Below are 57,396 nucleotides of genomic sequence, written 5' to 3' on the forward strand. Positions count from 1 at the left end.
GGCGTTGCGGATGCTGCGCCGTGATGTCCCACCGTCCGAGTGGTCCGAACCCGATAGATAGATTGCGGAACACTCTGCCAATCTTGAGGAAGTGGCCATTGGGATGCCGCGCAGCATCCGTCAAAGAAAGCTATAAGCCGACTTCCACACTGCTTAGTTGCATACCTTTCCTAGCCATACCGAGCCGCGACACCTGAGTTTCACTTACTCTACCGCTTCACGCTCGCCGTGACGTAATTCACGCTCAGGTCACGATCCGACAGTGACCAGCCCCATGTGATCGGGTTGAACACGAACCCCTTGCGGTCCACCGGATCAAGTCCGGCCTCACGTAGTAATTCGAACAGTTCGTCCGGGGTGATGAATTTCGACCATTCGTGCGTGCCCTTGGGCAACCAGCGCATAACCTGTTCGGCGCCGATGATCGCCACGACATAGCTTTTGGCGTTGCGGTTGAGGGTAGAGCAGAGGTGCAATCCGTCGGGCTTCAGCAGTTCGCGGCAGGCGGTCAGATAATGAATGGGAGAGGCGACATGTTCGACCACTTCCATATTGAGCACGACATCGAATTGCTCGCCTGCGGCGGCCAGTGCTTCGGCGGTGGTGTGGCGATAGTCGATGTCGAGGTCGGATTGTTCGGCATGCACACGCGCCACGGGGATGTTACCCTCTGCCGCATCCGCGCCCACGACATCCGCTCCAAGGCGGGCCATTGGTTCAGACAACAATCCGCCACCGCAACCGATATCGAGAATGCGCAGGCCCGTGAACGGCTGATTCTGTCGCAGGTCACGGTCGAACTCTGCTGCGATCTGGGACGTGATGTAGTCCAGACGGCAGGGGTTGAGCATATGCAGCGGCTTGAACTTGCCGTTCGGATCCCACCATTCGGCGGCCATCGCTTCGAACTTGGCAACTTCGCCCTCGTCAATCGTGGATGGCGCGGCTTGCATTCTGGTCTCCATGTGCTCAATTGTCTCTGCCGTCTTATATAGGAAGACAATGGATAAAATCTCGGGCCAAAAAAGCGCAGTGCAATATCTGTATCCACCGATCGAGCCATTCGACCGGCGGATGCTGGATGTGGGTGATGGCCATCAGGTCTATATGGAGCAATCCGGACGACCGGACGGCATACCTGTGGTGGTGTTGCATGGGGGACCGGGGGGTGGATGCAGCCCGGCGATGCGACGCTATTTTGATCCGACGCGTTACCGGGTTATCCTGTTTGACCAGCGCGGTTGTGGGCGATCAAAGCCCCATGCAAGTGTTGAGGCGAACACGACATGGCATCTGGTGGCGGATATCGAACGTATCCGCGCCGCGCTGGGCATTGACCGCTGGACGGTGTTTGGCGGTAGCTGGGGCGCCACTCTGGCGCTGATCTATGGTATCACGCATCCCGATACCTGTGTGCATCTGGTGCTGCGTGGTGTCTTCACCATGACGCAGGCTGAACTGGATTGGTTCTATGGCGGCGGCGCGGGCCGATTCTGGCCCGAACCCTGGGCACGGTTCAAGGGGCTGATCCCCGAGAGCGAGCATGATGATCTGATCGCGGCCTACCATCGGCGGCTGTTTTCCGGCGATCCCCGGATCGAGACGACCCATGCCAAAGCGTGGTCATCGTGGGAAAATTCTCTGGCGTCGGTGCATTCGACAGGACAACGCAGCGACAGCCCGGCGGAATACGCGCGGGCGTTCGCGCGGTTGGAGAATCACTATTTCATCAATGGCGGTTTTTTGGAGCATGACGGCTGGATTCTGGCCAATATGCACCGTCTGGCAGATGTTCCCGGTACCATCGTTCAGGGTCGCTACGACATGATCTGCCCGCCGGAAATGGCCTATGCGCTGGCACAGGTTTGGCCTGCTGCGACGCTGCGGATGATACCTCTGGCTGGCCATGCGCTAAGTGAGCCGGGGATCAGCGCGGAACTGGTTCGGGTGATGAACGGGATGGGGGTTGGGTAAAGAGCCCCTTGCAGACTCGGCGTCCTCTCGCTATATCCCCCTTAACAGCGGCGCGTACGGGTCCACACCGAAACGCTCCACCGGAAATTTTGACGGGCCGCGCGCCCGTTTTTTTGTGCCCTATCCAATGTTATCTGAGAGACTGCCACAGACCCAATGACCAACGACCTGATTGCAAAAGCCGCGATAGACCGCCGCATGGCCGAGATCATCACCCCTGTCATACAGGACATGGGGTTCGATCTGGTGCGCGTGCGGCTGATGGGTGGCAAGTATCATACGCTGCAAATCATGGCAGAGCGGCCCGAGGGTGGCATCGAAGTAGATGAGTGCGCAAAGATTTCGACTGCTGTCAGTGCTGCGCTGGATGTCGAGGATCCGCTGGTGGACCCTTATACACTGGAGGTCAGCAGCCCCGGCATTGACCGGCCCCTGACCATGCTCAAGCATTTCGAAGCATATGAGGGCTATGAGGCCAAGATCGAGACGACAGAGCTGATCGATGGCCGCAAGCGGTTCAAGGGTATGTTGGCAGGCGTAGAGGGCACCGAAGTGCTGATCAACGTTGAAGAGGGCACAATCGGGCTGGAGTTCGATTGGCTGGCAGACGCCAAGCTGGTGCTGACGGATGAGCTGATCAAGGAAATGCTGCGCCAGCGCAAGGCGGCGGGCATCATCGACGAAGACAAGTTTGACGACATTCTAGAAGATGCGCCCCTTGAGGGCGGCGACACCGACACCGGTTCCGAGGAGGACTGAGACCATGGCAATTACTTCCGCAAACCAGCTGGAGCTGCTGCAAACCGCCGAGGCCGTGGCCCGCGAAAAGATGATCGACCCCGTTCTGGTGGTCGAAGCGATGGAAGAGAGCCTCGCACGGGCTGCCAAATCGCGCTACGGCGCCGAGATGGACATTCGCGTGAGCATCGACCGCAAAACCGGTCGCGCCACTTTTACCCGTGTGCGTACCGTTGTTGCCGATGATGAGCTGGAGAATTATCAGGCTGAGTTCACCGTCGAGCAGGCCAAGCAGTACATGGAAAACCCCGAGATTGGCCAACAGCTGATCGAAGAAGTGCCGCCCGTCGAGATGGGCCGGATCGCTGCGCAAAGCGCCAAGCAAGTGATCCTGCAAAAAGTTCGTGAAGCCGAGCGTGACCGCCAGTTCGAGGAATTCAAGGACCGCGCCGGTACGATCATCAACGGTCAGGTCAAACGCGAAGAATACGGCAACGTTATCGTCGATGTGGGCCGGGGCGAGGCAATCCTGCGCCGCAACGAGAAGATCGGCCGCGAAGCCTATCGTCCGAACGACCGCATTCGCTGCTATATCAAGGATGTGCGCCGCGAGGCCCGTGGGCCGCAAATTTTCCTCAGCCGTACCGCGCCCGAGTTCATGGCAGAGCTGTTCAAGATGGAAGTGCCCGAAATCTACGATGGTATCATTGAGATCAAGGCCGTGGCCCGCGATCCGGGTAGCCGTGCCAAGATTGCCGTGATCAGCTATGATGGGTCTATCGATCCCGTCGGCGCCTGCGTCGGTATGCGTGGCAGCCGGGTGCAGGCCGTGGTGAACGAGCTTCAGGGTGAAAAGATCGACATCATCCCATGGAACGAAGACCAGCCGACATTCCTGGTGAACGCGTTGCAGCCCGCAGAGGTCAGCAAGGTTGTTCTGGATGAGGAAGCGGGCAAGATAGATGTTGTCGTTCCCGAAGAGCAGCTGAGCCTTGCCATTGGTCGTCGCGGCCAGAACGTGCGTCTGGCCAGCCAGCTGACCGGTCTGGATATCGACATCATGACCGAAGCCGAGGATAGCGAACGTCGCCAGAAGGAATTCGAAGAGCGTACGGGTCTCTTTATGGAAACGCTCGATCTGGACGAGTTCTTTGCCCAGCTTCTGGTTTCCGAAGGGTTCACGAGCCTCGAAGAAGTCGCCTATGTCGAGCAGGATGAATTGCTGGTGATCGACGGTGTTGACGAGGATACCGCGCAGGAATTGCAGGCACGCGCCCGCGATATTCTGGAGGCACAAGCCAAAGCGGCATTGGATGAGGCGCGCGCGCTGGGTGTCGAGGACAGTCTGGTGGAATTCGAGGGTCTGACGCCTCGGATGATTTTGGCGTTGGCCAAGGACGATGTGAAGACGCTGGAGGATTTCGCGACCTGTGCCGACTGGGAATTAGCCGGCGGCTGGACCATCACCGATGGCGAGCGGACCAAGGACGACGGCATTCTGGAGCCTTTCGACGTCTCTCTGGAAGAAGCGCAAGACATGGTGATGACCGCGCGCATTTTGCTAGGCTGGGTTGATCCTGCCGATCTGGAGGCCGAAGAGGCCGAAGCGGAAGACGGCGCTGATACTGAGGAGAGCGAGGCCTGATCTCAGGCCTCGATTGAACCTGATGGGGCGCGCCGGGCAACCCAAAGACCGAAGTGAAGGTCCAGAGCGTAAATGCATCGCCACGGGTGAGGTGCAGCCAAAGCATGGGCTTTTGCGTTTTGTCGTTGACCCTAACGGCGGCATTGTGCCTGATCTGGCACACAAGCTGCCGGGTCGTGGTATCTGGGTCGCGTCCGATCCTGCGGCGCTGGAAAAAGCGGCGACCAAGGGTCTCTTTGCCCGTGCGGCGCGTTCTGCGGTTACTGTACCCGACGGTCTGCCAGCGTTGGTCGAAGGGATGCTGGCGCGGCGTGTGATTGACCTGATTAGCTTGGCGCGCAAGGGCGGTCATGCGGTTTCAGGCTATGAAAAAGTCAAGGATTGGCTGGCCAAGGATGAGGCCGAAGTGCTGATTCAGGCCAGCGACGGGTCCGAGCGCGGAAAATCAAAGCTGAGCACGCCTTATGGCGGCTCTTTCATTGGCTGGCTGACGGCGGACGAGCTGGGTCAGGCCTTTGGGCGCCAAACCACGATTCATGCGGCACTGCATGCTGGTGGTTTGTCGCAACGTGTTGTAGAGGAGGCGGCAAGGCTGAAAGGCCTGCGCGTCTCGGACGATGGCAGCGGCCATCGGAAAGGAAAGAAGACCAGATGAGCGACAACGACGGAAAGAAAACTTTGGGTGTGCGTGGCGGTCCCCGTGCGGGGAACGTGAAGCAGAGCTTCAGCCATGGCCGGACCAAGAACGTCGTGGTGGAAACCAAGCGCAAGCGCGTTGTGGTGCCCAAACCTGGTGCCGCGCCCGGCGCAACCGGTACGGCCAAACCCGCGCCCGCGGGTGATCCATCAAAACGTCCCGCAGGCATTTCGGATGCCGAGCTTGATCGCCGGATGAAGGCATTGGCTGCCGCCAAGGCACGCGAATCCGATGAGGCAGCCAAGCGTGAAGCCGAGGAAAAAGCCCGTGCCGAAGAGCGCGAGCGCCGCCGCGAAGAGGCTGAGGCCAAAGAACGTGCCGAGCAGGAACGTGAAGAGGCGCTGAAAGCCAAGGCAGAGGAAGAGGAGCGCGTTAAGCGCGAAGCGGAGCAGGCCAAGCAGGCTGCCGCTGCCCCTGCGCCGACGCCCCCGAGCGAAGACGCCCCGACAGGCCGCGGTGCCCCGCAGAACCGTCCTGCCGCTACGCCAGCGCGTAAACAGCAGGACCGTGACCGTGACCAGCGCCCCGCAAAGGGCAAAGGCATGGGAGGCGACAACCGCCGATCGGGCAAACTGACGCTGAATCAGGCGCTGTCTGGTGGCGAAGGTGGTCGCCAGAAATCAATGGCAGCGATGAAGCGCAAGCAAGAGCGCGCGCGTCAGAAGGCCATGGGCGGTACGCAAGAGCGTGAAAAGATTGTTCGTGACGTGCAACTGCCCGAAACCATCGCCGTGTCAGAACTGGCCGTGCGGATGGCCGAGCGCGTCGGTGATGTGGTCAAGTCGTTGATGAACAACGGCATGATGGTCACGCAGAACGAAGCGATTGATGCCGATACCGCTGAACTGATCATCGAGGAATTCGGCCACCGCGTCGTGCGCGTCTCGGATGCGGACGTCGAGGATGTGATCGCCACCGTTGAGGACAAAGAAGAAGACCTGCTGCCGCGTCCGCCGGTGATCACCATCATGGGTCACGTCGACCACGGCAAGACGTCGCTTCTGGACGCTATCCGCGACGCCAAGGTAGTCGCAGGCGAGGCAGGCGGCATCACGCAGCATATTGGTGCCTATCAGGTCAAAACTGACAGCGGCGCAATTCTGTCGTTTCTAGATACACCCGGCCACGCGGCGTTCACGTCGATGCGGGCCCGCGGTGCGCAGGTGACGGATATTGTCGTGCTGGTTGTGGCCGCAGATGATGCGGTCATGCCGCAGACAGTCGAGGCGATCAACCACGCCAAGGCCGCCAAAGTGCCGATGATCGTGGCGATCAACAAGATCGACAAGCCTGCTGCGAACGCGCAGAAGGTCCGCACCGATCTGTTGCAGCACGAGGTCGTCGTCGAGGCGATGTCAGGCGATGTGCAGGATGTCGAAGTCAGCGCGACCACGGGTCAGGGGCTGGATGAACTGCTCGAGGCGATTGCGCTTCAGTCCGAGATCCTCGAACTGAAGGCAAACCCGAATCGTGCTGCCGAAGGCGCGGTGATCGAGGCACAACTTGATGTGGGTCGCGGTCCTGTTGCAACCGTTCTGGTGCAAAAGGGCACGCTGCGTCAGGGTGATATCTTTGTCGTTGGCGAACAGTACGGCAAGGTTCGTGCGCTGATCGACGATCATGGTGCGCGCGTGCAAGAGGCGGGTCCTTCTGTACCGGTCGAAGTTCTGGGCCTGAATGGTACACCAGAGGCGGGCGATGTTCTGAACGTCGTCAAATCCGAAGCACAGGCGCGCGAAATCGCGGAGTATCGCGAGAAGGCAGCCAAGGAAAAACGTGCCGCTGCTGGCGCGGCCGTGACACTGGAACAACTGATGTCACAGGCCAAGGACAGCGAGAATATGGCAGAGATGCCAATTCTGGTGAAGGCTGACGTACAGGGCTCTGCCGAGGCTATCGTTCAGGCGATGGAGAAGATCGGTAACGAAGAGGTCCGCGTGCGCGTGCTGCATTCGGGCGTCGGCGCCATCACCGAAAGCGATATCGGTCTGGCCGAAGCCTCGGGCGCGCCGGTCTTTGGTTTCAACGTGCGGGCCAATGCGCCGGCACGCCAGAGCGCGAACCAAAAAGGCGTTGAAATCCGCTATTACTCGGTGATCTACGATCTGGTCGACGATGTGAAGGCGGCCGCATCCGGTCTGCTTGGTGCAGAGATCCGCGAGAAGTTCATCGGATATGCGCAGATCAAAGAAGTGTTCAAGGTCACCGGTGTTGGCCGTGTTGCAGGCTGTCTGGTGACAGAGGGCGTTGCGCGCCGGTCCGCCGGTGTGCGTCTGTTGCGCGACGACGTGGTGATCCACGAAGGTACGCTAAAGACACTGAAGCGTTTCAAAGACGAAGTTGCCGAAGTGCAATCGGGTCAGGAATGCGGCATGGCCTTTGAGAACTATGAAGATATCCGCCCGAATGACGTGATCGAGATTTTCGAGCGCGAAGAGGTGGAGCGTTCACTCGACTAAGGCGATCTGCCGGTTCGCTGGAACGGAAAATAGCATATGGGGCGTGGCTGATGGCTGCGCCCCATTGTTTTTAAGCGTGCTGTATTTCTTGGCCGGTACAGGACGGCAAACACAAAAAAGGGACATGACCAATGGTCTGCCCCTTTTACGTGTTGTGGAATGGTTAATGTTTCAGGCAGCGACCTTGGACACGGGTTGTCCGGCAAAGAGCCGATCGCCATCGCGAACCTGAACGCGACCGTCGGGCAGTAGACGCACAAAAATACCCTGCACCAGAACGCAACTACCAAGTCTAATTGTTTGCAGCATGTCATATCCCCCCAGATATTGACGCGACGTATAAAATTTTAAACAACTACGCCCGATGGCATAGTTCTAACAGACCCAATGTTAATTATAGCTTAATCTGACCAAACAGAAAGTAAAATTAAGCGATAGCAAACAAGCGACTTCGGCGGTGCGGTGCCGATTTATGCATGAAATTAGAGCCAATCGCGTAGAATCGGTACCAGAGGTATGTCCGCGGGCGGCATCGGATAGTTCCGCAATTCGCTCGCACGAACCCATTTCAATGCCTGATCTTCTCGGCTTTGAGGTATGCCTTGCCACTTTCGACAGGCAAAGAGCGGCATCAACAGGTGAAAATCATCATAGCTGTGGCTTGCAAAGGTCAGCGGGGCCAGACAGCTGGCCCAAGTGTCTATGCCCAGCTCCTCTTGCAATTCGCGGATGAGGGCGACCTCTGGCGTTTCACCGGACTCGACCTTGCCGCCCGGAAACTCCCACAGTCCGGCCATGGACTTTCCTTTGGGGCGTTGCGCCAAAAGAACACGCCCATCGACATCAATCAGAGCGACGGCAGAGACTAGGACAGTTTTCATGGGCAGGCCATCAGCACCGGCATCATGATCGGTAATCGGCATTGATTTCGATATACGCGTGGGTCAGATCGCAGGTCCAAACCCGCGCAGTGCCTCCGCCAAGCCCGAGATCGACATGAATCACCAAGTTCTGATTCTTCATGTATTTCGCGGCTTCTTCTTCGGAATAGTCGGGACTGACCCAGCCCTTGTCAGCCACCAGAATGGGACCAAACCAAATGGACAGGGCATCGCGGTCTGCGCGGGCACCCGACTTGCCGATGGCCATGACGACACGACCCCAGTTCGGATCTTCGCCCGCGATGGCGGTTTTGACCAAGGGCGAATTGGCGATGGACTTGGCGTGGACATGCGCCTCATCATCACTGTGCGCGCCTGTCACAGACACCTCGACGAATTTCGTGGCACCCTCACCATCGCGCACGACCTGATGCGCCAGATCAAGCATGACACGCCGCAGCCCTTCCATGAAACCGACTGAATCCTCCGTGACTTCGATGCCCGATGCACCTGTCGCCGCCACCAGCAGCGTATCAGAAGTCGATGTATCGCTGTCGACGGTGATGCAGTTGAAGGTTTTGGCGTTCAGCGCGGATACCATCGATTGCAAAACCGACAGATCGGCCTTGGCGTCCGTAAATATATAGACCAGCATTGTCGCCATATCGGGCGCGATCATGCCTGACCCCTTGGCAATGCCAGCGATACGGATCGTTTTCCCGTTGATTGTTACATCGGTCGCTGACCCCTTGGGAAAGGTATCGGTTGTCATAATCGCCTTAGCTGCGGCCTCAATCCCGTCGGAGGCCAGCGTGTCCTTCAGTTCTTCGAGTTTGGCGGTGATGCGTCCGTGTGGCAGCGGCTCACCGATCACTCCGGTCGAAGAGGAGAAAACACGCGTTTCAGGCAGGTCCAGAGCAGCGGCAACGGCGGTGGTGACGGCGCGGGTGGCATCAATCCCGTTGCGTCCGGTAAACGCATTGGCGTTACCCGAATTCACGATGATCGCGGCGCCAGCGTCGCTATGTGTGCCGATCTTGGCCTGACAATCCAGCACAGGAGCCGCGCGCGTGGCCGACCGGGTAAACGCCCCGGCAACCGTGGTGCCGGGGGCGAGGTCGGCCAGCATGACATCTGTCCGCCCGGCATAGCGGACCCCAGCGGCCACCGTCGAGAAACGGACGCCATCAATCACAGGCAGATCAGGAAAGCCCGCAGGGGCCAGCGGTGAGACAGATGTAATCTTGGCCAAAGTCGTTACTCTTCCAGCAGGTCAAATTGATTCAATGTGGCGGGGTCCAGCGCATCGCCCGTCGTGCGGTCAATCTTTGCGCTCGTGAGCAGTTGTTCGATATGGGCTGTCATCGCCGCCTGACGCAGTTCTTCTTCCAGCTCTGGGCGGACTTCTTCCATGTCGGGGCGGGCTTTGGTCCGGGTCTCGGACAGCAGGATCACATGCCAGCCGAATTGGGTCTGTACCGGGTCGGAAATGCCACCTGCTTCCAATTGCTCGACCGCATCCTGAAACGGCTCGACCATCATGCCGGGAGCAAACCAGCCCAGCTCTCCGCCGCTGGGGCCAGATGGGCCGGTGGAATGTTCCTTTGCCAATGCGGCAAAGTCACCGCCATCATTCAATTCAGTCACCAGCGCCTTGGCTTCTTCTTCGGTCTCGACGAGGATATGCGCGGCCTTGTATTCGGTCTCTTCCGGCATGTTCAGATATTTTTCATCAAAGGCGGCCTTGAGCGCGGCGTCGGTCAGCGCGACGCCAGTGATGCGCGCGATCTCTTCGCTCGCCGCGACGGCGCGCGTCTCGTTTTCCAACGCAAGTTGGCCCGCCTTGGACATATTGGCGGTCATATTCTGCTGTAACAGTGTCTGTTGTACCAGTTGATCCAGAATTCCCTTGTACAGAACTTCGGCTGGAAGCTGCGAAAACTGCTCTGGCAGGCCTGCGCGCAGGGCGATCATATGCCCCAGCGTGATCTCGGTTCCGTCGACGGTCGCAACCACGGTATCGGCTGTCGGTGCGCCCTCTGCCGCGTCATCGGCCCACGCGGGTGGTGCCAGAGATACGGCAGCCAACAGGGTTGCGACGACGGTTGCTTGGAGGCGGTTGAACATTACGGGTATTCCTTTGCCGTGTATGGCACTTGGGTCGCATGGGCACGCGACGTTGACACTCTGCCAGCAGGCCCTTACATCGCCTTATGTTCAAGGCATTCCCGCTGCTATTGGCCACGTTGTAGGGCCGCATTGGAAACGGGGCAAGTCATTGCCATTCACAAGATGTTAAAACAGCCGAACGGATAGAATATGCTGGGTTTAGGAACGGTTGCGCGCAAGGTTTTCGGAACGCCGAATGACCGCAAGGTTAAGGCGACGCGCCCGCTGGTCGAGAAGATCAACGCGCTGGAACCCGAGATTGAACAGCTGAGCGATGACGGGCTGATCGAGAAAACTGCAGAACTGCGCAAACGGGCGCTGGGTGGCGAGACGCTGGAGGCGTTGCTACCCGAGGCGTTTGCGAACTGCCGAGAGGCGGCGCGGCGCGCGTTGGGGCTGCGGGCGTTTGATGTGCAGTTGATGGGCGGCATTTTCCTGCACCAAGGCAACATTTCCGAGATGAAGACCGGCGAGGGCAAGACCCTTGTGGCGACATTCCCAGCCTATCTGAATGCGTTGACTGGCAAGGGCGTGCATATCGTTACGGTCAACGATTATCTGGCCAAGCGTGACGCCGAATGGATGAGCAACGTTTTTGGTGCGTTGGGTATGACCACCGGTGTCGTCCATCCCGATCAGGCCAATGCTGACAAAACGGCGGCCTATGCCTGTGACGTGACCTATGCCACCAACAATGAACTGGGATTCGATTACCTGCGCGACAACATGAAGTCCGATCTGGATGACATGAGCCAGCGCGGCCACAACTTTGCCATCGTGGACGAAGTGGACTCGATCCTGATTGACGAGGCGCGCACACCCCTGATCATTTCGGGACCGGCGCAGGATCGCAGCACGCTATATATCGCGGTTGATGCGCTGATCCCCGAACTGGATGACTCGCATTTTTCGCTGGACGAAAAATCGCGCAACGTGACATTCACCGACGAGGGTAACGAGTATCTGGAAAAGCTGCTCGTCGAACGCGAAATTCTGCCCGAGGATCAATCGCTCTATGATCCCGAGAGCACGACCATCGTGCACCACGTCAATCAGGGCCTGCGTGCGCACAAAATGTTCACCAAGGACAAGGACTATATCGTTCGAGACAACGAAGTGGTGCTGATCGACGAATTTACCGGGCGGATGATGTCCGGGCGGCGTCTGTCTGATGGGTTGCATCAGGCGATCGAGGCCAAAGAGGGCTGCGATATCAAGCCTGAGAACGTGACGCTGGCACAGGTGACGTTCCAGAACTATTTCCGCCTTTATGACAAGCTGGCCGGCATGACCGGGACCGCCGCGACAGAGGCCGAGGAATTTGCCGAGATTTATGGCCTTGGCGTTGTCGAAGTGCCCACAAACAAGCCCATCGCGCGTATCGACAAGGATGATGCCGTCTACCGGACCACTGCGGAGAAGTACAAAGCGGTGATCAAGGCAATCGAGAAGGCGCAGGAAAAAGGCCAGCCGACCTTGGTCGGCACCACATCCATCGAGAAATCCGAATTGCTCAGCCAGATGTTGACGGAAGCGAATGTGCCGCACAACGTCCTGAATGCGCGCCAACACGAACAAGAGGCGCAGATCGTCGGTGATGCAGGCAAGCTGGGCGCAGTGACCATTGCGACCAACATGGCCGGGCGCGGCACCGATATCAAACTGGGCGGTAACTTCGAAATGAAGGTGCTGGAAGCGATTGCTGCCGATCCGGACGGTGATGCAGACGCAATCCGTGCCAAAATTGAGGCCGGGCATACTGCTGATGAGCAAGCCGTGATCGAAGCGGGCGGGCTGTTTGTGCTGGCCACCGAACGGCACGAAAGCCGCAGGATCGATAACCAGCTGCGCGGCCGGTCAGGCCGTCAGGGTGATCCGGGTAAATCGGCGTTCTTCTTGTCGCTCGACGACGATCTGATGCGCATTTTCGGTTCCGAACGGCTGGAAAAGGTGCTGTCGGGTCTGGGTATGAAAGAGGATGAGGCGATCATTCACCCTTGGGTGAACAAATCACTGGAACGCGCACAGGCCAAAGTCGAGGGCCGCAACTTTGACATCCGCAAGCAGCTGTTGAAATTCGACGATGTGATGAATGAGCAGCGCAAGGTGATCTTTAAGCAACGGCTCGATATCATGCGCGCTGCCGACCTGTCCGACATCGTAAAGGACATGCGCGGCGAGGTGATCGATGATCTGGTAGATCAGTACATGCCGCCAAAGTCCTATGCCGAGCAGTGGGATATGACCGGGCTGCATGCCGCATTGGTTGAACAGCTGAATATGGATCTGCCGGTGCAGGCCTGGGCCGACGAAGAAGGTGTCGACGACGAAGACATATCTGAGCGGATTGAGAAGGCCGCGAACGAGATGATGGCGCAAAAGGCATCTCAGTTCGGCCCGACCAACATGCGGCTGGTAGAAAAACAGATCCTGCTGCAAACCATCGACAGCAACTGGCGTGAGCATCTGCTGACGCTAGAGCATTTGCGCAGCGTCGTTGGCTTTCGTGGGTATGCGCAACGCGATCCTCTGAACGAATACAAGAACGAGGCGTTCCAGTTGTTCGAGACGATGCTCGACAGCTTGCGCCAGACGGTGACTCAGCAACTGTCGCAGGTGCGCCCCATGTCCGAAGAGGACCGCAAGGCGATCATGGACCAGATGGCCCAGCAGCAGGCTGCGCTAGAGGCCCAGACCGATGCCGCAGAGACATCCGAGGAAGCCCAGCAAGTGTCGGAAGACGCCGCGCCGGGGTTTGATGAAAACGATCCCACGACATGGGGCAACCCCGGTCGAAACGCCATGTGCCCCTGTGGGTCGGGTAAAAAATTCAAACATTGTCATGGTCGGCTGGCATAACGTCTGCCGATCCAATCTGACTAAAATCAGCCGTAAACGCCGTATTCTGGCCTAAATGACTCCGCTCCGGGGTCATAAGGCTGCCGTTTTGTGTGTCTAGGTATTCTTCCGTAACCGAAATTCTCGGTGTGGGAGTGCAGAGCATGTCAAAGATCAAACTGATGGCAATCGGATGCGGAACACTGGCAGTCGCGCTGGTGGTTGGGCATTTCATTCAGAACAACGGTAATTCAGCTCGGATCATGGCGCACTCTGTGCCGCAGGCGCCCAAGGTCGCCGAAGCGCCAGTAGATGTAAAAGCACAAGAAATGATTTCGGTCGCCGATCTGGCAGAGGCAGCGAGTGCGCTTGATATCAATGCGATCACCCATACTTCGGCCCTGCCGACAGCGCCTGATGCGATTCTTGATGTGGCAGCCCTGCCGAGTGAGCCAGTCACGCTGGCCTCTGCCGAAGTGGAACCGATCACCAAAATGCCGCTCGAAGAGCCGACTCCGGCTTTTGGCTGTGACTATGTGCTGAGTGCTGAAGCCGCTGCCGGAGCGATGGTAGCACTGAAGCTGGATGTGCCGTGTATGCCGAACGAACGGTTTACCCTGCATCACAACGGCTTGATGATTACCGAAGTGACGGGCGAGGATGGCACGATCAAGATGACGGTGCCCGCACTTAGCGCAGCAGCGACCTTTATCGTGGCCTTTCCTAATGGTGAAGGGGCCGTTGCCAACGCGACAGTTGACTCGCTTGAATATTACGATCGCGTCGCGTTGCAGTGGGAAGGCGACAGCGGCCTGCAAGTGCATGCAATGGAATATGGTGCCGAATACGGTGATGCGGGTCATGTCTGGGCTGATGCCCCGCATGATCTGAGCCAAGCGGTCGGTGGGCAGGGCGGATTCCTGACCCGTTTGGGCGCAGGTGATTTGCCAAACGCCTATCAGGCCGAGATCTATACCTTCCCCAGCAGCCTGGCAGCACGGGGTGGTGACGTGCATTTGCAAGTCGAAGCGCAGGTCACACGCGACAATTGTGGTCGTGATGTCGAGGCCCAATCCATTCAGGTTCAGCCCGATGGTGTATTCAAGGTGCAGACCCTGACACTGGCGATGCCAGAATGTAATGCGGTTGGTGACTTTCTGGTGTTGAAAAACTTGCTGAATGACCTGAAGATCGCGCAGAACTAATTCGCAGCGACCGGGGTACATAAATGACTTGGGTGCGTGCGGCGATTTTCGCCGCACTTTTTCTGTTTGGGGCCGCGTTTTCTGCATTGGCGCAGGACGTCACTTTGACGTCGCGCGATGGGGCTGTTGAGATTTCTGGCAATTTGCTGGGTTTTGACGGCGAGTTTTATCGCGTCGATACGATTTATGGTGAACTGACGGTTGATGGCTCTGGTGTGCTGTGTGCCGGGCCGGGCTGTCCCAGCCTATCGGATTACGTGGCCGAGTTGCGCGTGTCGGGTGCGCCGACGATTGGTCAGGTCCTGATGCCTGCGCTGATAGAGGCGTTTGCGCTGAAAAGCGGGCTAGAGCTGGCGCGCCATACCGAAGACGACCGGCGGGCGGTCTATACACTGTCGGATCGCGACAGCGATGTGCCGCGCGGGCGTTTCTACTTTCACCTTACCAATCCAGACGAAGGCTTTGCCGATCTGCTGGCGGATGAGGCCGATATCGTGATGTCCCTGCGAGAGGTGCGACCTGCCGAGGTGCGGCTGGGCATAGATGCGGGGCTGGGCGATCTGACCGATGCGCGGCGCAGCCGGGTTCTGGCGCTTGATGCGTTGGTGCCGCTGGTCGCGGCCGAAAACGATGTGACCGCGATAACCGCACCGCAGCTGGCCAAGGTACTGACCGGGGAAATCGACAACTGGGCGGACCTTGGCGGCCCAGATGCCCCGATTGCTGTGCATCTGCATGATTCGCGCAGTGGTTTAGGACAGGCAACAGAGGATCAGATGACCGGAGGACGGGCGGCAGGCCTGTTGCCGGGTGCAGTCCGGCACGGAGATGGTGTGGCGTTGGCCGCGGCCGTTGCGCGTGATCCTTTCGCGCTTGGCGTTGGCAGCAGATCGGAAAAGGGGCTGACATTCGAGCTGGCACTGAAGGGTGCCTGCGGCTTTTCCATGCGGGCCACGCGCCGCGCGGTCAAAACCGAGGATTATCCGCTGTCTGCGCCAATGTTCCTTTACCTGCCGGCGCGCCGTTTTCCCAAACTGGTGCGCGAATTTTTGGCATTTACCCGTGATCCGGCGGCGCAGCTTGTGGTGAGGCGTGCCGGGTTCGTCGATCAGCTGCCCGAAGAGATCGAGATAGACGCCCAAGGCGATCGATTTGCCAATGCGGTGATGCAGGCAGGGGACGAGGTGACGCTGGCAGAATTGCAGGACATGGTACGCACCCTTGCGCCACTTAAACGGCTAAGCACAACCTTTCGGTTCGAACCGGGGTCGATCCGGCTGGATGCGCAATCGCGTTCGAATGTGGCACAGCTGGCTCGCGCGTTGGAGAGCGGATTCTATGACGGGCGTCGCATGGTCTTTGTCGGCTTCAGCGACGGTGAAGGATCGGCCCGGATCAATCAGCAGATCGCCGAGCGACGGGCCACGGCCGTGCGGGATGCCGTGCTGCGCCGGGCAGAGACACTGAATCCGGCGCGGTTGCAGGTAGAGATAAAGGCCTTTGGCGAAGCGATGCCGATGGCCTGTGACGATAGCGAATGGGGTCGTCGCGCCAACCGCCGGGTCGAAATCTGGGTGCGCTGACAGCGCGATTTCGAGGTGTCGGTATCACGTCGGTATCCTGTCGGTATTGTGTAGGTGCCAACTAAGGCTGAGGGTGGTCACAGATACCCCTCGCTGCGAAAGCTGAGTTCGCATGACTTCCCGATAATCAGGTGGTCGTGCAGGGTGATGCCCATGACCTGCGCCGCATCTGCGATCTGTCTGGTCATGTCGATATCGCTTTGCGACGGGGTGGGGTCGCCCGACGGGTGATTATGCACCAGAATCAGTGCCGAGGCGTTCAGTTCGAGCGCGCGCTTGACCACTTCGCGGGGGTAGACGGGTACATGGTCGACCGTGCCATTGGCCTGTTCCTCGTCCGCGATAAGCGTGTTTTTCGTATCAAGGAAAAACAGGCGAAACTGTTCCGTTCCACGGTGCGCCATCTTGGTGTGGCAGTAATCCAGCAATGCGTCCCAACTGGATATCACCTGCCGCCGCATGATCCGGGCGCGCGCCAATCGTTGGCTGGCGGCCTCTACGATCTTGAGTTCGGTCACCACAGCATCGCCGACGCCGGACACTTCGCACAGGCGCACCGGGCTTGCCGATATGACACCGTTGAAGTCGCCGAAGGTATCGAGCAGGGATCGCGCCAAAGGTTTCACATCTCTCCGCGGGATTGCGCGGAACAGGACCAGTTCCAGAAGTTCGTAGTCCGGTATTGCCTGCGCTCCACCGAGTCGGAATCGTTCACGTAGGCGCGCCCGGTGGTCGCGGATGTATGAGGGTTGTTTTGATATCGCGGGCTTGCAAGTCTGTACCACCTCATCACCGCCAAAGAGTGGCAGAGGGGATTCGGCAAAATGCGAGAAACGGGCCATGATCCGAATGTGGCGCGCGGTTGGTTAAGGACGGGTTAATCAGGCCGTTTAAACGGCTTATCCCATGTCGCCAAACGGGAAGCCCTGTCTGCACGACGGTTCAGCCCGGCTATGGGACTCCGGCCATGAAACTGTCGCGCTGCTGCCGTTTGCCCGCCCACCCGTCCCGGTGACAGGCATTGAAATCACCGGGCCATTGGCTGCATAGAGAACGTGTGCCCACACCGGAATCAAAGGAACTCCCCCATGATGGACCCGCGCAAGATCACCGACAGTTTTACTGTTTCGCCACAGATCGAGGTCGAGGATATTTCTGCAATTGCCGACGCAGGCTATCGATCGATTCTGTGCAACCGCCCGGATAACGAGGAAATCGGACAATGCGGTTGCGATGCGATTGAGACGGCGGCAAAGGCTGCCGGATTGGCCTACCGCGCAGTGCCGATCACGTCAGGTCAGGTCAGCCAGACAGATTTGGCCGATTTTCGTGCGGCGCTAGATGAAATGCCTGCACCGATCTTGGCATACTGCCGAACCGGAACACGTTGTACGATGCTGTGGAGCATCGCACAGATGGATCATATGGAACCCGCAGAGATCGTCGCGGCGGCGGCGGAGGCAGGGTATGACATGTCTGGCCTCGTGGCGCAGATGACCCGAGGCTAGGCAGATGGCGCTGTGGCTGGCCTACGGACCTGATGATGTCGGGGTGCGTGTGTGTCTGATGGAGGGCAAAGCTCTGCAAGGTCAGAGCCTGCATCCAGATACCGACGACGCGCTGGCCGCAGTCGTGGACCAAGACCGAACCAAGGTGCGCATCGGCGGGACCACACCGCAGGCTGTGCCGGTTGCTGTGATGCCGACCTCGACAGATGGTGTGCCCATAGCGACGCAAGAGGCGCCACCCGACGCGTTGGGCGGTTGGGCGCGGCTGCGGATCGCAGGTGTATTGTCGTCGCGCCCGAACTGGGACGGTGTGGTGGTGGATGTGCGAGATCAGATCACACATTGGGTGCATGTCAGTGCCGGCGAAATCGTGAGCTTGCAGGGGTTTGCTACAGGTCGTCTGGTGTCGGCATTGGGTGGTAATGCCGAGGCGGCGCCTGATGCAGTAGAACAGACTCTATCACGGCCTGAAAAGCTTGCCGCTCACCTGCATACTGCCTCACTTGGTGGGGATATGCGGGCCCTGACAGGCCACCTGATCGGGGCCGAAATTGCCGCGGCGAAACCGTATTGGCTGGGGCAAGAGGTCATTGTCGTTGCCGAGAGATCGGCGCTCGTCCAGACGTTGCAGTATCAAGGTACGTCAGTCGACGAGGCTATGCCGCAGGACATGCTGGTTCGTGGGCTTGCAGCGTTTGCTGATGCCGCGGGCTATCTGGACTGATCACAGCATTTCCTCGTTCCAGAAATACTCAGACCCCCGACACGCGCCGCGCATGCCATCGCTTGCCTATTTTGTGGCTGCATGACACGCTGATTGCAAAGATCGGCGGCAGGAAGAACGCGATGCAGACCCGAAAGCCAACAGATCAAGCGCAGCTGCCCCAAGCTTTGGCGGCTCGGAATGATGGCATTGCGCTGGACCTTGCATGGGTCCGCAGCGTGCAAGCGAATACCTCATCTATTGAACGCCGTGTCGCGACCTTACCCGGACGGCGCAGCGTTAAGAAGCAGTATCAGGCCGCGTGGCTCTGTCGTGCGATCAGCTGTATCGATCTGACGACGCTGGCCGGAGATGACACCGCAGGCCGGGTGCGGCGCCTGTGCGCCAAGGCGCGCCAACCGGTGCGTGCCGATCTGCTGGGTGCGCTGGGGATGGAGGGGCTGCATGTCGGTGCGGTCTGCGTCTATCACGACATGGTCGACACAGCGGTAGAGGCGCTGGCGGGCAGCGGCATCCCGGTCGCAGCCGTTTCGACGGGGTTCCCAGCGGGTTTGTCACCTTTTGCACTGCGGCTGGCCGAGATCGAGGCCAGCGTCGCAATGGGTGCCGCAGAGATTGATATCGTAATCTCGCGTCGTCATGTGCTGACCGGCAACTGGGGCGCGCTATACGACGAAATGGCGGCCTTTCGCGCAGCCTGCGGCCCGGCGCATGTCAAAGCGATCCTTGCCACCGGAGAACTGGGAAGTTTGCGCAATGTGGCGCGCGCCAGCTTGGTTTGCATGATGGCGGGGGCGGATTTCATCAAGACATCGACAGGCAAGGAGCCGGTGAATGCTACTTTGCCTGTGACATTGGTCATGTTGCGCGCGATCAGAGACTATTACAGCCAAACAGGCGTCAAAGTTGGGTACAAACCTGCGGGGGGAATATCCAAGGCCAAGGACGTGCTGATCTATCTGAGCCTGATCAAGGAAGAGTTGGGCGATGATTGGCTCGACGCTGCGCTGTTCCGGTTTGGGGCCTCGTCACTGCTGGGCGATATTGAGCGGCAATTAGAGCATCACGTAAGTGGAGCATACTCGGCAGGGTGGCGACATGCGATGGGATAAGCTGTGCCGGAAGGGGCGACAGATGCGTATATGGACCGAGAAGAAGACATGAGCGTGCGTGAAATCTATGAAAGCATGGACTATGGCCCTGCGCCGGAAAGTGCCGCCGAGGCGCTGGCGTGGCTGGTCGATCAGGGCGACAGGTTCGGACATTTCATAAATGGCGTCTTTACGGATGCGGGCGACGGGTTCACCTCGTGCAATCCGGCCACGGGAGAGGTTCTTGCGACGCTGACCCAAGCCACACAGGCGGATGTGGATGCTGCCGTGGCTGCCGCGCGCAAGGCGCAACCCGGCTGGGCGCGGCTAGGGGGGCATCGACGGGCGCGGCATCTCTATGCCTTGGCGCGGTTGATCCAGAAAAATGCGCGACTGTTTGCCGTGTTAGAGACGCTGGATAATGGCAAGCCCATCCGCGAGAGCCGCGATATTGATATTCCGCTGGTGCATCGGCATTTCTATTATCACGCGGGCATGGCGCAATTGATGGAGGCAGAACTGCCCGATCAGGCGGCGCTGGGTGTTTGCGGGCAAATCGTGCCGTGGAACTTTCCACTGCTGATGTTGGCGTGGAAGGTGGCACCTGCGCTGGCGATGGGCAACACCGTGGTTCTGAAGCCTGCCGAGTATACTTCGCTGACGGCGCTATTGTTCGCGGACATTTGCCGGATGGCGGGATTGCCGAATGGTGTGGTCAACATTGTCACTGGTGATGGGGCCGTGGGTGAAATGATCACCGCACATGAGGGTATCGACAAGATTGCCTTTACCGGATCGACAGCCGTAGGGCGGCGTATCCGGGAGGTGACAGCGGGCAGTGGCAAGGCGCTAACGCTCGAGTTGGGCGGGAAGAGTGCCTATATCGTCTTTGACGACGCGGATCTGGATAGCGCGGTAGAGGGGCTGGTCGATGCGATCTGGTTCAATCAGGGACAGGTCTGTTGCGCCGGATCGCGCCTGTTGGTGCAAGAGGGCATTGCGGACCGGTTCTATGCCAAGTTGACAGTGCGGATGGATAAACTGCGCATAGGCAATCCGCTGGACAAGACAATAGATGTCGGTGCGATGGTGGACGCCGAGCAGGTCGCCCGTATTTCCGAAATGGTAGATCGCAATACTGTAGGACAGCGGCGGGTGGCAGATGTGGTTTTGCCAGACGGTGGAGCGTTTTATCCGCCGACGCTAATCACCGGGTTGGCGCCCTCTGATCCGCTGATGCAGGAAGAGATATTTGGCCCTGTTCTGGTCGGTACGACGTTCCGCACACCTGCTGAGGCGATCGAGGTGGCAAACAACACGCGCTACGGGCTGGCGGCGAGTGTTTGGTCAGAGAATGTGAATTTGGCGTTGGATATTGCGCCCAAGCTGGCGGCAGGTGTGGTTTGGGTGAATGGCTCCAACATGTTCGACGCTGCTGCGGGTTTTGGCGGTGTGCGCGAGAGTGGCTTCGGACGCGAAGGCGGTTGGGAAGGGCTGCGTGCCTATACACGCCCTATTGGCAAGGCAAAGGCGTTGGAACCGATCGAGGCCTTTGGTGGCGCGGGCGGCGGTGTGCCGGGGATAGATCGGACGGGCAAGCTTTATATCGGGGGCAAGCAGACCCGGCCTGATGGCGGGTATTCGCGAAGTGTCTACGGCAAGAGTGGCAAGTTGCTCGGGCAGGTCCCGGTGGCCAACCGCAAGGATGTGCGCAATGCTGTCGAGGCCGCGCGCGGTGCGGCAGGTTGGGCCAGATCAAGCGGGCACGGACGGGCGCAGATCCTGTATTACATGGCCGAGAACTTGTCAGCGCGGGCTGAGGAGTTCGCGGACCGGATCAATGCGATGACCGGTAAGCGACAGGGCAAGAAGGAGGTGGAAAGCAGCATTTCGCGGCTCTTTACCTATGCGGCCTGGGCCGACAAATATGATGGGCGGGTGCATGGCGTGCCGATCCGGGGTGTGGCAATGGCAATGCATCAGCCGGTCGGTATCATTGGCGCGCTCTGTGCGGATGATGCGCCGCTCTTGGGCCTGATCTCGGTTATCGGTCCGGCGATGGCGATGGGCAATCGCTGTGTAGTCGTGGCAAGCGCACCCTACCCGCTGGCGGCGCTGGAGTTCGTGCAGGTGCTGGAGACATCGGATGTCCCTGCTGGGGTGGTCAATGTCCTGACCGGCAGTCACGCAGAGTTGGCACCGCATCTGGCGGCCCATGGAGAGGTCGATTCGGTTTGGAGTTTCTCGTCGAGCGGCGTGTCGAGCGAGATCGAGCGGGCGAGTGCCGGGAACCTGAAACGGACATGGGTGAACAACGCTGTAGACCGCGATTGGATGGGTGTCGAAGGCGAGGGGCACGCGTTTCTGGAGGCGGCGACAGAGGTAAAGAACATCTGGGTACCCTATGGCGAATAGGGTTGATCCCAAGGAATGCGCCTGACGGCGCATGCCGGTCAGTGGATTGGCGTGCGGGATGACCGTTGCTTAAACCCTCGACGCGCAGGGGCGCTGCACCGAGGGTTTTGAGCATTCTTAGAACGATAACAGGCGGGGATCAGTTCAGTGTGGTGCTGAGCCCTTCTGGTTTGCCGACGACGACAAAGGTGAGCTGATCGGGTTTCAGCCATTCGCGTGCCACGCGATTGATCTGCTCCAGTGTCACGGCATTCACCTGATCGTTGCGCGTGGCAATGTAATCCGCCGGCAGGCCCTCCATCTGCATCATCACGGCGATGTTGGCGATGGGGGCATTGCCATCAAAGCGCAGGGGGTAGGCGCCGGTCATAAACGTTTTGGCATCCTGAAGTTCCTCGGCGGTGACACCATCCTTGGCGAGACGGGCCCATTCGGCGCGAATCACTGTGATGGCGTCGCTGATACGATCATTGGCCGAGGCGACACTGCCCATCCAGACCTGCGCGCCGTCCTTATCCACCAGATAGGAATAGACACCGTAGGTCAGGCCACGTTTTTCGCGCACTTCGGTCATTAGGCGGCTTTCAAATCCGCCTCCGCCGAGGATTTCGTTCAGCAGGTAAGCGGCGAAGAAATCAGGATGGTCACGGTCAATGCCGGGCTGGGCGAAAGTGGCGACGGATTGCGGTGTGTCATACTCTACCACTTGGATACCGCCGGGCAGGTTGGCCGTCGCCGGTCCGGGCAGGGCGGCACCGCTGTCTGGCAGGCCCTCCAGCAACGTATCGACCAGAGTGCTCAACTCCTCTGCTGTGATGTCACCCACTGCGCTGACATAGAGCCTGTCGCGGGTCATGGCGGCCCGATGGGCGGCGATAATGTCGTCGCGGGTCAGCGATGTAACGCTGTCGATTGTGCCGTTCTTCGAGCTGCCATAGGGGTGATCGCCATAGACCAGCGCATCAAAGGTTCGACCTGCGATGGCGCGTGGGTCTTTTTGATCGGATTGGATGATCGACGTGACCTGTCCCCGAACCCGGTCGATGGACGGCTGGTCAAAGCGGGGCTGCACGATGCTTTGACGCAGCAATGCAATCGCCTCGGCCCGGTTTTCGGTCAGGATACGGGCCGAGATGGCAATGCTGTCGTCATAGGTATCGTAGCTGAATGACGCTGCGAGGGATTCAGAACGACGGGCGAATTCCCGGCTGTCGATGTCGCCGGTGCCTTCCTCTAGCAGGGCGACCATCAGACTGGTGGCGCCACGTTTGCCGGGTGCATCCAATGATGCCCCACCACGAAAGCGGATCTCGATCGCGACAAAGGGGATGGCGTGTTCCTCGACCAGCCACACATCGGTGCCGCCGGGTGTTATCAGTTCCTGTACCTCGATTTCCGCGCGCAATGGCAGCGCAGCCAGACAGGTCAGCATCGCAGCAAGGGCAAGGCGGATCATTGGGTCACCTCCGGGGCAGTCAGGTAGCCGGTCACGGCATTCTTGCGTTGAAAAACATTGCGGGCAGCGGCCATGATTTGCTCGGACGTTGTGGCCTGTAAAATATCGGGCCACTCTTGCACATCTGCTATGGTCAGCCCTTGGGTCAGGGCGCTGCCATAGCGGTTGGCCAATGCGTTCACATCGTCGCGCGCATAGATCTGAGACGCGCGCAGGCCCATCTTAATCCGATCCAGCTGTTCCTCGTCGATGCCGGTTTCCAGAAACTCGGCAATGACGCGGTCCATTGCGTCCTCGGCCTCGGCCAGAGTGACGCCAGCAACGGGCACGACGATCAGATCGAAGGTGGTATCGTCGAGCGATGTCGCGTCGTACCACGCTTGGGATTGAACGGCGATCTGTGCGTCAAATTGCAGCTTTTCAGTCATAACCGAGGTGATGCCACCCCCGAGGATTTCGGCCAGAAGCGACAACGCAGCAGCTTCATCCTGAGCGCCGCTGTCGCGTTCAGGTGCGAGGTAGGAGCGCGAGACATAGGGCTGGGCGACGCGCGGATCCTCGAAAATCAGACGGCGTTCCGCCATCTGGCGTGGCTCCTGTGGGCGGATACGTTCGGGCAGATCGGGATTGGCGGGGATCACGCCGTAGTACTTCTCGGCCAAGGCCTTTACGTCGTCCGGATATACATCGCCGGCGACCACGAGGATCGCATTATTGGGAGAATAGTAGAGGTTATAGAAATCCTTGGCTTTCTTGAGGTCAAGTGCGCGCATTTCGTGCTGCCAGCCGATGATTGGCACGCCGTAGCGGTGATTCAGGTATTGGGCTGCGTTGCGCTGTTCACGAAACAATGCGCTGGCGTTGTTTTCGATGCGCTGGTTGCGTTCCTCGATGATCACGTCGCGTTCTGTTGCGATGTCCTCTGGGCCGATTTGCAGATTAACCATGCGGTCGCTTTCCATCCGCATCATCAGCTCCAGCCGGTCAGCGGCGACGCGCTGATAGTAAGCGGTGAAATCGTAGCTGGTAAAGGCGTTGTCATTGCCGCCATTGCGAGACACCGTTGCTGAGAATTCACCGGGTTCGAGTGTCTTGGTGCCCTTGAACAGCAGGTGTTCGAGGAAATGCGCCACACCAGAGCTGCCCGGTGGCTCGTCGGCGGACCCGGCACGATACCATACCATGTTGACGACTACCGGGGCGCGGTGATCCTCGATCACGACTACGTCCATGCCGTTGTCGAGGGTGAAGTTGGTAACCTGATCATCAGCCTGTGCCGCGAACGGTGCGCAAACCAGAGACAGCAGAGCCATCAGACGTGACATTGGGGCGATGTGCATTGTGTGTGTCTCCATGCGGTTGGCTCGCGGGGTCGTGCCATAGATACGCGCATGGCGTGGGCATTCAAGCGCGCTAACGCTTCTGTGACCGGATCAGGCGGGCAGATCGGGTGTCGAGAAATGTAGCACTGTGACGCGGGTTAACTGGGCGGCGGTGCAGAGGGCACGGCAACACCCATGCTGCGCAAGCGGCGTTGTTCGGCCTGACTGTCGAGCCACTGGCGTTTGTAGGCGTCGGTATAGTCGTCGTTGGGGCCGATATTCAGGATGTTTACCCTGCCGTGCCGACGGCGCACATCCAAATCCTCGCTTGCCAGAGTTTGACGGATATCGCCGGTCACGCCGTAGCGACGTGCACGATTCAGCAGCGCGCCGTCAGCGGCACCGACACCTGTGACAACCAGCGCATTGGGGTTGCCACCCAGTGCGGCGATGCCTTCGGCCTCTGGGTTGGTATCAACAAGGTTGCTGGTGCCGGGTGTAGGCGCGGGCAGAGTATTGTAACTGTCTGGCGCTTGCAGCGGCTTGGTCGGCAGCACAGTGAATTCGTCCGGGCCATTCCCGGTCTTCTTGATCTTGGTCAGTTGGACATCACGGCCACCCCGACCACAGGCTGACAAAGCCAGTGCTACGGCCACTACTAAGATCACGCTGCGCGATAGGATCATCGTGCCTCTCCCGAACAATTTGTCAGTGGTTTACCGTAAAGCCGGGTAAACGTCACGAGGGCTTTTTCTCTGGCGGCTTTTTCGTGGGCGAGAACAGGACCATGCCCACGGCACCGGCGAAAACCGCGATATCGGCGACATTGAACGCATAAGGGTTGTTGAAGCCACAGCAGCTGAGGTTGAGAAAATCCGCGACCGCGCCATAAAGTATCCGGTCGATTACATTGCCGAGCGCACCGCCCACCAGAAGCCCGGCGGCGATTTTTTGCCACTTGCCGCCCGGCTCATGGTGGACCCACCACAAAACAGCGCCAGAAATCACCAGCGCCACCGCGACGAGGGCCCAGCGGACGATAGCGGTATCACCTGCGAGCAGGCCGAAATTGATACCATAATTCCATGCCATCCGCAGATTGACGAATGGCGGCCAGACGTCAATCGTGCCCAAGGTCCGCAGACTCATGGCATGTACCACGATGTATTTTGTGATCTGATCAATCAGGAAGGTCCAGAAACCGACCCAGAATACCAATTTCATCGCCTGCACCTCATGCGTGCGCCACCGGGGCGCTTTTTTTGGCCTTGTGGCACGAACGTGCGGGACACAGAAGCAAAACCGCCCGGTTAATGTCGGAAATGCCGCATTCCGGTCAGCACCATTGCCAGTCCAGCCTCGTCTGCGGCAGCGATTACATCGTCGTCGCGCATCGAGCCGCCGGGTTGAATCACTGCGGTGGCTCCGGCTTCGGCGGCCGTCAACAGCCCGTCAGAGAAGGGAAAAAACGCGTCCGACGCCACAACAGACCCTTGAGTGAGTGGCGCTGGTAATCCCATTGCTTCGGCCATGTCCTGCGATTTGCGCGCGGCAATGCGGCAGCTGTCTACCCGGCTCATCTGGCCTGCGCCGACACCAACGGTGGCGCCGTCCTTGACGTAGACGATCGCGTTGGATTTGACGTGTTTGGCGACACGCCATGCGAACAGCATATCGGCCATTTCGGCATCCGAGGGCGCGCGTTTGGTCACAACGCGCAGTTCATCTGCCGTGACATGACCGTTGTCCTTGTCCTGAAAGAGATAGCCGCCTGAAACCTGCCGAATCGTTTGGGCTGCCGCGCGGGGATCGGCCATCGCTTCTGTGACGAGCAGTCTGAGATTCTTCTTTTTTGCAAAAATACTCTTTGCGTCTTCGTCTGCTCCGGGCGCGATGACAACTTCGGTGAAAATCCCAGCGATTTCCTCGGCAGTGGCCCCGTCGAGCGGTTGATTAAGCGCGATGATCCCGCCAAAGGCCGACGTACGGTCACAGTCAAAGGCGCGCTGGTACGCTTCTTTCAGCGTCCTGGCGCGGGCAACACCGCAAGGGTTCGCGTGTTTGATGATCGCGCAGGCCGGGCCGTCAGCGGCGGCAAACTCGCTGGCCAATTCAAACGCTGCATCGGTGTCGTTGATGTTATTGTAGCTTAGTTCCTTGCCCTGCAACTGTTGGGCGGTTGCGACACCGGGGCGGGCAGAGCCGTCTGTATAGAACGCGGCCTGTTGGTGCGGGTTCTCGCCATAACGCAATGCTTGTGCCAGCGTACCGGCAACGGCGCGACGACGCGGGGCATTGTCACCCTGTTGTGCCGCCATCCAGCCCGACACGGCGGCATCATAGGCACCGGTGCGCGAATAGGCAGTCATCGCCATGCGCTGCCGGAATTCCAGCGTCGTTGCGCCATCGTTTGCGGCCATCTCTTCCAGCAGGGCGTCGTAATCCTCGACATCCACGATGGTGGTGACAAAGCCGTGGTTCTTGGCAGCGGCGCGAGATCATCGCCGGGCCGCCGATGTCGATATTTTCTATACAGGTGTCATAATCTGCACCGGCTGCGACGGTCGCCTCGAACGGGTAGAGGTTGACCACCAGCAGATCAATCGCGCCAATGCCGTGCTCATCCATCGCGGCCACATGCGCATCATTGTCACGCAGTGCCAGCAGGCCACCGTGCACCATCGGATGCAGGGTCTTTACCCGGCCATCCATCATCTCGGGGAACCCGGTCACATCTGCCACGTCGCGTACGTCCAGCCCTGCATCGCGCAATGCCTTGGCGCTGCCGCCGGTGCTGAGCAATTCGACGCCTTGGCCCGCAAGTGCGCGGCCCAGATCAATAAGGCCGGTTTTGTCAGAGACGGACAGCAGGGCGCGGCGGATAGCGGTGGTTTGGGTCATGGGGTAGCAGGTCCTCAGGCTCGTTACATTGCGCCGCCTCAGTCCTCGTCTTCGGCATAGGATGCCCCGTCCGCGAGGTCGCGGATGCTGATTGGGGTGTCTTGTGCCTTGGCCAGAGACCAGCGGATGCGTGTCGCATACTCCATCGCGTGACCAGATAGAACGATCTGTTTGGTCGCACGTGGCTTTAACCGGCCTTTTTCCAGATAAACGCTGGGTTCCAGCGTGATCTGGGCGCGCGCATCATGGCGAAAGACCCAGATTTCCCCCGAACGCAACGCGATCGACACGGCTTGACCGCCCATGTCCAGCGCGGCGTCAGCATCGGGGTGCAGATGAAAATGTATCTGGTACTTGATCCCCGCCAGCCGGGTGGCATCCAGCGCTTTGTCAAAGCGGCGCTTGTCTGCGTCTTCGAGTGACAGCAGCATTTCCTCGCCTGCGATTCCGCGCCCGTCGAACGTCATCTCGATGGTACGCGCGTGCATCAGACCAAAGCGTGAGAGGTAGCCATCATGCCCCCCCTCAAACCGCAAGCCGTCGGAGGCATGACTGAGCTGGATCGGCACGTTTTTCGGACCGCCCACAAGCCATTCTTCCTGTGCGCCAGCGGGACCCAGCCGCGCGCTGGATTCGGCGGCAATTACCAATGTGGAATGCGATGGTGTGGCGCGCCCGGCGCGGCGCCAGTCAGCGCCAAATGTTTCGCCAGAACCGCAGTTGACGATTAACGGCCGCCGCCCCGATGTCAGTTCGAACGCGAGGGTAGAGGCGTGGGCATTGGGGGAGGCGGCACCGCTGGGTGGCGGGCTCGCGTCGATGATGACAGACGTTCGCCCCGCGCTGAGGCGCGCATACCCCATCGAAAGACCATCCGGCGCGCGCCCTTTGATGCCACTGTTGGCCAGTGCATTGTCCAGCCGTCCCTCTAGCCCCCGACCGCCGCCGTGAAACCGGGCCAGCCCGCCATCGGCGTGGCGCAGCGTGCGCAGCGTCGGCGCGATGCGCTCGATCGCCAGCCAGTGCGAATCACCGGGGCTGCGTCCGGCTTCGCTGAGGGCGGTCGCGGCCCAAGTGAGTAGGGTGAAAACTTCGAGCAACTCTTCGGGGTTGCGGGTTGGTAGTAGCCCGTCGCCAGAGATGCGCGCGTCGCATTCGCGTGATAGCGCGCGGGTTGCATGACCGACATTGTCCTGCATTCCTTCTAGCGCCAGCCCGGCATAGATCAGGCCGGTCAGCGCCTCGAATCGCGGCAGCCCCGGCTGTGCCGCCTCCCAGCGTTTGCCGAGAAAGAGCGTTTGCTGCCCGAGTGAGCGGTAAAATGCATCCGAGGCAGGTTTATCCTGCCCCATCAGCAGGAAAAGCGCGTGATTGATCCAGCGAATCAGCCGACGTCCGGTCAGATCAGGTGTCCAGCCGGGACCGCGCCCGGTGCCATAACGGTCGATCCAGCCCCAGACCCACGCTTGTGCCGTCTGTCGTGCGGCCAGATCGCCCACGGCGGCCAGATCGTCGAGCCATGCGAACCCCTGAAGCTCGGACGCAAACGCATGGTCGGGGCTGTCCAGATCCCAGATCAGCGCCTGAGGTTCTTGCAGCAGATGCCCGGCAAAAAGGAAGTTACCGGCGCAAAGCTGCCGCCCGCGGGCAAAGCTGCCGATGGTGCGTGGTTCCGGCGATGAGATGAATGCAGTCGCAGGACGCGCCCATGTGGCACGCCGTGCCTGCACGCGATTCATCAGACGTGTCCACTTTGCGCCGAGTGTTTCGGATGCTGCCATTGCCTCGCCTCTGGGGACGCTCTTGGCGGCGCCACTGTCGGCAATATACCGCGCAGCCGCCGCCAAGTCACCGACCAATTGAAGGTCGGGCGGTCAGCCGCGCAGCAGGGCCATGTAAAATCCATCCATGCCACCCAGATCCGCCCAGTAATCCGGGCGCAGCCGCAGCCCGCCTTCTTCGGTGATCCATGCGGGGTCAATGCCCGGACGGTTCAGCGCAGCGCGGTCGGCGCGCAGGTGCGGATGCCGTGCCAGCGCGTTTTCAACCTGACATTCGCCTTCGTCCGGCAGCAAAGAGCAGGTGCAGAACATCAACCGCCCGCCGGGTTTCAGCAGGGTGATGGCGTGGTCAAGCATCGCCTCTTGCAGCGCGATGAGATCACCGATTTCGGCGCCGTCACGGGCATGTGGCAGATCGGCATGTCTGCGGATGGTGCCTGTCGCCGAACAGGGCGCATCCAGCAGGATCGCATCATACGGCCCGCCTTGATGCTCTAGCGCGTCGCCGGTGATGCAGGTGGCGTTGAGGCCGGTGCGCATCAGGTTCTGTTCCACGCGGGTCATGCGCTGCTCTGACAGGTCGAGAGCGGTCACGGTAGCGCCCGCCGCCGAGAGTTGCAGTGTCTTGCCTCCCGGTGCGGCACAGAGGTCCAGCACGGCCTCATTGGGTTGTGCGCTCAGAATTTGCGCTGGCAGGGCGGCGGCGGCATCCTGTACCCACCAGTCGCCGGTGTCGAAACCGGGCAGGGTGCTAACCTGTCCGGGCTGTGTCAGACGAACTGAACCCGTGGGCAGCATCGTGCCGCCCGTTGCATCGGCCACCGACTGCGCGTTAGTGCGGGCAGTCAGGTCGAGTGGGGCACCGGCATAATGCGCGACCTCAAAGCCAGCCACAGCGGTGCTGCCATAGGCCTCGGCCAGAGGTGCGCGCAGCCATTTGGGCAGGTGCGGGACACGCAATGCGGCCCATGCGGCCGGGCCATCAGCCGCAATCTTGCGCAGGACCGCGTTAATCAGCCCCTTCAGTTTGCCATAGCGTTTATGCCCCGCGATCAGGTTCACCGCGTCATTCACGACACCATGGGCATCCCCCCCCATGCACAGTTCAACCGTGCCGAGCCGCAGGATGTTGGATACGTGCAGCGGCGGCGGCTTTCTCAGGTGCTTTTTCAGCAGCCTGTCGGCACGTTCCAACCCGCGGAGGGTATCTGTCGCGAGCCGTTGGGCGCGCGCGCGATCGCCCGGTTCCAGCCGGTCCAGAGCGCCGCTGGCCAGCAATTCCGGCATCAGGCGCCCCTCGCCCATGATCTGATCAAGCAGATAAACGGCATTGGCGCGTGCCGATGGCGGGCTGTCATTGCGTCGGGGGCGTGGTCCGGGGGGCATTGCGTGTCCTTGCCGAGAGGTATCGGGCGCGTATATCAAGGGGGCGAGAGCAGCGAAAGGCCCACCATGACCCAAGATAAACCTGATCTGCCGCCCGAGGCGCAGCGCGCGCTGGCCGAAGCGGAGGCACGCCGCAAGGCCGCAGGAGCGTCGGAATTGCCCAAGGAGCTGGGCGGGCGCAAGGGACCAGAGCCGGTGCGCTATGGCGATTGGGAGCGCAAGGGCATCGCCGTCGATTTCTGACGCCACAGCCGGACCTTGACGCGCCTGCCATGCTGGCGCAACTTGCCGCCACGACAGGGGCGCACGCGTTTCGCGGGCTGAGAAGTACCCTTTGAACCTGACCCGGATCATACTGGCGGAGGAAGTCGTGGGGCATCTTACCCGTGTTTGCCGGAACGGTCCCTGCCACACCTTCGCCACTCGGAGGCGACAATGGACGACATCGGCACGTATCTGACAAAAATGCGCAGCACGGCACCATTGGTGCAGAATATTACGAATTATGTGGCGATGAACATTATGGCGAATGTCATGCTGGCGGCGGGTGCCTCACCCGCCATGGTGCATGCGCGCGAAGAGGCCGGAGAATTTGCGGCGATTGCACAGGCGCTGAGCGTGAATATCGGCACGCTCGACCCCGAATGGGTCAGCGCCATGGAAGAGGCTGCAGGCGTCATGGCGGCTGCGGGCAAACCCTGGGTTCTGGACCCGGTCGCAATCGGGGCGACGACGTTGCGCCAGGACGCGGGTGCGCGGCTTCTGGCGCTGAAGCCAACAGTCATTCGCGGCAACGCGTCCGAGATTATGGCGCTGGCAGGGGCAGATGCTGCCGGTCGCGGCGCGGATGCAGCCGATGCAGTCAGCGCGGCAGAGGCCGCGGCGCGCGATCTGGCTGGACGTACAGGGGGCGTGGCGGCTGTGACAGGTCCGGTTGATTACGTGACTGACGGTTCTGAGGGTTGGCGCATAGCCAATGGTGCGCCAGTCATGCCGCAAGTCACGGCGCTGGGCTGTTCGCTGACCGGGATCGTGGCCGCCTTTGCCGTGGATCAGCCTGCGCTGGCCGCGACGGTTGCGGCGCTGGCCTATTACGGGCTGGCCGGAGAGCAGGCTGTCGGGCTAAGCACAGGGCCGGGCAGCTTTCAGCCTGCCTTTCTCGATGCGCTGGCGGCAATGACGCCAGAGACCCTGACAGCGGGTGCCAGGGTGACACGGGCATGATGAATGGCATCTATTTCGTCACGGATGCGGACGCGACAGAACCGGTTCACGCGCAGGCGCTGGCCGCTGCGCGTGCCGGGGTGCGCTGGATTCAGCTACGGGACAAAACCGCCGACAATGCGGCGATGATCGCGCTGGCGCGTGACCTGCGCCGTGTGCTGCGGCCTCTTGGAACACGGCTGATCGTCAATGATCGCATTGAGGTCGCTGTAGCGGCGCGGGCGGACGGGCTGCATATCGGTCAGAGCGATGGTGATCCGCAGGCGGCGCGAGCACAGATCGGGCCGGATATGATTCTGGGTCTGTCTGTCGAAGATGCGAGTCAACTAGACTCTATTCCAGCGGGATGCGTCGATTATCTGGGTGTCGGGCCGATCCGCGCATCAGCCAGCAAGGCCGACCATGCGGCCCCGATCGGGTTCGAGGGATTGCGTGCTGCGGTGGCGCAAACAGACCTGCCGGTGGTGGCGATCGGCGGTTTGGTTGCTGATGACGCTGCGGTCGTAAGGGGCGCAGGTGCATGTGGTATGGCGGTTGTATCGGCCATCTCTCGTGCGCCGAGCATGGCCGACGCTGCAGGGTCGCTGGTGGCAGCATGGAGGCAGGTATAATCCCCATCGTCTCGCACGAACCGATCCGCCGGGTGGGAAATGGGCACGGGCCGACGCTGCATTTTACGGCGTCGTGGAACGAACCGGACTAATACGATCAGCCCGCAGCGAGGCCGGTTTACTTCTGGCCTGTGTTCATCGACGTTGTGCACGTAGCGGGCGAATATAGAGGACAGACCCATGACGACATTGCCCGATTTTCGGCTGGAAACGCATTTTGCCAAGTGGGAGTTCAATGCCCGCTATCATCTGACCGCCTCGGACGCCGAGAGCATCACGCTGAGCGAACTACTGGCGATGGCAGAGCCTGAAGATCGCGCTGATTTCGAAAATATGTGGCTCGGTTACACCGAAACTTGGGGCGCGCCCGATTTGCGGGCCGAAATTGCGGGTACATTTGCCGGGCGCAATGCGGATGACATCCTGTGTTTCGCTGGGGCGAGTGAGGGGATTTTTGCGGCTAATACGGTCCTGCTGGAAAAGGATGATCACGCCATCGTGGTCACGCCGAACTATCAGTCGCACGAGACGATGCCGCTGGCGATTTGTGACGCGACAGGTGTGCCGCTGGACCCCGCCGACAACTGGTCGCTGGATATTGACCGCGTGCGCGATGCGATCCGACCCAATACCCGGCTGGTTACGATCAATTTTCCGCATAATCCCACAGGGGCGATCCTGCCGTTGGACCGCTATCGGGCGCTGATTGAGCTGTGTCGCAAACATGGCATCTGGATCCTGCATGATGAGATTTTTCATGGGCTGGGGCCGAGCGGGGCGACACATCTGCCGTTTGTTGCGGATGAGTATGAGCGCGGTCTGTCGCTGGGGGTGATGTCGAAGTCCTACGGGTTGCCGGGGCTGCGCATTGGCTGGATCGCCTGTCAGGACCACGAAGTTCTGGCGCGGATGGAGCGGCTAAAGCACTATCTGTCGATCTGTAATTCGGGTCCAAGTGAACGATTGGCGCGCATCGCGTTAACGGTTCGCGACCAGTTACTGGCGCGCAACTGCGCCATCGTGGACGAGAACCTGCCAAAGTGGGAGGCGTTCTTTGCCCGCTATCCGGATCTGTTCGAGTTTACCCGCCCGGACGGGTCCTGCATGGGATATCCGCGCTATCTGGGGGCCGACGGGGTCGAGGCATTTGCGCGATCATTGGTCGAAGATAGCGGTGTTCTGGTGTTACCCAGCACGATCTACCGCTCTGACTTGGGCGCGACGCCAGATGATCGTTTCCGCATCGGGTTCGGCCGGACCGGGCTGGACGACGGACTGGCGGCGCTGGAGGCGCATATAAAGCGGAACCGACAGTAGCGCGGCCACGGCGCGTCTGGCGGCCAGCGCACGACTGCATATTTTGTAGTCATTTTTCTGCTAAATGATCTTCTTTTCAGATGCGAGATTAGATATGGCTTCAACCTATGGATGCTAATCCGTTTGGAAAAATGAATACACTGTACAGAGTATAATCTGTTGGCGTTAAAGGAAATTTGTATGTCTTACTTAGTCAAATCCGTAATTGCGACCTGTGCAACTCTTCTTTTGGTACAGATGGTTCACGCAGAGGGTTTGCCAAGAAAGAAAGGCTATGTTTCAGCGCAAGATCAGCATCGGGCGATCGTTGATTGCAAGTATCAGCTTGGCTCGCCCGGTCGGGCCAAGATGGAAGTGGTCTATGTCGCGTCCCCATGGGGCGGTGACAGCGTGTTTCGTATCCTGCCTGACCGGAATGTAAGTTCGGCAGATGCCGCATGGATCAATGCGTGCGCCGACGAGAAACTGGGCCGCAGCAGCGCGCCGGTGGGGGCGCAGCCCGGACAGGGATCAGGCGGGAAATGCCCAAAGAATGCGCCGGTCATTTATGGTGGCGGGACCTATTGCATCGGATCGTACCGCTAGGCGCGGCCTATTACGGGCTGTCGCCGAACAGAGGCCCGTTTTCCGTATGGCGCGCATGAAACTAATCAATGTTTCGTATCACGTCCGAAAATTTATCCCCTTCTTCCGCGTTCTGTGCGCGAGGGGTGATCAGGGCGTCGCGTTGTCGGTCCTCTAGGGGGCCGTCACCTGCCAATAGGCCCAGCTCATCGATGAATGCGGGCAGACGGCCGGACAGCACGATGCGCCGGTCCATTGGCAGGTCGGGATTGACCGTTTTTGCCAACGCGTAGACCACTGTGGTGCAATTCGCGGTGAGGGTGTTGTAGAATTCGGGGCGCGCCTCTAGCCGTTGGGCGAGCGTTACGTAAGCCATGAAGAAATCGCGCCGTTGCTGCGGTGTCAGGTCGATGGGATACAGGCTGACCTGTTCCTTCCGGTGGTTGGTACGCAGCTTGACGATATCGCGCTCGGTGGCTGCAATCAGGACCAGTTCAAACTGGTGGAAAAACCCGCCGATTTCGCTGAACACTTCGTCTGCCTCGCGGCGGATCTCGACGGAAAAGACGACGTGCTGACCATCTGAGAAGCCGAAGCTGACCAATAGATGCGCGATGTCTGGATTGTCCCAGACCGACGTCAGCATGTCGACGGTCTGCAACTGTTCAAGGTCATACCGGGTCGTGATCCAGCGTTCCCGTGCGGTGTCGCGGGTGATCCAGTCGAAATCACGCACGTCATGCAGGGTCAGGTGGTCGCCTGACACGTCGGCGCGCACGCCGCGCGCCACGTCGGGTGCCCAGTCGCGATCATGGCGCGGGACGATTGTCTGATACCACCCGGCCACTGCCAGCGCGGCAATAGCGAGCGCTGCCCAGCCGAGGGGTCGGGCACGCCTTCGTGCCAAGACGGCGACCACGAGCGCCATGACGAGTGCCGCGAGGGCGGCCAGCCGCAGCGCGCCGGTCAGATGCAGCCAGAGTGCCGTGCCGGCCCATGCCGTGCCGAAAAGCGCGAGCAGGGCGAAGATGGTAGAACCGACAATGCGAAAAATCCGGGCCATTGTGACCATCCTGAATGGTGAACTAACCGCCATTCAAACCCAACACGTCCAGCATGTCGTATTCGCCGGGCTGGCGGCCCTGACCCCAGAGCGCGGCCTTGAGCGCGCCGCGCGCGAACACCGCGCGATCAGAGGCGACGTGGCGCAGGATGATACGTTCGCCAGTCGCGGCAAACATCACGTCATGTTCACCGATGATGTCACCGCCGCGAATGGCGGAAAACCCGATATCGCCACGGCGGCGCTTGCCAGTGATTCCGTCACGGGCGCGGTCCGACGTGGTGTCGAGTGATACACCTCGCCCCTCGGCGGCGGCCTCGCCCAGCATCAAGGCAGTGCCGGAGGGGGCGTCGACCTTCTGATTATGATGCGCTTCGATGATTTCGATGTCGTAATCGTCGTCCAATGCGGCCGCGACCTGCCGTGTCAGCTGGGTCAGCAGGTTCACGCCAAGGCTCATGTTGCCAGCCCGCACGATCACCGCATGACGCGCGGCGGCCTTGATCCGGGTCAGATCTGCGGTATCGAGCCCGGTGGTGCCGATGACATGCACCGCGCGGGCCTGTGCCGCGAGATCGGCAAACCCCACCGTGGCGGCAGGCGCGGTAAAATCGACGATAGCCTGTGCGCGGGCGAAAGCCTCTAGCGGGTCGTCGGTGACCATCACGCCGGTTTCGGCCCCGCCCATGGCGCGACCTACGTCCTGACCGACCCAGTCGTGACCGGGACGTTCCAGAGCGGCTGTAAGGTGCGCGCGCGGGCTGTCGTTGATCGTGCGAGATCAGCATCTGGCCCATCCGGCCCGATGCACCGGTCACGACAATTCCTGGTCCCTGAGGCATGATGCGGTCTCCTTTGGTTTAGCGGTATCCTTAACGCGGCAGGGGGCGGGCCGACAATCGCTGAGTTCAGTAGGAGCGCCCGGTGGTGCGGGTGCGTCGCGCAGATTGAGAGAAAGGATGAGGGGCGCTGCCCCTCAAACACCCCGGGATATTTTCGGCAAGAAGAAGCACCGGGGTTAATTGTAGAGGTCGGTGGTGTCTGGTGAAGATTACTTGGCAAATCAGCCCGGAGCCCTTAGATGCAGGGGCATGGCAAAGAACAAGTTTCATGATGGGCCCGGACCGTCGCAACGGCAGCTGCGTGTGGGTGAACTGATCCGCCGGACGTTGTCCGAGGTGTTGGCGCGCGGCGATGTTCACGACCCTGAGCTGAACCGATTGTCGGTAACCGTGGGCGAGGTCCGCACGTCGCCTGACCTGAAAATCGCGACCGCCTATGTGCTGCCGCTCGGCGGCAGGGGGCAGGACGAGATCGTGGAACTGCTGGCGCGCAACAAGGGCGAGCTGCGGCGGATGATCGGCAAGAAGCTGGCGTTGAAATACGCGCCTGACCTGCGGTTTCGTCTGGATACCACCTTTGATCAGATGGACGAGGCGCGACGCCTGTTTGCACAAGACGCTGTGCGGCGCGATCTGGACGAGTGAACATCCTGCGCTGGATTTTGGCGGCTGCGGTGCTGTTTCCAGTGCCGTTGGTGGCCGCTGATTGCCGTCATGTGAATTTCGATGGTGTGGAATATGCGATCTGCGAAGTCGATATGACGACAGAGCGGTTACAGCTTTTTCTGACCGATATGGCAGGCGCGCCGCTGGGCAGTTTCGATAATGTCGATGCGTTGCTGGCACCGGCCGGTGCGCAACTGGGGTTCGCGATGAATGCGGGCATGTATCATTCGGATCGCAGCCCTGTAGGATTGTATATCGAGGATGGCGCAGAGCGCGCGAAGGTGGTCACCCGTGACGGGCCGGGTAATTTTGGCCTGCTGCCGAATGGGGTGTTTTGTGTACGGCAAGGCCGGGCTGACGTGATCGAAACGCGCCGCTATGTCCGCGAGGCGCCGGACTGTACACATGCCAGTCAATCGGGTCCGATGCTGGTGATTGACGGGCAACTGCACCCGCGATTCCTGAAAGAGAGTGACAGTCTATATGTGCGGAACGGGGTTGGAACATCGGCGGACGGAACGCGAGCGGTTTTTGCCATATCGCAGGCTCCGGTGAATTTTCATGCCTTTGGGCGGCTGTTTCGTGATCACCTGAAACTGCCTCAGGCGCTGTATTTCGACGGCAACATTTCGCGGCTCTATGCGCCGGATCTGGGCCGTCACGACATCGGGTTTCCGATGGGGCCAATCGTGGGGACAGTTGTGCCCGGTGAGTGATGCGATTGACAGGGTTCATGGCGTGGGATAGCCCGCCAGCCTCTGGCACACGGCGAAAGGGCGGCATGATGGCACGCAAACGCAAGGGGCGCGACATTTCCGGCTGGTTGGTGGTGGACAAGCCCGCCGGCCCGACGTCGACTGCTATGGTGAACAAGGTGCGTTGGGCATTGCAGGCCAAAAAAGCAGGCCATGCCGGCACGCTAGATCCCGAGGCGACCGGAGTGTTGGCCGTTGCGCTGGGCGAGGCGACCAAAACCGTGCCGTTTGTGACGGATGCGCTAAAGGCCTATCGATTCGCCGTACGGTTCGGACAGGCCACCAATACAGATGACGCCGAGGGCGAGGTCATCGCGCAGAGCGATGCGCGCCCATCGGATGAAGAGATCAAGGAAGCTTTGGGTTCCTTTATCGGTGATATCATGCAAGTGCCGCCCAAGTTCTCGGCCGTAAAGATTGACGGTCAACGCGCCTACAAATTGGCGCGTGATGGCGAAGATGTAGAGATCGCTGCGCGCCCGCTATGGGTGGAAGAGCTGGTTCTGACGGATCGGCCTGACGCAGGTACCGCCGTGTTAGAGATGACCTGTGGCAAGGGCGGCTATGTGCGCGCCATTGCGCGCGATCTGGGTGCGGCGCTGGGGTGTCATGGGCATGTGACATGGTTGCGGCGGCTCTGGTCCGGACCATTCGACGTCGAGGATGGTGTCACGCTGGAGCAGGTCGAGGCATTGGCGCAGGATCCGGCGCTGGATGCGCATTTGCTGCCATTGGAGGTCGGGCTGAGTGAACTGCCGGAGTTGCGTTCTACGCCTGATGGGGCGGCAAAGTTGCGCAACGGCAATCCTGGCATGGTTCATCCGGGAGATGCAGAATACGGTGATGAATGCTGGGCGTCGCTGGATGGGCGTGCTGTGGCTGTGGGTATATACAAGGCCGGTATGTTGCATCCCAGCCGGGTCTTCGTCGCGCCGCAGGGCGAGGGATCGCAATAGCGTTGTTACCGCCCTCGCCGTACGGCCGCAAAGGTGTCAGGTTACAACACTGATTGCGCTGCTGTCGCTCAGCGGTATTTCTGAGGTGGCCACCCGTTGACCATCTACCAGAATATCACTGCCGGTATCGCCCATGCGCGGGACGATCGTAACGGTCCCCGCCCCGGCGTAGCCGCCAGGCAGAGCGATCATCAGCATATCCTCGTCCATGTCAAAATCGATCAATGTCGGCACGTTCGTTTCGTCAAACAGGTCCACATTGAGGGTTAAGGCATCTGCGCCTGCCCCGCTGGTGATCTGATCCAATGCTCCGAAGATGATCGTATCTGCGCCTGTGCCGCCATCTACGGTATCGGCGCTGAATTCACCGCCGGGTAACCGGTCCGCGTTGATGCTGTCGTCTCCGTCCCCGCCATTGAGGGTCAGCCCTGCGCCCTCTAGCGCCACATTGGACACGTTGACACCGAGAATGGTGTCGTTGCCGTCGCCGCCATTCGCGAGGCCTGTGCCCGAAGCGGAGAAGTCGATCAGATCGTCGCCCGTGCCGCCCAATGCCCTGATTTCACCGCCGCCGCCGATGATCGTGTCATTTCCCGCGCCTCCGGTCACGGTTTCATAGCTGCCGGTCGGCGTATAGTTGTCCGCGCCGAGGCCGTTATTTTCGGTGTTCGAGGTATAGGTGTCATCGCCCGCCCCCAGATCAAAGGCTGCGCGTTGGGCCAATACAGTCGCAGTATCGTCGCCGGCACCCAGATCGGCCTCGACCATTGCGCTGAGGTTGTCGATGTTGACAGTGTCATCTTCGTCGTCGCCGGTAATACGCTGGATGAACAGCAACTCCTCACCATTGATGCGGTCGACGGTCTGTCCCGCGCGTTCGGAGTATTCCGTCTGCACCAGATCACCTGCCGGGGGTGGGTCCGTCAGCCCCTGCAACGTGGCAATTGTGGTGCGGTTGCCTTCGACGTCGACCTCTTGGAGCTGCAACCCATCATCGTCGGGCTGCCAATCGTAGACTGGATCATAGATGCTATCCTCCAGCGGTCCGGGGTTGGTGTAGGTAAAGCGCAGCTGATCCTCGCCGGGAGTGAAATCGGTGATAACTGCATCGGGGCTATTGGCGACAAAAGCATCCGCACCAGCGCCGCCCGTGGCCACCGCGCCGCCGTTCAGCACGATGCGATCATCCCCGTCATTGCCCTGAAGTGTGTCAGCGTCGTCTGGCCCGCCGATTATGGTGTCGTTGCCGTCGCCACTGGCCAGAACCTCGTTTGTGCCGTCAGTACCTTTGACCTCGATATCTGAATCGGGGTCCGCGTCAGGATCGGGATTGCGGACCTGTGTGCTGTCATCATCATCGTCATCCCAAGCGTCGACGGCTTCGGAAATCCACCAAACGTTCAGCGCGGTGCCCAGCGCCACCAGTAACAAAAATCCCATTTTGGTGCCCCCTCACCAACTGACAGTCGTATAAGCGTCTGTTTGATATACGTTTCTGTCAAGTTTTCGGCGCTGTTGTCCTTTGGTTGGAAACAATGCGCCAGTCTGTCGGTAATTGACGCGGGTCTGCGCGTAATCATGTCCGCGATTCGGGCTGCTTGCATCGGGGCGCGAGGGGCGGCACAAGCGGGGGATGATCGAGCGAGCACACCTCAAGGACGATGCGCAGTCCACGGCGACTTATTCGCCCTGCGAGCGGTATCGTTATCAACTGACCCGAATCTGGCAGCCGGAAGGACGGCGCGTTGCCTTTGTCATGTTGAATCCGTCAACGGCGACCGAGGTGCAGAACGACCCCACGGTCGAGCGATGTGAACGGCGTGCGCGCGCGCTGGGATTCGGCGCGTTTCGGGTCACAAATATCTTTGCCTGGCGTGATACTGATCCGCGCCAGATGCGTGCCGCCGCCGATCCGGTGGGGCCGGGCAATGACACGGCCATTGCCGAAGCGTGCGACTGGGCCGATCTGATCATTGCCGCATGGGGCACCCATGGCGCACATTTGGAGCGCGGGCCGCATGTCGCGTCATTGTTGCGTGATTCCGGCAGGAGGGTGCATCATCTGGGGCTGACCAAAGGCGGCCATCCCCGGCATCCACTTTATATCAGTTACAGTGAACAGCCGCAGGTCTGGATGCCCGGCAATTAACCAATCATTCTGATCGTAATTGACCGTTCAGGGGGTCTGGCGGCACACTTGCCTTGGGTAAGTGTGAGTGGTTGATATGCTGTTATTGGCAGGTCTTATGGGCATGATGGCGATCGGGTCGATGGCTTTTGTCGGGATGTCTGGTGACGATGACATTGAGTCAGAGGATACCGCCGACGTCGAAACCAACGCGCCGTCCGAGACGGATGATGCATCGGAAAGCAGTGGGCAGAGGATCATTGATTTCGCCACAGCGGATGATGCGGCAACAGAGCCTGAAGCGGACATACAGTCCAGCGAAGCAGCAGATGCCGACCAAGCCTTGGGCGAAAGCCCCGCCAAGAACGACACGGAAGAGACAACTGTATCCAATCCGGATGATACCGTTTCAGACAGTGACCCAGAGGGGATGGACAGCACTGATCCTGAGCAGACCAGCGGGCAGGATGTGCCATCGGGCGAGCGGATCACGACAGGCAGCGCCGAAAACGACGTGATGCCGGGCACCGAGGGTGTCGATTGGCAGAATGGTTATGCCGGAAACGACGTGATCGGTGGTGCGGGGGGTGATGACGCGCTCTTTAGCGGGTCAGGCGACGACAACCTGAGCGGCGATGCGGGCGATGACAGCCTGCATGGCGGTGACGGGCAGGATCAGCTGGACGGCGGCGCGGGCGACGATTCGCTCTATGGACATGGCGGTGACGATACGCTGACGGGTGACGAAGGCGACGATACGCTGTTTGGAGGCGCGGGTGATGACGCTTTGGACGGCGGCGCGGGTGATGATGCGCTTCATGGCGGGTTGGGCGACGATGTGCTGACCGGCGGGGCAGGGCAGGACTCGCTCTTTGGGGGCTGGGGTGACGATACCATCAGCGGGCTGGCAGATGATCCTGATTCTGTCGGATGGGACGATTCAGATGGAATCGACTACCTCAACGGCGGAGCCGGTAATGACATGATCGCCGCAGGCGCGGACGACATTGTGACGACCGGTGACGGGGCCGACACGGTTGCCATTGGTCCGTGGGCAACAGCAGAGCATCAGCCGGAAATTCTGGATTTCTCATTGGCCGAGGATACGCTGATGATCGTCTTTGACGATTTGGCCGATCCCGATCCCGACGTAACGATTGAATCCGATGCCGACACGGTCGGATTGCAGCATGTTCTGCTGAACGGGACGCCCATTGCAGCGGTGCATGATGCGCCGGGTCTGGCGCTGAACCATGTGACGTTGATGGGGCAGAGCGTGTTGGACTGGCCCGGAGCGGCGGCCTGATCTGATTTTGCTTTTCTTTGATCACTAACTGGCCTATACGCGCCCGGTCGTCGGGCTTTTGCTGCGGCGCACACTCCATGGACCCTGCTGGACGACATCCCGGCTTGTGCCCAGAACCCTTTATACGAGGAGATCCCGATGTCGATCACTGCTGGAGACAAAGAACGCGTAATGAAAGAATTCGCAACCAAAGAAGGCGATACAGGTTCGCCCGAAGTTCAGGTTGCCATTTTGACCTCGCGCATCACGACCCTGACCGAGCATTTCAAAACCCACAAGAAGGACAACCACGGTCGTCGTGGCCTTCTGAAAATGGTTGCCCAGCGCCGCAAGCTGCTGGATTATCTCAAGGGCAAAGAAGAGGCACGTTATCGTGACCTGATTGGCAAGCTCGGTATCCGCCGCTAAGCGCGCCGGGTCAGTTATCAGATACGACGCCCGCACGGAGACGCGCGGGCGTTTTGCGTTTCAGGACTGATTCTGATCCGTTCTGCGGTCTGGTCTGGGGGCGTCACCCCAAGAGACGTCGGCAAGCAATTCATCATCTACATGATCGCCGGTCAGCACGCTGACATCGCCGGTCGCCTCGAATACCACTGCACGGACACCCGAAAGGCGCGTTGCATCAGCCTCTCGCAGTTTCGAGCGCAATTCGGGCAGAGTGACGCGGGCGCGGGTCAAGTTGGCTTCGAATAACTGCCCGTCATACATCAGCATCAGGGGGCTATTGTCTGTGGCGCGCTGCATCGACGGGAAATGCGCCCGCGCCAGCGAAATTACGAACCGCGATGCGAACAGGGTCGCCAGCGCGATTAGCGCGGGCCACGGCGGGTCGGGAGTAGTCATCATCGTGGCCAGCACGGACCCGGCAGCGACAGTCAGGGCGAAATCAAAGCTCGACATTTTGGAAAAGGATCGCAATCCGCTCAGCCGCACCAAGGCGATCACGACCACCACGGCCAGCACGGTCTGGCCAATTGTCTGCAGTGCCATCATCGGGCGTCCCGCCTGCGCAGGCCACTGTGTCCGATGGCGATAAAATGCAGGCAGAGTACGGCGGTCATCGCGCAAGCAATCAGGCCCAGACCGCGTTCATAGAGGCCGTCGATCCCGGTGGGCAGCAGGAAGAACACCGGTGCTGCGAGCGCCCAGACTGCGGCCAGTCCCAATAGCGCCCATTTGATGCCGTGGCTCCGCGTTCCCGCTCCGGCAGCCATGCAAAGGGGCGCGACGAGAAAGAAAAACCCCAGCCCGTATACCAGATAACTGTGGATCACGATCCCCTCGCTGTCGTTGTCGCCGTATTCATTACGCGCGCCGACGACGATCACGATGGCCGCTAGGATCGCCAGTGCCACGATCCCTGCGGACCATGCTGCCCCGCCGGGATGCGCATGCGCTGCTGCCAGTGCCGCAGCAAACAGCCCGGCGGCGAAACCATAAAGCGCGACATCCATGATAATTTCCGAGTCTCCCGCCGCCAGATCGCTGATCGTGTCGGCGATCCAGTCGTGATCTGGAACGTAATAGGGCCCGATCAGCGTGCCGAAAATGAGCGCCGCGCAGCCAGCGATACCACCCACCCCAAGCACGATCAGCAGCCAAGGCTCCCGGCAGTCCCGAGATAAGTTGATGTGGTCTCGCCGCAAGCCAATCCTCCGGTACGTATCAGATGTTACCGGGAAAACGCGGCGGGTGACGGTCGGGTTCCGTGCGCTTTGGTATTGTCTTTGGTCCGGGTGCATGACAGTTCGGCGTGGTACCAGTCCCGGAACCGGATCTATGCCCCTCGCCTCGCTCTTTCAGGTGGCCGCCATGGTCTTTGCCGCGACCAGCCTTGTGGTGTTCGGCGATACGGCGGGCAAGCTGCTGACCGGGGGTGGAGCCAGTCCGGTCTTTGTTGCGTGGTCACGTTTCGTGCTGGGCGCGTTGCTGTTGTCGCCCTTCAGCGGGTTGAACCGCGCCGAGCTGGCATATTTCCGCCATCCGAAGCTGGTGCTGCGGGCGCTGTTCATCGTCGGCGGCATCAGTTGCATCCTGACTGCGCTGCGGACCGAGCCGATCGCGGATGTGTTCGGCGCGTTCTTTGTCGGGCCAGTGGTGTCGTATCTTCTGGCGGCGGTTTTTCTGGGCGAGCGGATATCGCCCCTGCGCACACTGCTGCTGTTGATGGGGTTTGCGGGCGTAATGCTGGTGGTGAAGCCGGGCTTTGGCGCAACACCGGGAATTGCGCTGGCGCTTCTGGCAGGGTGTTTTTACGGTGCCTATCTGATGATGACGCGGGCCGTAGCGGGGCAGTATCGCCCTCGGTTCCTGTTGGTGTCGCAACTGATCATCGGCGCGGTGGTGCTGACGCCGTTTGGCGCAACTGCGCATTGGCCCGACGCTGAATTGCCTGTGCTGGGTCTGATCCTGCTCAGCGCGGTGGGATCGGCGATGGGCAATTACATCCTTGTCATCGCCAACCGCGTCGCCAGCGCGACGGTGATCGCGCCACTAATTTACTCTCAGTTGATCGCCGCAACGACTGTGGGTGTGCTTGTGTTTGGTGAATGGCCCGATGCGGTGGCGCTGGCGGGGTTGTGTGTGATCGCCGCGTCCGGGTTTGGCACGCTTCTGGTGGTCAGGCGCGCGGTGCACTGAATTCGCCGCAGAGCGGAGTCGCGAGAAAGGTACGCTGCCCCGCCAGATTGCGCTCTTGGGCGAGGGCCAGCAGCAGCTTTGCGTAGGCTGCTTCGACCGTCATGTCATGCCCATCCACGACGCCATGCCGCGACAGGATGGCCCCTGCCGCATAGGTGCCCAGCGCAATGCCACCTTCGGGGCATTGGCTGACGGCGATGATGGGAATCGCGCGGGTTTCTGCCGTGCGCAGGGCATTTTGCATTTCTTGGGTGTTGGGCACCGTGCCCGACCCAAAGCAGCGCAACACAATGCCGTCGCATTGCTGAGCGGCGTATTCCAGAACCGCGCCTGCGCCCCCTGGTGCCACGGGCAGGACTGCAACCTGTGCTCCGGGGTAGTTGTGCTGTACCAGTGTAGGCCCGATACGCAGCGGCGGCGCGTTGGTCGGTTCGGCCGCAAATGCGTCAAAGGAATGCGAGTGTGTCTTGCGCAGGCGTGCGCCATGCATCAGCCGCCCGGCAAACTGGACGTGAACGCCCGGTGCTGTGTGATCTAGCGCGCTTAGTGCATCGCTGAGGTTGCGCTGTCCGTCACTGCCCGGTTCTGTCAGGGGCAGCATTGCGCCGGTCAGGATCACGGGCCGTTCCAGCCCCTCTAATGCGAATGTCAGCGCGGCCGCGCAAAAGGCCAACGTGTCGGTGCCGTGGGTGACGAGGAAGCCGTCATATTTGGCATGATGGTCCGCTATCGCCGTTGCGATCCGGTTCCAGTCGCTCGGCGTGGCGTTGGCGCTGTCGATCAGTGGATCAAGGCGCACCATCTTGATGCTGAGCCCCGCGTGCGGACCGGCCAGCAGGCGGGCAATCTCGTCCTCGACCACGCCATCCTGCGGGGCAAAGCCGTGATCGGTACGCACCATGCCGATCGTGCCGCCGGTGTGGATCAAGAGGATACGTCTGCTGGTCATGGCCCTGAATACGCCGGATCGACTGACGAATGCCAGTGTGGTTCAACAGGCGCGATCCTACCGCTTTCCTTCGCTGCTTTCCAAACGTCTGAAATTCCTGTATGGCCCCGGCATCTGAGACGTGATGCCCCTGACTCCGGGCGCATGAAATGAGATTGGGGTCGGCGGCAATGGGGCCGCCATTGAAACGGAGGACCGGGCAGGGGCCCGGAGTGCCTCCAGACAGGAAACGATAGATGTTCAACGAAGTTAAAAAATCAATCGAGTGGGGCGAAGAAACCCTGACTCTCGAAACGGGCAAGGTCGCCCGTCAGGCAGACGGTTCCGTGATTGCCACGCTGGGTGAAACCAGTGTCATGGCCAACGTGACCTTTGCCAAGCAGCCGAAACCGGGATTGGATTTCTTCCCGCTAACGGTTCACTACCAAGAGAAATATTATGCAGCCGGCAAAGTGCCCGGTGGTTTCTTTAAGCGCGAAGCGCGTCCCACGGAAAAAGAGACGCTGACCGCGCGTCTGATCGACCGCCCGATCCGCCCGCTGTTTGTCCCGGGTTTCAAGCATGAAACACTGGTGATGTGCACCGTGCTGAGCCATGATCTCGTCAATGACCCGGACATGGTGGCGATGATCGCGGCCTCTGCCGCACTGACCATTTCCGGCGCGCCGTTCCGTGGGCCGATCGCCGGTTGCCGCGTGGGGTATGAGGATGGCGAATACATCCTGAATCCGACCGTGGATGACATGCACGAACTGAAGAACAACCCCGATCAACGTCTTGATCTGGTTGTTGCCGGCACCAAAGACGCCGTGATGATGGTAGAGTCCGAAGCCTATGAGCTGACCGAAGAAGAGATGCTGGGCGCTGTCAACTTTGCGCATGAGCAAATTCAGCCAGTGGTCGACCTGATCATTGATCTGGCGGAATCGGCGGCAAAAGAGCCGTTCGACTTTACTCCACCGGATTACTCGGAACTCTTTGCAGCTGTGAAAGCAGCAGGCGAGGACAAGGTTCGCGCAGCCTATGCGATCACTGACAAGCAGGAACGCACGACCGCAGTTGCCGACGCCAAGGCTGCGATCAAGGAATCGCTGAGCGAAGAACAGCTAGAGGATGCCAATCTGAGCGCAGCCCTGAAGAAGCTGGAAGCGACTGTTCTGCGCGGTGACGTTGTGAAAACCGGCAAGCGGATTGATGGCCGGGCATTGGACAAGGTGCGCGATATCGTTTGCGAAACCGGTCTGCTGCCACGTACCCACGGTTCGGCGCTGTTCACCCGTGGTGAAACGCAGGGTCTGGTCGTGACCACACTGGGCACCGGCGATGATGAGCAATTCATCGATGCGCTGCATGGCAACTTTAAATCGAACTTCCTGCTGCATTACAACTTCCCCCCTATTCGGTTGGCGAAGCGGGTCGCGTGGGCCCTCCGGGTCGTCGCGAAATCGGCCACGGCAAGCTGGCATGGCGCGCGCTTCAGGCGGTTCTGCCTGCGGCGACGGATTTCCCCTACACCATTCGTCTGGTTAGCGAGATCACCGAATCCAACGGCTCATCCTCGATGGCGTCGATTTGTGGTGGATCGCTGTCGATGATGGACGCTGGCGTGCCGCTGAAAACGGCGGTTGCCGGTGTGGCGATGGGCCTGATTCTGGAAGAAGACGGATCCTATGCGGTTCTGACCGATATCCTTGGCGACGAAGATCACCTCGGCGACATGGATTTCAAAGTGGCGGGTACCGAAAACGGCATCACTTCGCTGCAGATGGATATCAAGGTCGCGGGCATCACGCCCGAAATCATGCAAAAGGCACTGGCGCAAGCCAAGGAAGGCCGGATGCATATCCTGGGTGAGATGAACAAAGCCCTGACCGGCGCGCAGGAATTCTCGGTTCACGCGCCGCGTATCGAGACGATGCAGATCCCCACGGACAAAATCCGTGAGGTCATCGGCTCGGGCGGCAAGGTCATCCGCGAAATCGTCGAAGTGTCGGGCGCCAAGGTCGATATCAACGACGAAGGCATCATCAAGATCGCGTCGCCCAACGGCGATTCGATCAAGAAAGCCTATGACATGATCCACTCGATCGTGGCAGAGCCGGAAGAAGGCGCGATTTACACTGGTACGGTCGTCAAGATCGTCGATTTCGGTGCATTCGTGAACTTCTTTGGCAAGCGCGACGGTCTGGTGCATGTCAGCCAGATCGAAAACCGCCGCCTGAATCATCCGTCAGATGTTCTGAAAGAAGGTCAGGAAGTGAAGGTCAAGCTGCTGGGCTTTGACGATCGCGGCAAGGTGCGCCTGTCGATGAAAGTAGTCGATCAGGAAACCGGCGAAGAAGTTGCGCCGGAAAAGAAAGACGACTGAGCAGATCGCTTGGTTGAGTGAGCAAGGGCCCCGGTGGAAACGCCGGGGCTTTTTTCTTGTGTTTTACTGTGCCGCGCATCAGTTACTGCTTTCCTTTGGCCGCGGCACTACGCGAAACAGATCTGATTGTTCGGACAGCGCCCGCCGCAGGGCGGCGTCCGGCAATGTATGCGTTCAAACCGTCGATTGATATTGTGCGCGGAGGATGCCCCGCTAAACCGGCAGTGCCGTCGTCTTGCACACAGTCCGCAGGGCAAAGCTTGACTGCATCTTGGCCACGCCGGGTAGCCGCGCCAGATATTGACGGTGGATGCGGGCGAAATCTTCGGTGTCTTCGGCAACGACCTTGAGGATGTAATCGGCGCTGCCTGCTGTCAGGTGGCATTCCAACACGTCGGGGATGCGAGCGACGGCCTTCTCGAACGCTTCCAGAACGTCCTCGGCCTGGGTTGATAGCGTGATCTCGACAAAGATCGTGGCGGGCACGCCCAGCTTGCGCGCATCCAGCAGCGCGACGTAACCGTCGATATAGCCCTCGACCTCTAGCCGATGCACGCGGCGGTGGCAGGCGCTGGCTGACAAGTTCACCTTTTCGGCAAGGTCAGCGTTGGAGATGCGGCCCTGTCGCTGCAATACGGTCAGGATACGGCGATCGGTCGAGTCGACGGGCATTGATGCAATTCCTTGCGAGAAAGTGACGGATTTGCGAATAATATTCGAAACCCTTCCCCAAAGGCGAGAAGTATTTGGCATCCCCTTGCGCGTCTCCTGCGGCAATCTGTCTATAATCAGGAGGAGGAACACCAATGAAGATCGGATGCCCAACCGAGGTTAAGCCGCAGGAATACCGAGTCGGCATGACACCGAACGCGGCGCGCGAGGCAGTCAGTCGTGACCATGAAGTGATCATTCAGGCCGGGGCCGGTATTGGCGCGGGTTTTGCTGACGAGGACTATACTGCAGCCGGGGCGGTCATCATCGACACTGCCGACGAAATTTTCGCCACGGCCGACATGATCGTAAAGGTCAAGGAGCCGCAGCCCGGCGAGCGCAAGATGCTGCGCGAGGGCCAGTTGCTGTTTACCTATCTGCACCTCGCCCCCGATCCCGCACAGACCAATGACCTGCTGGCCAGCGGTTGTACTGCGATTGCCTATGAGACCGTAACCGACGCGCGCGGCGGGCTGCCGCTGCTGGCGCCGATGTCCGAAGTGGCCGGGCGGCTGGCACCGCAGAGTGGCGCCTGGGCGCTGCAAAAGGCCAATGGCGGTAGCGGTGTGTTGATGGGCGGCGTGCCGGGCGTGCGTCCGGCGAATGTGGCAATCATCGGCGGCGGGGTCGTCGGCACGGCGGCTGCGCGCGTTGCCGTGGGGATGGGCGCAAATGTTACCGTGCTGGACCGATCGGTGCCGCGTCTATCGTATCTGGATGATGTGTTCATGGGGCGTCTCACGACGCAATATTCTGACAAGGGCGCTATCGAGGAATTGCTGGATCGCATGGACATGGTGATCGGTGCGGTTCTGATCCCCGGCGCTGCCGCGCCTATGCTGATCAGCCGCGAACAGCTGGGGTCGATGCGGCCCGGTTCGGTGTTGGTGGATGTGGCGATTGACCAAGGCGGGTGCTTTGAGACGTCAAAGGCAACCACACATCAGGATCCAATCTATGACGTGGACGGGATCATCCATTACTGTGTGGCCAACATGCCGGGCGCTGTGGCGCGCACATCAACCATCGCACTGGGCAACGCGACGATGCCGTTCATGCTGGCGTTGGCGGGCAAGGGCTGGAAACAGGCCTGTGCGGACGATCCGCATTTGCTGAATGGGCTGAACGTCCATGCGGGGCAACTGACCTATGCTGCGGTTGGCGAGGCGTTGGGTATCGACACGGTATCGCCGCAAAAACTGGTGAACGGATAAGCGCGGAAAGGCGCGCCATGAGCGGCGCGCCGTTTCCAATTCCACTTGAGGCGCGCGCGTCACACCGCTAGACCCAAGCGGCAAAGGAGCCGCGCCATGAGCCTCAATACTTTCGGACATCTTTTTCGCGTGACCACATGGGGCGAGAGCCACGGGCCCGCCTTGGGCGCGACGGTAGATGGCTGTCCGCCGGGCGTGACGATCGACGAGGCGATGCTACAGCAGTGGTTGGACAAGAGACGCCCCGGCCAGAACAAGAACATGACCCAACGCAATGAGCCGGACGCGGTACGCATCTTGTCGGGTGTCTACGAGGGGCAGACGACCGGCACGCCGATCCAGCTGATGATCGAGAATACCGATCAGCGCAGCCGGGATTATGGCGATATCCTCAACACGTTCCGGCCCGGACATGCGGATATTACCTATCACCAGAAATATGGGCTGCGTGATCCGCGTGGGGGCGGTCGCAGCAGCGCGCGCGAAACCGCGGCACGGGTCGCGGCGGGGGGCATCGCCCGCGCCGCGCTGGAGGCGCTGGTGCCGGGGATAGCGATCAAGGGTTACATGACGCGTATGGGTGCGATGGTGCTGGATCGTGCGCGATTTGATTGGGATGCGATTGATGGCAATGATTTCTGGCTGCCCGATGCCGGTGCCGCACCCGAATGGGAGGCGTATTTGCAGAAAATGCGCAAGGATCACAACTCGGTCGGGGCAGTGGTCGAGGTGGTCGCGCGGGGCGTGCCCGCCGGGTTAGGTGCGCCGGTCTATGCCAAGCTCGATACTGATCTGGCGGCGGCGATGATGTCGATCAACGCGGTCAAAGGCGTGGAGATCGGCGAAGGCATGGCCGCGGCAGAGCTGTCGGGTACCGAAAATGCCGATGAGATTTTCATGGGCGCGGACGGTCCGGAGTATTCTTCAAACCACGCAGGAGGTATCCTTGGCGGTATCTCTACCGGACAGGAGGTCGTGGTGCGGTTCGCGGTCAAGCCGACGTCGTCGATCCTGAGCCCGCGCAAGTCGATCCGGATGGATGGCAGCCCGACAGAAGTCGTGACCAAGGGTCGCCATGACCCCTGTGTTGGCATTCGTGCGGTGCCCGTCGGTGAAGCGATGATGGCTTGTGTCATCCTCGACCATCTGTTGTTGCATCGCGGACAAGTGGGCGACGGACCGCGCGGGCAGATCGGCTGAGCGCAACCAATTTCATAGAATACACCCAGCCGTCACTATCAGTCCGCTGACATAGCCGCTGTCATGTAAATCAGTGTTGGCCCATCGGCACTGAACGCATCCGTCACGGCCTTTTTCAGTTCCGAATAGGATTTAGGTGCCTCGGCATAGGCCCCGTATGCCTTGGCAAGTGCGCAGAAATCGGGGTTGTGCGCGATGACCGAGTTCGGCGCGATCTGTGCGCGGACCATGCTATCCTCGATCTCCTTCAACTTGCCATTGTCCCACAACAAGATCGGTAGAGGCTGACCCAGTTCGACCGCAGTGCCCAGTTCCTGTACGGTGTATTGGAAGCCGTAATCGCCAGCGATCACCACTGTGGGCAATCCCGGCCGCGCCGCCGCGCCGCCAATACCAGCAGGTAACGCATATCCCAAAGTGCCAAAGCCATAAGGATGGTGCCAGTGACCGGGGCGGGGCATGTCCCACACTTCTTTGCCGGTATAGGCAAACTGGGTCATGTCCGAATAATACATCGTATCCTCGGGCATCACCTCTCGCAGCGCGTCACAGATCGGGGCGATGCCGGGGCGTTCAGCATCTGACTCTGCACGCCAGCGCGCGCGGGCGTCTTTGACCTCTTTGGCGGTCCAGCTGGTATTGGCGGTATGTCCCTTTAGTGCGGCGGTGAGGCCCATAAAGAACGAAACGCCATTCATGAGCAGTTTACCTCCGCCGCTTTGCTGGGCGAGGATCTCCGGGTCGATGTCGACCCGGATAAAATCGCCCTTATGGCCCAGTTCGGCGCGCCAAAGGTCGATAGAGGCCAGTTCGGTGCCGACCGCGATCACCAGATCGGCGCTGGCGATCACGCTCGCGCTCTCTGGCCGTCCGAGGTAGGCACCGAAATGCAGTGGGTCATCCAGACCCGCAATGCCGCGTCCAGCATAGCTGGTGAAGCTGGCGGCATTCAGTTGCCGCAGCACTTTGCGGGTCGTTTCCGGTGCTCCGACAGCGCCACCGCCGAGGACAAATAGCGGCCGCTTGGCCGCAGCGATCTGTGCCGCGATATTCTGCGGTAGGGATTGTTCGGACAGGGTGATCCGTTCGGGTGCCGGGGCGGGTGCTGGTGGCGCATTTTCTTCCAGTTGGGCAATTGGCACCTGAATATGTTTGGACCGTTTGCGCTGGCTCTGAAATTCGGCGAACGCCCGATCAACCAGCGTGTAGGCGGCGCTGGCGGTATGGGCGGTTTCGGACCAGTCGCAGACTGTACCGCCCGCGATCTCCTGATCCAGCATCTGGTGTAGTTGACCACGCGTGGCGGCCGTTTCATCCAAACAAGACGAGATTGCCAGCACGGCAACACTGTCGGAATAGGCCTGCCCCAGAGGTGTCATCGTGTTGCATAGGCCCGGACCTGTGATCACGTAGCACACGCCGGGTTTACCGCTGGCGCGGGCATAACCGTCAGCCATAAAGCCGGCACCCTGTTCGTGCCGGGCGAGGATATGGCGAATGCCAGCCTCTTCTATGCCGCGATACATTTCCTGATTATGGACACCGGGAATGCCAAAGATTGTATCGACGCCACGTGATTTCAGCATATGAGAGATTTGCGCGCCCAATGGGCGGATTTGATCATTGGCAGCCATCAGGACCTCCAGAAGTTGATGGTGAAAATGGCGTAGACCGCCAAGAGTTCGAGGCGACCGATCAGCATTCCGGCGCTCAATAGCCATTTGGCTGTGTCGTTCAGAGGGGCATAGTTCCCGGCGGGCCCGATGGTGTCGCCCAACCCCGGCCCGATGTTGGCCAGCGCCGCTGAAGCGCCAGAAACCGACGTGATGAAATCCAGCCCGGTAAAGGCCAGAAGCACGGCCAGAACCCCGAGTGAAACGACAAAGAACACGAAGAACGACATCACGGACGTCAGCACGTCGTCATCTACCGCGCGTCCGGCATAACGTGGAATGAAAATGCCGTGCGGTGATCGAATACGGCCCATCTGGACCCGGATCGAGGCAAAGAGCAGTTGGTAGCGGAAAATCTTGATCGAACACGAGGTGGATCCCGCGCATCCGCCAATCAGGCCGGTAAAGAACATCACGGCAATGGGCAGTGATCCCCAGGTCATGTAATTGTCGCTGGCATAGCCGGTGCCGGTCATGATCGAGATCGTGTTGAACAGCACCCTGCGAAATACTCGTTCACTGGGGCTGGCCTGTTGCACAAAACGCCAGAGCGTCAAGCACAGGACGATCACCAGAATTGTTAGCAGGAAAGCGCGCACCTGCGGGTCGACCAGCAGTGGGCGAGCAGTGCCTGCTGTCATCTGTACGAATCTCACAAATGGCAACGCGGCCAGCACCATAAAGACAGACGCAACATACTCGGAAGATGGATCGAGAGCGTTGAATGATGCGTCGTAGTTTGCCATGCCTCCGGTCGAAATAGTGGTCAACGCGTGCACAGTGGCATCAAAGGAGTTCATCCCGGTGAGCAGATAGGCCGCTACGCACATCATCGTCAGTGCCAGATAGATGACCGAAATCCGTGACGCGATTTCGGTGGCGCGCGGCAGGATTTTCCCAAAAGTATCAAAGGCCTCGGCCTTGAAAATCTGCATGCCGCCGACGCGCAGTTCGGGCAGGAACACCATTGCCACAATAATGATACCGATCCCGCCCAGCCACTGCATCAGTCCGCGCCATAGCAACAGGCCCTGCGGGAGCGTGTCCAGCCCGCTCATTACGGTGGCACCGGTGGTGGTCAGTCCGGACATAGCCTCGAAAAACGCATCGACAAAACGCAGGTCACTCTCGCCCAGCATGAAGGGTAATGCGCCAAACAGCGGCAGTACCACCCAGACGCCCGTGGTCAGCAAGAAGGTCTGTTGAATGGTCAGACCGGCCTGCACGCCGTTGCGGCAGGTCAATGCAACAAGGCCGCCGGTCAGGACGGTCAGGATCGAAGACTGGGCAAAGACGGTCCATTCGCCGCGGCCTTCGGCGATATCAAGCACCAGCGGAAGCACCATGGTCAGGCCCAGCGCCATGACCGTCAGGCCGATAACATATCCCACCGGGCGCAAATCCATCATGGGCGGCAGGGTTGGCCGCAGGCCTGCCCAGTGTCAAGCCGGATCAGGCGCCCTGACATGCATGGATCACGAATCATCTGGACGTGAAATACATTATGTATACAGTATGTGTACAAAATGGAGGAATGCTTTGCCCAAGGATAAGAAGACAGCCTGCCTGGATGATCTGCGGATGCGTATCCTGATGCAGCAAATTGCACCTGGCGCCGATCTGGACGAGGCGGCGCTGTGCGATGCATATGGCATGTCTCGGACACCGATGCGCGAAGTGTTCCAGCGCCTGAGCGGCGAAGGTTATCTGCGCACCGAACCCAATCGCGGACCGAAAGTGGCGTCGATGGATCTGGGCGTGATGCGGATGTTCTTTCAGACCGCGCCGCTGGTCTACGCCAACATCGCGCGGCTAGCGGCAGAGAACCGCCGCACCGAGCAGATTGCGCCACTGCGGTCGACGCAGGACGCATTTCGTGCGGCCACGGTAGCTGGCGATGCCAGTCAGGCGGCGCTGCTTAACCACAGGTTCCACGAAGAAGTCGGCGAGATGGCGCATAATCCATACCTGATGCCCGCTCTGCGCCGGATGTTGATTGATCACACCCGGCTGAGCCAGACGTTCTACCGACCGAAATCTGCGGATGAGAAGCGCCGGGTCCAGACCGCGTGCGTGCACCACGATCAGATGATTGCGGCGATCGAAGCGCAGGAACCGGATCGTGCGGTGGCCCTGACACTAGAACATTGGGATCTTTCACGCGATCGACTGGAGCAGTTTGTGACACCTGATCCGCTACCGCTCGCCCTGACTCCGAATGAGGAACACGCCCGTGCAGTTTGAAGGCATCTACACTCCGATCGTGACACCCTATCACGATGATTTCACCATTAACGAAGAGGCACTGGCCCAGACGGTCGAGTTGCTGATCGGCGCTGGGGTGCATGGCATCATCGTCGCCGGAACGACGGGCGAATATTATGCGCAATCCAGCGAAACGCGGCTGTGGTTGTTCGAACGGATTCACCAATTGATCGCGGGCCGCGTTCCGATGATCGCGGGCACCGGGGACATGCAAACCGAGAACAGTATCGCATATGCACGCGCGGCCAAGGAGATAGGTGCCGAGGCGTTGCTAATTGCCACGCCGCCCTATTCATGCCCAACCGGTCGCGAACTGGCGCTGCATTGTCTGGCGATCGATCGGGCGGCGAACCTGCCGGTGATGCTATATAACTATCCGGGTCGCATGGGCGTGACCATGGACGAGGAATGTCTGGATCGGCTGGGCCGGTCGCACAATTTCTGCGGCATCAAGGAAAGCAGTGGCGACATCAATCGCCTGCACCTTCTGGCGCGCGACTACCCGCATATCGGGCTGGGTTGCGGCATGGATGATCAGGCGTTGGAATTCTTTGCATGGGGCGCGCGGTTCTGGGTCTGTGCTGGCTCTAACTTTGCCCCAGAGGCGCATATCGCGCTCTACAAGGCCTGTGCCGTCGACGGTGATTTCACGAAAGGTCGCGCGATCATGTCGGCGATGCTGCCGCTGATGCGGGTGCTGGAGCAGGGTGGCAAGTTTATCCAGTGCATCAAGCATGGCCTGACGGTGCGCGGCATCCCTGCCGGGCCGCCACGCCGCCCGCTGCACCCGCTGAACAAGGATGACAAACGCGCGCTGGAAGAGGTGATCCGCACCATGAACGCCGCCATCAAGCGTATCGAAGGAGAGGCGCAATGACCGAGTTTCTGACCCGCACGGAATATGCCGCCATCGCCGCCGAGATCGACCTGCCCGCCGCGCCCTATATCGACGGCAAGTTCCGCAAAGGATCCGGGCCGATGATAGAGACCGTGAACCCGGCGACGGGTGACGTGCTGACCCGGATCGGCAGCGCCGGACCTGATGATGTGGATTTTGCGGTGCAAAAGGCACGCGAAGCGTTTGATCAGGGGGTCTGGTCGCGGCTGCACCCGTCCGAGCGCAAGGATGTGCTGATCCGCTTGTGCAAGTTGATCACTCGCCGCAAAAATGAACTGGCGGTGATGGAGAGCCTCGATAGCGGCAAACCGATCCGCGATTGCGTGTCAATCGACGTGCCGGAAACGATCCACACGATCAAATGGCATGCCGAACTGATCGACAAGGTGTATGACCAGACCTCGCCCACCGGCGACGACGCGATTTCCATGATCATACGCGAGCCGATTGGTGTGGTCGCCGCGGTATTGCCGTGGAACTTTCCGATGATGATGCTGGCGTGGAAGATTGGCCCGGCCTTGGCGGTAGGCAATTCGGTGATCGTGAAACCGGCCGAGCAGACAACGTTGACCGCCCTGCGCATTGCCGAACTGGCGCATATGGCGGGCGTGCCGCGCGGTGTTTTGCAGGTTTTGCCCGGGGATGGCCCATCGGTGGGCGAACCGCTGGGCCTGCATATGGATGTGGACATGGTCAGCTTTACCGGCTCGACCGAGACCGGGAAACGGTTCTTGCGCTATGCCGCCGACAGCAATCTGAAGAAGGTGGTACTGGAATGCGGTGGCAAGAACCCCTGCGTGGTGCTTGCCGATGCTGAGAACCTTGATCACGTTGCCGGGCATGTCGTGAATGCGGCGTTCTGGAACATGGGCGAAAATTGCAGCGCCGCATCGCGGCTGATCGTGCATCGCGATGTCAAAGAACCCCTGATGGAGCGTATCCTTGCCCGTGTCCGTGACTGGAAAACCGGCGATCCGCTGGACCCCGCGAACCACCTCGGCGCGATGATCGACGCCGAGCATTGTGGCAAGGTCAGCGGCTATCTTTCGGATGGTGCGATTGTGGGTGGCACAGCGGACGGCAACTTTGTGATGCCGACAATCTATGAGGTGTCAAAGGACGACGCCCGTGCCCGCGACGAAATTTTTGGCCCTATCCTGTCGGTGATCGAGGTTGCCAGCACCGAAGAAGCCATCGCGGTGGCCAATGACACGGCATACGGGCTGGCGGCGAGCGTGTTTACCGCCAACGCACGAACGGCGATCCGTGC

Annotated in this window: 50 protein-coding genes, 4 pseudogenes and 1 riboswitch (2 of these 55 running past the window's edge); of the genes and pseudogenes, 31 read left to right on the forward strand and 23 right to left on the reverse strand. The window is 60.1% G+C overall.

Features of this window, described 5'->3' with window-relative positions; genetic code table 11:
• Window positions 1-61: the 3' end of a SulP family inorganic anion transporter gene (locus tag N7U68_RS12365; protein ID WP_263046995.1), read on the forward strand. Its footprint begins 1,202 nt before the window's first position; only the last 61 of its 1,263 coding nucleotides appear in the window; its start codon lies off the left edge, out of view; the stop codon is at window positions 59-61.
• Window positions 62-209: 148 nt separating this feature from the next.
• Here the strand turns inward: N7U68_RS12365 and ubiG are convergent, their stop codons facing one another.
• Window positions 210-953 carry a bifunctional 2-polyprenyl-6-hydroxyphenol methylase/3-demethylubiquinol 3-O-methyltransferase UbiG gene (gene ubiG / locus N7U68_RS12370; RefSeq protein WP_165195097.1) on the reverse strand — a complete coding sequence of 248 codons (744 nt, stop codon included), beginning with the start codon at window positions 951-953 and terminating at the stop codon, window positions 210-212.
• A gap of 49 nt (window positions 954-1,002) precedes the next feature.
• Between ubiG and pip the strand changes: the two genes are divergently transcribed.
• The 5 genes from pip to infB all read left to right on the forward strand — a co-directional run bounded on the left by pip (window position 1,003) and on the right by infB (window position 7,513).
• Window positions 1,003-1,974 (forward strand): prolyl aminopeptidase, encoded by a 972-nt coding sequence (gene pip, locus N7U68_RS12375; protein ID WP_165195095.1) that lies wholly within the window; start codon window positions 1,003-1,005, stop codon window positions 1,972-1,974.
• A gap of 156 nt (window positions 1,975-2,130) precedes the next feature.
• The gene (gene rimP / locus N7U68_RS12380) at window positions 2,131-2,733 is read left to right on the forward strand and encodes a ribosome maturation factor RimP (RefSeq protein ID WP_165195093.1); all 603 of its coding nucleotides are present in this window, start codon (window positions 2,131-2,133) and stop codon (window positions 2,731-2,733) included.
• 4 nt (window positions 2,734-2,737) lie between these two features.
• Window positions 2,738-4,357: a transcription termination factor NusA gene (nusA, locus tag N7U68_RS12385; protein ID WP_165195091.1), complete on the forward strand. Its 1,620-nt coding sequence runs from the start codon at window positions 2,738-2,740 to the stop codon at window positions 4,355-4,357.
• 22 nt (window positions 4,358-4,379) lie between these two features.
• On the forward strand, window positions 4,380-5,012 hold the full coding sequence (locus tag N7U68_RS12390; protein ID WP_165197848.1) for an RNA-binding protein: 633 nt from the start codon (window positions 4,380-4,382) through the stop codon (window positions 5,010-5,012).
• Window positions 5,009-7,513 (forward strand): translation initiation factor IF-2, encoded by a 2,505-nt coding sequence (gene infB, locus N7U68_RS12395; protein ID WP_165195089.1) that lies wholly within the window; start codon window positions 5,009-5,011, stop codon window positions 7,511-7,513. Before N7U68_RS12390 ends, infB begins: the two co-directional genes overlap by 4 nt.
• A gap of 171 nt (window positions 7,514-7,684) precedes the next feature.
• Here infB and N7U68_RS12400 read toward each other — a convergent pair whose 3' ends face one another.
• From N7U68_RS12400 to N7U68_RS12415, 4 genes are all read right to left on the reverse strand, one after another.
• A complete protein-coding gene (locus N7U68_RS12400) occupies window positions 7,685-7,822 on the reverse strand; it encodes a hypothetical protein (RefSeq protein ID WP_165195087.1) in 138 nt (45 codons plus the stop codon).
• A 173-nt stretch (window positions 7,823-7,995) separates the two neighbouring features.
• Window positions 7,996-8,394, reverse strand: coding sequence for a (deoxy)nucleoside triphosphate pyrophosphohydrolase (locus N7U68_RS12405; protein WP_165195085.1), 399 nt, complete (start codon window positions 8,392-8,394; stop codon window positions 7,996-7,998).
• A 22-nt stretch (window positions 8,395-8,416) separates the two neighbouring features.
• Window positions 8,417-9,646, reverse strand: coding sequence for a bifunctional glutamate N-acetyltransferase/amino-acid acetyltransferase ArgJ (gene argJ / locus N7U68_RS12410; RefSeq protein WP_263046996.1), 1,230 nt, complete (start codon window positions 9,644-9,646; stop codon window positions 8,417-8,419).
• A gap of 5 nt (window positions 9,647-9,651) precedes the next feature.
• Window positions 9,652-10,521: a peptidylprolyl isomerase gene (locus N7U68_RS12415; protein WP_263046997.1), complete on the reverse strand. Its 870-nt coding sequence runs from the start codon at window positions 10,519-10,521 to the stop codon at window positions 9,652-9,654.
• 192 nt (window positions 10,522-10,713) lie between these two features.
• Between N7U68_RS12415 and secA the strand changes: the two genes are divergently transcribed.
• The 3 genes from secA (at window position 10,714) to N7U68_RS12430 (ending at window position 16,189) form a co-directional block, all read left to right on the forward strand.
• Window positions 10,714-13,422, forward strand: coding sequence for a preprotein translocase subunit SecA (secA, locus tag N7U68_RS12420; protein ID WP_165195079.1), 2,709 nt, complete (start codon window positions 10,714-10,716; stop codon window positions 13,420-13,422).
• Window positions 13,423-13,565: 143 nt separating this feature from the next.
• Window positions 13,566-14,606 (forward strand): hypothetical protein, encoded by a 1,041-nt coding sequence (locus tag N7U68_RS12425; protein ID WP_263046998.1) that lies wholly within the window; start codon window positions 13,566-13,568, stop codon window positions 14,604-14,606.
• A 23-nt stretch (window positions 14,607-14,629) separates the two neighbouring features.
• Window positions 14,630-16,189, forward strand: coding sequence for a phosphate ABC transporter substrate-binding/OmpA family protein (locus N7U68_RS12430; protein WP_263046999.1), 1,560 nt, complete (start codon window positions 14,630-14,632; stop codon window positions 16,187-16,189).
• 77 nt (window positions 16,190-16,266) lie between these two features.
• On the opposite strand, the gene radC is transcribed toward N7U68_RS12430, so the two are convergent.
• Window positions 16,267-17,031, reverse strand: coding sequence for a RadC family protein (gene radC, locus N7U68_RS12435; protein WP_263047000.1), 765 nt, complete (start codon window positions 17,029-17,031; stop codon window positions 16,267-16,269).
• A 246-nt stretch (window positions 17,032-17,277) separates the two neighbouring features.
• Here radC and N7U68_RS12440 point away from each other — a divergent pair, with 246 nt between their 5' ends.
• The 4 genes from N7U68_RS12440 to N7U68_RS12455 all read left to right on the forward strand — a co-directional run bounded on the left by N7U68_RS12440 (window position 17,278) and on the right by N7U68_RS12455 (window position 21,927).
• Window positions 17,278-17,697: a protein tyrosine phosphatase family protein gene (locus tag N7U68_RS12440; RefSeq protein WP_241188086.1), complete on the forward strand. Its 420-nt coding sequence runs from the start codon at window positions 17,278-17,280 to the stop codon at window positions 17,695-17,697.
• A gap of 4 nt (window positions 17,698-17,701) precedes the next feature.
• Entirely contained in the window at window positions 17,702-18,421 is a 720-nt protein-coding gene (locus tag N7U68_RS12445; protein ID WP_263047001.1) for a 2-dehydro-3-deoxygalactonokinase, read from the forward strand.
• 122 nt (window positions 18,422-18,543) lie between these two features.
• Complete coding sequence (deoC, locus tag N7U68_RS12450; protein WP_263047002.1) at window positions 18,544-19,533, forward strand: deoxyribose-phosphate aldolase; 990 nt, start codon at window positions 18,544-18,546, stop codon at window positions 19,531-19,533.
• A gap of 48 nt (window positions 19,534-19,581) precedes the next feature.
• The gene (locus tag N7U68_RS12455) at window positions 19,582-21,927 is read left to right on the forward strand and encodes an aldehyde dehydrogenase family protein (protein WP_263049153.1); all 2,346 of its coding nucleotides are present in this window, start codon (window positions 19,582-19,584) and stop codon (window positions 21,925-21,927) included.
• A gap of 139 nt (window positions 21,928-22,066) precedes the next feature.
• On the opposite strand, the gene N7U68_RS12460 is transcribed toward N7U68_RS12455, so the two are convergent.
• From N7U68_RS12460 to N7U68_RS21060, 8 genes and pseudogenes are all read right to left on the reverse strand, one after another.
• Window positions 22,067-23,383 carry a M16 family metallopeptidase gene (locus N7U68_RS12460; protein WP_263047003.1) on the reverse strand — a complete coding sequence of 439 codons (1,317 nt, stop codon included), beginning with the start codon at window positions 23,381-23,383 and terminating at the stop codon, window positions 22,067-22,069.
• Window positions 23,380-24,708: a M16 family metallopeptidase gene (locus N7U68_RS12465; RefSeq protein WP_263049154.1), complete on the reverse strand. Its 1,329-nt coding sequence runs from the start codon at window positions 24,706-24,708 to the stop codon at window positions 23,380-23,382. The genes N7U68_RS12460 and N7U68_RS12465 overlap by 4 nt, the downstream gene beginning before the upstream one ends.
• A gap of 155 nt (window positions 24,709-24,863) precedes the next feature.
• The gene (locus N7U68_RS12470) at window positions 24,864-25,391 is read right to left on the reverse strand and encodes a DUF3035 domain-containing protein (protein ID WP_263047004.1); all 528 of its coding nucleotides are present in this window, start codon (window positions 25,389-25,391) and stop codon (window positions 24,864-24,866) included.
• A gap of 52 nt (window positions 25,392-25,443) precedes the next feature.
• On the reverse strand, window positions 25,444-25,929 hold the full coding sequence (gene lspA / locus N7U68_RS12475) for a signal peptidase II (protein ID WP_263047005.1): 486 nt from the start codon (window positions 25,927-25,929) through the stop codon (window positions 25,444-25,446).
• Between the two features lie 86 nt (window positions 25,930-26,015).
• Window positions 26,016-27,606, reverse strand: a pseudogene (purH, locus tag N7U68_RS12480) (bifunctional phosphoribosylaminoimidazolecarboxamide formyltransferase/IMP cyclohydrolase).
• 38 nt (window positions 27,607-27,644) lie between these two features.
• Window positions 27,645-29,387: a heparinase II/III family protein gene (locus tag N7U68_RS12485; RefSeq protein ID WP_263047006.1), complete on the reverse strand. Its 1,743-nt coding sequence runs from the start codon at window positions 29,385-29,387 to the stop codon at window positions 27,645-27,647.
• Between the two features lie 93 nt (window positions 29,388-29,480).
• Window positions 29,481-30,185, reverse strand: coding sequence for an RsmB/NOP family class I SAM-dependent RNA methyltransferase (locus N7U68_RS21055; RefSeq protein WP_373323006.1), 705 nt, complete (start codon window positions 30,183-30,185; stop codon window positions 29,481-29,483).
• 201 nt (window positions 30,186-30,386) lie between these two features.
• Window positions 30,387-30,773: pseudogene (locus N7U68_RS21060) on the reverse strand (transcription antitermination factor NusB); the annotation flags it as partial.
• A 66-nt stretch (window positions 30,774-30,839) separates the two neighbouring features.
• Here N7U68_RS21060 and N7U68_RS12495 point away from each other — a divergent pair.
• From N7U68_RS12495 to N7U68_RS12515, 5 genes are all read left to right on the forward strand, one after another.
• Window positions 30,840-31,016, forward strand: a complete 177-nt coding sequence (locus tag N7U68_RS12495) for a DUF1674 domain-containing protein (RefSeq protein ID WP_165195055.1) — start codon at window positions 30,840-30,842, stop codon at window positions 31,014-31,016.
• 45 nt (window positions 31,017-31,061) lie between these two features.
• Window positions 31,062-31,157: riboswitch (TPP riboswitch) on the forward strand.
• Between the two features lie 51 nt (window positions 31,158-31,208).
• A complete protein-coding gene (thiM, locus tag N7U68_RS12500) occupies window positions 31,209-31,997 on the forward strand; it encodes a hydroxyethylthiazole kinase (RefSeq protein ID WP_263047008.1) in 789 nt (262 codons plus the stop codon).
• Window positions 31,994-32,608, forward strand: a complete 615-nt coding sequence (gene thiE, locus N7U68_RS12505; protein WP_263047009.1) for a thiamine phosphate synthase — start codon at window positions 31,994-31,996, stop codon at window positions 32,606-32,608. The genes thiM and thiE overlap by 4 nt, the downstream gene beginning before the upstream one ends.
• A gap of 180 nt (window positions 32,609-32,788) precedes the next feature.
• Window positions 32,789-33,925 (forward strand): aminotransferase class I/II-fold pyridoxal phosphate-dependent enzyme, encoded by a 1,137-nt coding sequence (locus N7U68_RS12510; RefSeq protein ID WP_263047010.1) that lies wholly within the window; start codon window positions 32,789-32,791, stop codon window positions 33,923-33,925.
• A gap of 180 nt (window positions 33,926-34,105) precedes the next feature.
• Window positions 34,106-34,510, forward strand: coding sequence for a hypothetical protein (locus N7U68_RS12515; RefSeq protein WP_263047011.1), 405 nt, complete (start codon window positions 34,106-34,108; stop codon window positions 34,508-34,510).
• A 61-nt stretch (window positions 34,511-34,571) separates the two neighbouring features.
• Here N7U68_RS12515 and N7U68_RS12520 read toward each other — a convergent pair whose 3' ends face one another.
• Both N7U68_RS12520 and dapB read right to left on the reverse strand, forming a co-directional pair.
• Window positions 34,572-35,552: an Lnb N-terminal periplasmic domain-containing protein gene (locus N7U68_RS12520; RefSeq protein WP_263047012.1), complete on the reverse strand. Its 981-nt coding sequence runs from the start codon at window positions 35,550-35,552 to the stop codon at window positions 34,572-34,574.
• Window positions 35,553-35,574: 22 nt separating this feature from the next.
• A pseudogene (dapB, locus tag N7U68_RS12525) lies at window positions 35,575-36,394 on the reverse strand (4-hydroxy-tetrahydrodipicolinate reductase).
• A gap of 249 nt (window positions 36,395-36,643) precedes the next feature.
• Here dapB and rbfA point away from each other — a divergent pair.
• The 3 genes from rbfA (at window position 36,644) to truB (ending at window position 38,771) form a co-directional block, all read left to right on the forward strand.
• Entirely contained in the window at window positions 36,644-37,039 is a 396-nt protein-coding gene (rbfA, locus tag N7U68_RS12530; protein WP_165195041.1) for a 30S ribosome-binding factor RbfA, read from the forward strand.
• Window positions 37,036-37,776, forward strand: a complete 741-nt coding sequence (locus N7U68_RS12535; protein WP_263047013.1) for a phosphodiester glycosidase family protein — start codon at window positions 37,036-37,038, stop codon at window positions 37,774-37,776. The genes rbfA and N7U68_RS12535 overlap by 4 nt, the downstream gene beginning before the upstream one ends.
• A gap of 68 nt (window positions 37,777-37,844) precedes the next feature.
• Complete coding sequence (truB, locus tag N7U68_RS12540; RefSeq protein ID WP_263049155.1) at window positions 37,845-38,771, forward strand: tRNA pseudouridine(55) synthase TruB; 927 nt, start codon at window positions 37,845-37,847, stop codon at window positions 38,769-38,771.
• Window positions 38,772-38,807: 36 nt separating this feature from the next.
• Here truB and N7U68_RS12545 read toward each other — a convergent pair whose 3' ends face one another.
• Window positions 38,808-40,211, reverse strand: a complete 1,404-nt coding sequence (locus N7U68_RS12545; protein ID WP_263047014.1) for a calcium-binding protein — start codon at window positions 40,209-40,211, stop codon at window positions 38,808-38,810.
• Between the two features lie 193 nt (window positions 40,212-40,404).
• Between N7U68_RS12545 and N7U68_RS12550 the strand changes: the two genes are divergently transcribed.
• From N7U68_RS12550 to rpsO, 3 genes are all read left to right on the forward strand, one after another.
• Window positions 40,405-40,920, forward strand: coding sequence for a DUF1643 domain-containing protein (locus tag N7U68_RS12550; protein ID WP_263047015.1), 516 nt, complete (start codon window positions 40,405-40,407; stop codon window positions 40,918-40,920).
• A 76-nt stretch (window positions 40,921-40,996) separates the two neighbouring features.
• Entirely contained in the window at window positions 40,997-42,205 is a 1,209-nt protein-coding gene (locus N7U68_RS12555) for a calcium-binding protein (protein ID WP_263047016.1), read from the forward strand.
• Window positions 42,206-42,343: 138 nt separating this feature from the next.
• Window positions 42,344-42,613, forward strand: a complete 270-nt coding sequence (gene rpsO / locus N7U68_RS12560; RefSeq protein WP_263047017.1) for a 30S ribosomal protein S15 — start codon at window positions 42,344-42,346, stop codon at window positions 42,611-42,613.
• A 60-nt stretch (window positions 42,614-42,673) separates the two neighbouring features.
• On the opposite strand, the gene N7U68_RS12565 is transcribed toward rpsO, so the two are convergent.
• Window positions 42,674-43,198 (reverse strand): DUF421 domain-containing protein, encoded by a 525-nt coding sequence (locus tag N7U68_RS12565; protein ID WP_263047018.1) that lies wholly within the window; start codon window positions 43,196-43,198, stop codon window positions 42,674-42,676.
• Window positions 43,198-43,854 carry a DUF998 domain-containing protein gene (locus N7U68_RS12570; protein ID WP_263047019.1) on the reverse strand — a complete coding sequence of 219 codons (657 nt, stop codon included), beginning with the start codon at window positions 43,852-43,854 and terminating at the stop codon, window positions 43,198-43,200. The genes N7U68_RS12565 and N7U68_RS12570 overlap by 1 nt, the downstream gene beginning before the upstream one ends.
• Before the next feature lie 133 nt (window positions 43,855-43,987).
• Between N7U68_RS12570 and N7U68_RS12575 the strand changes: the two genes are divergently transcribed.
• Window positions 43,988-44,848 carry a DMT family transporter gene (locus N7U68_RS12575; protein WP_263047020.1) on the forward strand — a complete coding sequence of 287 codons (861 nt, stop codon included), beginning with the start codon at window positions 43,988-43,990 and terminating at the stop codon, window positions 44,846-44,848.
• Here N7U68_RS12575 and N7U68_RS12580 read toward each other — a convergent pair.
• The gene (locus N7U68_RS12580) at window positions 44,829-45,797 is read right to left on the reverse strand and encodes an asparaginase (RefSeq protein WP_263047021.1); all 969 of its coding nucleotides are present in this window, start codon (window positions 45,795-45,797) and stop codon (window positions 44,829-44,831) included. The two genes, N7U68_RS12575 and N7U68_RS12580, sit on opposite strands and share 20 nt — an antisense overlap.
• 236 nt (window positions 45,798-46,033) lie before the next feature.
• Here N7U68_RS12580 and pnp point away from each other — a divergent pair.
• Window positions 46,034-48,165: pseudogene (gene pnp / locus N7U68_RS12585) on the forward strand (polyribonucleotide nucleotidyltransferase).
• A 213-nt stretch (window positions 48,166-48,378) separates the two neighbouring features.
• Here pnp and N7U68_RS12590 read toward each other — a convergent pair.
• Window positions 48,379-48,837, reverse strand: a complete 459-nt coding sequence (locus N7U68_RS12590; protein ID WP_165195021.1) for an Lrp/AsnC family transcriptional regulator — start codon at window positions 48,835-48,837, stop codon at window positions 48,379-48,381.
• A gap of 134 nt (window positions 48,838-48,971) precedes the next feature.
• On the opposite strand from N7U68_RS12590, the gene ald reads away from it, so the two are divergent.
• The gene (gene ald / locus N7U68_RS12595; protein ID WP_263047022.1) at window positions 48,972-50,090 is read left to right on the forward strand and encodes an alanine dehydrogenase; all 1,119 of its coding nucleotides are present in this window, start codon (window positions 48,972-48,974) and stop codon (window positions 50,088-50,090) included.
• 96 nt (window positions 50,091-50,186) lie between these two features.
• Window positions 50,187-51,290, forward strand: coding sequence for a chorismate synthase (aroC, locus tag N7U68_RS12600; RefSeq protein WP_263047023.1), 1,104 nt, complete (start codon window positions 50,187-50,189; stop codon window positions 51,288-51,290).
• Window positions 51,291-51,328: 38 nt separating this feature from the next.
• Here the strand turns inward: aroC and N7U68_RS12605 are convergent, their stop codons facing one another.
• Both N7U68_RS12605 and N7U68_RS12610 read right to left on the reverse strand, forming a co-directional pair.
• Window positions 51,329-52,924, reverse strand: a complete 1,596-nt coding sequence (locus tag N7U68_RS12605; protein ID WP_263047024.1) for a thiamine pyrophosphate-binding protein — start codon at window positions 52,922-52,924, stop codon at window positions 51,329-51,331.
• Window positions 52,924-54,372, reverse strand: a complete 1,449-nt coding sequence (locus N7U68_RS12610; protein ID WP_263047025.1) for a TrkH family potassium uptake protein — start codon at window positions 54,370-54,372, stop codon at window positions 52,924-52,926. Before N7U68_RS12610 ends, N7U68_RS12605 begins: the two co-directional genes overlap by 1 nt.
• A gap of 130 nt (window positions 54,373-54,502) precedes the next feature.
• On the opposite strand from N7U68_RS12610, the gene N7U68_RS12615 reads away from it, so the two are divergent.
• The 3 genes in view from N7U68_RS12615 to N7U68_RS12625 are tightly spaced (each overlapping or abutting the next) and all read left to right on the forward strand, a layout consistent with a single transcriptional unit that may run on beyond the window.
• Window positions 54,503-55,207: a GntR family transcriptional regulator gene (locus tag N7U68_RS12615; RefSeq protein WP_165195011.1), complete on the forward strand. Its 705-nt coding sequence runs from the start codon at window positions 54,503-54,505 to the stop codon at window positions 55,205-55,207.
• Window positions 55,197-56,105, forward strand: coding sequence for a dihydrodipicolinate synthase family protein (locus tag N7U68_RS12620; protein ID WP_165195009.1), 909 nt, complete (start codon window positions 55,197-55,199; stop codon window positions 56,103-56,105). Before N7U68_RS12615 ends, N7U68_RS12620 begins: the two co-directional genes overlap by 11 nt.
• Window positions 56,102-57,396, forward strand: the 5' portion of a protein-coding gene (locus N7U68_RS12625; RefSeq protein ID WP_263047026.1) for an aldehyde dehydrogenase. The gene runs 196 nt beyond the window's last position; only the first 1,295 of its 1,491 coding nucleotides appear in the window; its start codon is at window positions 56,102-56,104; its stop codon lies off the right edge, out of view. The genes N7U68_RS12620 and N7U68_RS12625 overlap by 4 nt, the downstream gene beginning before the upstream one ends.

The sequence above is a fragment of the Roseovarius pelagicus genome (assembly GCF_025639885.1).
GTDB classification, from domain to species: domain Bacteria; phylum Pseudomonadota; class Alphaproteobacteria; order Rhodobacterales; family Rhodobacteraceae; genus Roseovarius; species Roseovarius pelagicus.

Coding starts and splice junctions, on each gene's coding strand:
- ubiG (WP_165195097.1), bottom strand. CDS start 953: ATGCAAGCCGCGCCATCCACGATTGACGAGGGCGAAGTTGCCAAGTTC.
- pip (WP_165195095.1), top strand. CDS start 1,003: ATGGATAAAATCTCGGGCCAAAAAAGCGCAGTGCAATATCTGTATCCA.
- rimP (WP_165195093.1), top strand. CDS start 2,131: ATGACCAACGACCTGATTGCAAAAGCCGCGATAGACCGCCGCATGGCC.
- nusA (WP_165195091.1), top strand. CDS start 2,738: ATGGCAATTACTTCCGCAAACCAGCTGGAGCTGCTGCAAACCGCCGAG.
- N7U68_RS12390 (WP_165197848.1), top strand. CDS start 4,380: ATGGGGCGCGCCGGGCAACCCAAAGACCGAAGTGAAGGTCCAGAGCGT.
- infB (WP_165195089.1), top strand. CDS start 5,009: ATGAGCGACAACGACGGAAAGAAAACTTTGGGTGTGCGTGGCGGTCCC.
- N7U68_RS12400 (WP_165195087.1), bottom strand. CDS start 7,822: ATGCTGCAAACAATTAGACTTGGTAGTTGCGTTCTGGTGCAGGGTATT.
- N7U68_RS12405 (WP_165195085.1), bottom strand. CDS start 8,394: ATGAAAACTGTCCTAGTCTCTGCCGTCGCTCTGATTGATGTCGATGGG.
- N7U68_RS12415 (WP_263046997.1), bottom strand. CDS start 10,521: ATGTTCAACCGCCTCCAAGCAACCGTCGTCGCAACCCTGTTGGCTGCC.
- secA (WP_165195079.1), top strand. CDS start 10,714: ATGCTGGGTTTAGGAACGGTTGCGCGCAAGGTTTTCGGAACGCCGAAT.
- N7U68_RS12425 (WP_263046998.1), top strand. CDS start 13,566: ATGTCAAAGATCAAACTGATGGCAATCGGATGCGGAACACTGGCAGTC.
- N7U68_RS12430 (WP_263046999.1), top strand. CDS start 14,630: ATGACTTGGGTGCGTGCGGCGATTTTCGCCGCACTTTTTCTGTTTGGG.
- radC (WP_263047000.1), bottom strand. CDS start 17,031: ATGGCCCGTTTCTCGCATTTTGCCGAATCCCCTCTGCCACTCTTTGGC.
- N7U68_RS12440 (WP_241188086.1), top strand. CDS start 17,278: ATGATGGACCCGCGCAAGATCACCGACAGTTTTACTGTTTCGCCACAG.
- N7U68_RS12445 (WP_263047001.1), top strand. CDS start 17,702: ATGGCGCTGTGGCTGGCCTACGGACCTGATGATGTCGGGGTGCGTGTG.
- deoC (WP_263047002.1), top strand. CDS start 18,544: ATGCAGACCCGAAAGCCAACAGATCAAGCGCAGCTGCCCCAAGCTTTG.
- N7U68_RS12455 (WP_263049153.1), top strand. CDS start 19,582: ATGAGCGTGCGTGAAATCTATGAAAGCATGGACTATGGCCCTGCGCCG.
- N7U68_RS12460 (WP_263047003.1), bottom strand. CDS start 23,383: ATGATCCGCCTTGCCCTTGCTGCGATGCTGACCTGTCTGGCTGCGCTG.
- N7U68_RS12465 (WP_263049154.1), bottom strand. CDS start 24,708: ATGTCACGTCTGATGGCTCTGCTGTCTCTGGTTTGCGCACCGTTCGCG.
- N7U68_RS12470 (WP_263047004.1), bottom strand. CDS start 25,391: ATGATCCTATCGCGCAGCGTGATCTTAGTAGTGGCCGTAGCACTGGCT.
- lspA (WP_263047005.1), bottom strand. CDS start 25,929: ATGAAATTGGTATTCTGGGTCGGTTTCTGGACCTTCCTGATTGATCAG.
- N7U68_RS12485 (WP_263047006.1), bottom strand. CDS start 29,387: ATGGCAGCATCCGAAACACTCGGCGCAAAGTGGACACGTCTGATGAAT.
- N7U68_RS21055 (WP_373323006.1), bottom strand. CDS start 30,185: ATGCTGCCCACGGGTTCAGTTCGTCTGACACAGCCCGGACAGGTTAGC.
- N7U68_RS12495 (WP_165195055.1), top strand. CDS start 30,840: ATGACCCAAGATAAACCTGATCTGCCGCCCGAGGCGCAGCGCGCGCTG.
- thiM (WP_263047008.1), top strand. CDS start 31,209: ATGGACGACATCGGCACGTATCTGACAAAAATGCGCAGCACGGCACCA.
- thiE (WP_263047009.1), top strand. CDS start 31,994: ATGATGAATGGCATCTATTTCGTCACGGATGCGGACGCGACAGAACCG.
- N7U68_RS12510 (WP_263047010.1), top strand. CDS start 32,789: ATGACGACATTGCCCGATTTTCGGCTGGAAACGCATTTTGCCAAGTGG.
- N7U68_RS12515 (WP_263047011.1), top strand. CDS start 34,106: ATGTCTTACTTAGTCAAATCCGTAATTGCGACCTGTGCAACTCTTCTT.
- N7U68_RS12520 (WP_263047012.1), bottom strand. CDS start 35,552: ATGGCCCGGATTTTTCGCATTGTCGGTTCTACCATCTTCGCCCTGCTC.
- rbfA (WP_165195041.1), top strand. CDS start 36,644: ATGGCAAAGAACAAGTTTCATGATGGGCCCGGACCGTCGCAACGGCAG.
- truB (WP_263049155.1), top strand. CDS start 37,845: ATGGCACGCAAACGCAAGGGGCGCGACATTTCCGGCTGGTTGGTGGTG.
- N7U68_RS12545 (WP_263047014.1), bottom strand. CDS start 40,211: ATGGGATTTTTGTTACTGGTGGCGCTGGGCACCGCGCTGAACGTTTGG.
- N7U68_RS12550 (WP_263047015.1), top strand. CDS start 40,405: ATGATCGAGCGAGCACACCTCAAGGACGATGCGCAGTCCACGGCGACT.
- N7U68_RS12555 (WP_263047016.1), top strand. CDS start 40,997: ATGCTGTTATTGGCAGGTCTTATGGGCATGATGGCGATCGGGTCGATG.
- rpsO (WP_263047017.1), top strand. CDS start 42,344: ATGTCGATCACTGCTGGAGACAAAGAACGCGTAATGAAAGAATTCGCA.
- N7U68_RS12565 (WP_263047018.1), bottom strand. CDS start 43,198: ATGGCACTGCAGACAATTGGCCAGACCGTGCTGGCCGTGGTGGTCGTG.
- N7U68_RS12575 (WP_263047020.1), top strand. CDS start 43,988: ATGCCCCTCGCCTCGCTCTTTCAGGTGGCCGCCATGGTCTTTGCCGCG.
- N7U68_RS12580 (WP_263047021.1), bottom strand. CDS start 45,797: ATGACCAGCAGACGTATCCTCTTGATCCACACCGGCGGCACGATCGGC.
- N7U68_RS12590 (WP_165195021.1), bottom strand. CDS start 48,837: ATGCCCGTCGACTCGACCGATCGCCGTATCCTGACCGTATTGCAGCGA.
- ald (WP_263047022.1), top strand. CDS start 48,972: ATGAAGATCGGATGCCCAACCGAGGTTAAGCCGCAGGAATACCGAGTC.
- aroC (WP_263047023.1), top strand. CDS start 50,187: ATGAGCCTCAATACTTTCGGACATCTTTTTCGCGTGACCACATGGGGC.
- N7U68_RS12605 (WP_263047024.1), bottom strand. CDS start 52,924: ATGGCTGCCAATGATCAAATCCGCCCATTGGGCGCGCAAATCTCTCAT.
- N7U68_RS12610 (WP_263047025.1), bottom strand. CDS start 54,372: ATGATGGATTTGCGCCCGGTGGGATATGTTATCGGCCTGACGGTCATG.